The 49,343-nt window shown below is 71.5% G+C and carries 35 protein-coding genes and 1 pseudogene; 17 read left to right on the plus strand and 19 right to left on the minus strand.

Annotated features, from left to right (window positions below):
- Together K304_RS0118510 and K304_RS0118515 are read left to right on the plus strand one after the other, a co-directional pair.
- Window positions 1-305, plus strand: a 305-nt coding sequence (locus K304_RS0118510) for a transposase (RefSeq protein ID WP_027764973.1), incomplete at its 5' end; no start/stop codon positions are given.
- Between the two features lie 184 nt (window positions 306-489).
- Entirely contained in the window at window positions 490-2,673 is a 2,184-nt protein-coding gene (locus K304_RS0118515) for an AIPR family protein (protein WP_037791014.1), read from the plus strand.
- A 467-nt stretch (window positions 2,674-3,140) separates the two neighbouring features.
- On the opposite strand, the gene K304_RS0118525 is transcribed toward K304_RS0118515, so the two are convergent.
- The 6 genes from K304_RS0118525 to K304_RS32325 all read right to left on the minus strand — a co-directional run bounded on the left by K304_RS0118525 (window position 3,141) and on the right by K304_RS32325 (window position 13,302).
- Window positions 3,141-4,664: an N-6 DNA methylase gene (locus K304_RS0118525; RefSeq protein ID WP_027764975.1), complete on the minus strand. Its 1,524-nt coding sequence runs from the start codon at window positions 4,662-4,664 to the stop codon at window positions 3,141-3,143.
- Between the two features lie 159 nt (window positions 4,665-4,823).
- Window positions 4,824-6,437: a class I SAM-dependent DNA methyltransferase gene (locus K304_RS29810; protein WP_486591722.1), complete on the minus strand. Its 1,614-nt coding sequence runs from the start codon at window positions 6,435-6,437 to the stop codon at window positions 4,824-4,826.
- The gene (locus K304_RS32320) at window positions 6,434-7,915 is read right to left on the minus strand and encodes a restriction endonuclease subunit S (protein ID WP_158687362.1); all 1,482 of its coding nucleotides are present in this window, start codon (window positions 7,913-7,915) and stop codon (window positions 6,434-6,436) included. The genes K304_RS29810 and K304_RS32320 overlap by 4 nt, the downstream gene beginning before the upstream one ends.
- Complete coding sequence (locus K304_RS29820; protein ID WP_486591723.1) at window positions 7,912-11,568, minus strand: type I restriction endonuclease subunit R; 3,657 nt, start codon at window positions 11,566-11,568, stop codon at window positions 7,912-7,914. Before K304_RS29820 ends, K304_RS32320 begins: the two co-directional genes overlap by 4 nt.
- 385 nt (window positions 11,569-11,953) lie before the next feature.
- Window positions 11,954-12,955, minus strand: a complete 1,002-nt coding sequence (locus K304_RS0118545) for an IS481 family transposase (RefSeq protein WP_051308604.1) — start codon at window positions 12,953-12,955, stop codon at window positions 11,954-11,956.
- 182 nt (window positions 12,956-13,137) lie between these two features.
- Window positions 13,138-13,302 (minus strand): hypothetical protein, encoded by a 165-nt coding sequence (locus tag K304_RS32325; RefSeq protein ID WP_486591724.1) that lies wholly within the window; start codon window positions 13,300-13,302, stop codon window positions 13,138-13,140.
- Window positions 13,303-13,657: 355 nt separating this feature from the next.
- Between K304_RS32325 and K304_RS0118555 the strand changes: the two genes are divergently transcribed.
- The 4 genes from K304_RS0118555 to K304_RS0118570 all read left to right on the plus strand — a co-directional run bounded on the left by K304_RS0118555 (window position 13,658) and on the right by K304_RS0118570 (window position 18,381).
- Complete coding sequence (locus K304_RS0118555) at window positions 13,658-13,870, plus strand: hypothetical protein (RefSeq protein ID WP_027764978.1); 213 nt, start codon at window positions 13,658-13,660, stop codon at window positions 13,868-13,870.
- Between the two features lie 369 nt (window positions 13,871-14,239).
- A complete protein-coding gene (locus tag K304_RS0118560; RefSeq protein WP_158687363.1) occupies window positions 14,240-14,563 on the plus strand; it encodes a hypothetical protein in 324 nt (107 codons plus the stop codon).
- A gap of 499 nt (window positions 14,564-15,062) precedes the next feature.
- The gene (locus tag K304_RS0118565; RefSeq protein WP_027764980.1) at window positions 15,063-16,304 is read left to right on the plus strand and encodes an ATP-grasp domain-containing protein; all 1,242 of its coding nucleotides are present in this window, start codon (window positions 15,063-15,065) and stop codon (window positions 16,302-16,304) included.
- Between the two features lie 40 nt (window positions 16,305-16,344).
- On the plus strand, window positions 16,345-18,381 hold the full coding sequence (locus K304_RS0118570; protein WP_027764981.1) for a hypothetical protein: 2,037 nt from the start codon (window positions 16,345-16,347) through the stop codon (window positions 18,379-18,381).
- Between the two features lie 23 nt (window positions 18,382-18,404).
- Here K304_RS0118570 and K304_RS29825 read toward each other — a convergent pair whose 3' ends face one another.
- The 3 genes from K304_RS29825 to K304_RS0118585 all read right to left on the minus strand — a co-directional run bounded on the left by K304_RS29825 (window position 18,405) and on the right by K304_RS0118585 (window position 21,761).
- Entirely contained in the window at window positions 18,405-20,294 is a 1,890-nt protein-coding gene (locus tag K304_RS29825; RefSeq protein WP_051308614.1) for an ABC transporter permease, read from the minus strand.
- Window positions 20,295-20,440: 146 nt separating this feature from the next.
- Window positions 20,441-21,229: a molybdate ABC transporter substrate-binding protein gene (modA, locus tag K304_RS0118580; protein ID WP_027764982.1), complete on the minus strand. Its 789-nt coding sequence runs from the start codon at window positions 21,227-21,229 to the stop codon at window positions 20,441-20,443.
- Between the two features lie 121 nt (window positions 21,230-21,350).
- A complete protein-coding gene (locus K304_RS0118585; RefSeq protein WP_027764983.1) occupies window positions 21,351-21,761 on the minus strand; it encodes a helix-turn-helix transcriptional regulator in 411 nt (136 codons plus the stop codon).
- A 226-nt stretch (window positions 21,762-21,987) separates the two neighbouring features.
- Here K304_RS0118585 and K304_RS34105 point away from each other — a divergent pair, with 226 nt between their 5' ends.
- From K304_RS34105 to K304_RS0118610, 5 genes are all read left to right on the plus strand, one after another.
- The gene (locus K304_RS34105) at window positions 21,988-22,197 is read left to right on the plus strand and encodes a TOBE domain-containing protein (protein ID WP_486591725.1); all 210 of its coding nucleotides are present in this window, start codon (window positions 21,988-21,990) and stop codon (window positions 22,195-22,197) included.
- A 145-nt stretch (window positions 22,198-22,342) separates the two neighbouring features.
- Entirely contained in the window at window positions 22,343-22,834 is a 492-nt protein-coding gene (locus K304_RS0118595) for a DUF2975 domain-containing protein (RefSeq protein WP_027764984.1), read from the plus strand.
- Window positions 22,834-23,151: a helix-turn-helix domain-containing protein gene (locus K304_RS34110; RefSeq protein ID WP_051308606.1), complete on the plus strand. Its 318-nt coding sequence runs from the start codon at window positions 22,834-22,836 to the stop codon at window positions 23,149-23,151. The genes K304_RS0118595 and K304_RS34110 overlap by 1 nt, the downstream gene beginning before the upstream one ends.
- On the plus strand, window positions 23,148-24,353 hold the full coding sequence (locus K304_RS29840; RefSeq protein ID WP_051308607.1) for an NAD(P)/FAD-dependent oxidoreductase: 1,206 nt from the start codon (window positions 23,148-23,150) through the stop codon (window positions 24,351-24,353). The genes K304_RS34110 and K304_RS29840 overlap by 4 nt, the downstream gene beginning before the upstream one ends.
- Before the next feature lie 131 nt (window positions 24,354-24,484).
- Window positions 24,485-27,370 carry a BTAD domain-containing putative transcriptional regulator gene (locus tag K304_RS0118610; protein ID WP_027764985.1) on the plus strand — a complete coding sequence of 962 codons (2,886 nt, stop codon included), beginning with the start codon at window positions 24,485-24,487 and terminating at the stop codon, window positions 27,368-27,370.
- Window positions 27,371-27,488: 118 nt separating this feature from the next.
- Here K304_RS0118610 and K304_RS0118615 read toward each other — a convergent pair whose 3' ends face one another.
- Window positions 27,489-28,058 carry a M23 family metallopeptidase gene (locus K304_RS0118615; protein WP_027764986.1) on the minus strand — a complete coding sequence of 190 codons (570 nt, stop codon included), beginning with the start codon at window positions 28,056-28,058 and terminating at the stop codon, window positions 27,489-27,491.
- 167 nt (window positions 28,059-28,225) lie between these two features.
- Here K304_RS0118615 and K304_RS29845 point away from each other — a divergent pair, with 167 nt between their 5' ends.
- Window positions 28,226-28,873, plus strand: coding sequence for a hypothetical protein (locus K304_RS29845; RefSeq protein ID WP_051308615.1), 648 nt, complete (start codon window positions 28,226-28,228; stop codon window positions 28,871-28,873).
- Window positions 28,874-28,977: 104 nt separating this feature from the next.
- Here K304_RS29845 and K304_RS0118625 read toward each other — a convergent pair whose 3' ends face one another.
- The 3 genes from K304_RS0118625 to K304_RS0118635 all read right to left on the minus strand — a co-directional run bounded on the left by K304_RS0118625 (window position 28,978) and on the right by K304_RS0118635 (window position 31,009).
- Entirely contained in the window at window positions 28,978-29,340 is a 363-nt protein-coding gene (locus K304_RS0118625; RefSeq protein ID WP_027764987.1) for a WhiB family transcriptional regulator, read from the minus strand.
- 214 nt (window positions 29,341-29,554) lie between these two features.
- Window positions 29,555-30,238, minus strand: a complete 684-nt coding sequence (locus tag K304_RS0118630; RefSeq protein ID WP_027764988.1) for a DUF1707 and DUF2154 domain-containing protein — start codon at window positions 30,236-30,238, stop codon at window positions 29,555-29,557.
- Window positions 30,239-30,391: 153 nt separating this feature from the next.
- Window positions 30,392-31,009 carry an AMIN-like domain-containing (lipo)protein gene (locus tag K304_RS0118635; RefSeq protein ID WP_027764989.1) on the minus strand — a complete coding sequence of 206 codons (618 nt, stop codon included), beginning with the start codon at window positions 31,007-31,009 and terminating at the stop codon, window positions 30,392-30,394.
- A 227-nt stretch (window positions 31,010-31,236) separates the two neighbouring features.
- Between K304_RS0118635 and K304_RS0118640 the strand changes: the two genes are divergently transcribed.
- From K304_RS0118640 to K304_RS29860, 5 genes are all read left to right on the plus strand, one after another.
- Window positions 31,237-32,913: a fumarate hydratase gene (locus K304_RS0118640; RefSeq protein WP_027764990.1), complete on the plus strand. Its 1,677-nt coding sequence runs from the start codon at window positions 31,237-31,239 to the stop codon at window positions 32,911-32,913.
- 50 nt (window positions 32,914-32,963) lie between these two features.
- On the plus strand, window positions 32,964-34,364 hold the full coding sequence (locus K304_RS0118645; RefSeq protein WP_027764991.1) for a class II fumarate hydratase: 1,401 nt from the start codon (window positions 32,964-32,966) through the stop codon (window positions 34,362-34,364).
- Between the two features lie 106 nt (window positions 34,365-34,470).
- Entirely contained in the window at window positions 34,471-35,241 is a 771-nt protein-coding gene (gene fomD, locus K304_RS29850; protein WP_051308608.1) for a cytidylyl-2-hydroxypropylphosphonate hydrolase, read from the plus strand.
- A gap of 155 nt (window positions 35,242-35,396) precedes the next feature.
- Complete coding sequence (locus tag K304_RS29855; protein WP_051308609.1) at window positions 35,397-36,101, plus strand: class I SAM-dependent methyltransferase; 705 nt, start codon at window positions 35,397-35,399, stop codon at window positions 36,099-36,101.
- A gap of 120 nt (window positions 36,102-36,221) precedes the next feature.
- On the plus strand, window positions 36,222-38,429 hold the full coding sequence (locus tag K304_RS29860; protein WP_051308610.1) for a SpoIIE family protein phosphatase: 2,208 nt from the start codon (window positions 36,222-36,224) through the stop codon (window positions 38,427-38,429).
- A gap of 126 nt (window positions 38,430-38,555) precedes the next feature.
- Here the strand turns inward: K304_RS29860 and K304_RS0118665 are convergent, their stop codons facing one another.
- The 6 genes and pseudogenes from K304_RS0118665 to K304_RS34115 form a co-directional block, all read right to left on the minus strand.
- Window positions 38,556-39,092, minus strand: coding sequence for an alkyl hydroperoxide reductase (locus tag K304_RS0118665; protein ID WP_027764992.1), 537 nt, complete (start codon window positions 39,090-39,092; stop codon window positions 38,556-38,558).
- 5 nt (window positions 39,093-39,097) lie between these two features.
- Window positions 39,098-39,652, minus strand: a complete 555-nt coding sequence (locus tag K304_RS0118670) for a peroxiredoxin (protein ID WP_027764993.1) — start codon at window positions 39,650-39,652, stop codon at window positions 39,098-39,100.
- Window positions 39,653-40,181: 529 nt separating this feature from the next.
- On the minus strand, window positions 40,182-40,364 hold the full coding sequence (locus tag K304_RS0118675) for a DUF5302 domain-containing protein (protein ID WP_027764994.1): 183 nt from the start codon (window positions 40,362-40,364) through the stop codon (window positions 40,182-40,184).
- A 92-nt stretch (window positions 40,365-40,456) separates the two neighbouring features.
- Window positions 40,457-41,995, minus strand: a complete 1,539-nt coding sequence (locus tag K304_RS29865) for an MFS transporter (protein ID WP_051308611.1) — start codon at window positions 41,993-41,995, stop codon at window positions 40,457-40,459.
- 115 nt (window positions 41,996-42,110) lie between these two features.
- On the minus strand, window positions 42,111-49,175 hold the full coding sequence (locus K304_RS29870) for an SDR family NAD(P)-dependent oxidoreductase (RefSeq protein ID WP_486591726.1): 7,065 nt from the start codon (window positions 49,173-49,175) through the stop codon (window positions 42,111-42,113).
- A 63-nt stretch (window positions 49,176-49,238) separates the two neighbouring features.
- Window positions 49,239-49,343, minus strand: a pseudogene (locus K304_RS34115) (KR domain-containing protein); the annotation flags it as partial.

The following is a 49,343-nucleotide window of genomic DNA, read 5'->3' on the forward strand; positions in this document are numbered from 1 at the left end:
ACGACCCTCACCGCGGCCGCCATCTCAAGCCCCGGCGCCTGCACGCAGACAAGGCGTACGACGTCCCTGAACTGCGGCGTTGGGTACGCGGCAAACGCATCGGCGTTCGCATCGCCCGCAAGGGCATCGACTCCAGCGAACGCCTCGGCCGCCGACGATGGGTCATCGAACGCACCATGTCCTGGCTGACCGGCTATCGCCGCCTCAACCACCGCTACGAGCGACATCCCCGCAACTACCTGGCCTTCCTCGGCCTCGCCGCCGCCCTCTGCTGCTACAAACGACTCGCCCGCCTCACCACATAGGACACGGTCTTAGCCCGCCGTGTCTCCGCAATAGCGTGCCCGTCACGGCGTGTGATGGTGTGGGGCGACAGCTCAAGAAGGGTTGTGCTGAGGAGCGCCCCAGGTGCCAACGCGAGGCTGACACGTTCCGCTGCCGCTTCGATACCCTCAACATGGACGTTGAGAGCGGTGGTGGGGAGCGTAAATGGCTAAGGGTACGCAGGTGATGCCCCTCGAGGTGCAGCACATCAGGAGGGCGCTGCTGCGGGAGTTCCAGGACCGGATCCCCATGGAGGACTTCGAGAAGAAGGACCCTGGGGAACGCGAGACGGCCCTGTTGTCGAGGGCGGTGTCCGCGAAGGCCGCCCGCATCCTCGCCGACTGCACCTCGGACGAGGCGGCGGCGTGGGTGATCGACGGCAGGGACGACTTCGGGATCGACTGCGTCGCGTTCTCCGCCTCGGGGACCGAACTCTGGCTGATCCAGGCCAAGTGGAAGGACAAGGGGACGGCCGGCTTCGACACGGAGGCGGCACTCAAGCTGGTACACGGACTGAAGAAGCTTGACAACCGTGACCTCGACCACTTCAACGAGAGGCTACAACTGCTCGCGGACCGTGTGCACGGTGTCCTGCGGCTGCCCACGTGCAAGGTGAACCTGGTCGTCGCACTCATGGGCGACGGACGTCTTTCGGTTGAGACCCGCAACATCCTGGACGAGGCGGCCAACGAGTTCGGCGGACGGGGCCGGAGCGTGGAGTACCGGGTCCTGGACCAGAGTGACTTCCACCGGGCGATCCGGGAGGACCTGGAACCGCAGCCGATCACTATCAGGGCGACCATGGACCGGGAGTGGTACAGCCGTGAGAACCCGTACAAGGCGGTGATCGGTGAGGTCAGTGCCGATCAACTGGCGCGCTGGTACGGCGGCCAGAGCGATGACGGGGACCATGAGAAAGGGCACGGCGAGCGTCTCTACGACCGTAACGTGCGCAAGACACTTGGGCTCACCGGGGTCAACCAGACCATGGTGGAGTCGATGCTGGCGGACCCGGAGGGCTTTCTCTACCGGCACAACGGCATCACGGTGCAGTGCGACAGGATCGAGCAGGAATACCACGCCAAGAGAGCGGTGGGCCAGCCCACCACCCTTACCCTGTACAACGCCAGTGTGGTCAACGGAGCTCAGACGGTGTCCTCCGCCTTCCGGGCCTACGAGCGGGATCCCGAGGTCGTCGCGGAGGCGTACGTCCTCGTAAGGATCATCTCCCTGGACGGAGCGCCGGAGGGCTTTGGACGTTCCATCACCAAGGCCACCAATACGCAGAACCACATGGAGCTTCGCGACTACATCGCCATTGACACCGTCCAGAGCGAGATCCAGAAGGACTTCCGCCTCTCGCTCGACAAGGAATACGTCTTCCGGCGGGGCGAACTGGACCCGGCCCCCGAGTCGGGCTGCTCGGTCACGGAGGCGGCCACGGCGCTGGCCTGCATGCACCGGGAATCGTCGCTCGCGGTGCGGGTCAAGGGTTCCACGAACGCGCTGTGGGAGGAGGGACCCGGGGGCGCCTACACCAACCTGTTCGGCCAGCAGCCGACCGCCCAGCAGATCTGGCGTGCGGTCCAGGTATTCCGGCTGGTCCGGGACCAATTGACGGAGCTGAGAGCAAAGTTCAGTGGGCGCCCGGCAGCTGTCGTCGACAGTGGTGGTCTGCTGGTGGCCCATCTGGTGTTCCAGCGCATCGGAAAGGACCGGTTCGACGAGCCGGACGACGAGTGGGCTGCCGTACTCACCGACGTGCCCGGACAGGTCAGCGCCGTGCTCCTCTGCCTGATCACCATGGTTGACACCCTCTTCACGAAGAAGAGTTATGTCACCAGCACGTTCGCCAACGAGGAACGCTGCGCCCGCCTGGTCTCCGCGGTCCTGGGGGTACTCGAACGAGGCACCGGTCCGGACTCCCCCATGAATCTAAAGGCCCTCATGTCGGATGCAGGGCCGAAGCGGCAGCGGCGGCCCCAGACGGTTCGCCTGCTCGTCGACCACGAAGCCATCAGTGAAGGCACGCCTCTCATCTACGCTCCCAGTACCGTGGAGGAGCTGGCCATCGGCGCCTGGCTCGACGAGGATCCCCGTCGCCGCCGGGCGAGTTGGGTGAACGACCGGAAGACCCCCATCCTCTGGGAGGCCGACGGTAAGCGGTACTCCCCGACGGGACTGGTCTCCCAGATGTGGAACGCGGCCGACTGGAAAGAGCAGTGGAGCGCGGTCCAGGGGCCCAAACAGTGGAGGATTGCGGCGGAGGGGACGCTGGTGGAGATCGCCGAGCGGCTCTGGCACCGGATCACGGACGATGAGGATCCGGGGGAAGCGAGCACGGCGTGAGACCGGCCTGGGCGCCGACCACCCGTTCGCGTTCGCCGGGCGGGAGTTGTTGAGCGAGTTCAGGGCCGGCCGGTGAAGTTAACCGAGGTGGAGGCGTGACGGGCGGGCGTCGCTGGCAGAACCGGGACCGGGCTGCCCTGTGTGCTTCGTGGTACGCCGCCGCAGCCGTCGTGCGTCTCCTGTAGGTCGGCCCCGGAGGGGCACGTGGTCGCTGTCCGGCCGGCCCAGGAGGGCGATTACCGGAGCGTCGTGCACGGCAAGTATGGGGAAGAGGTGCCGTTGCCCGCCGACCTCGGTGAAGATCTGCCCACGGCCGGACTGGGCCTGTACAAGACGCGACCGGGCCGCTGACCGCGGCGTGCCTCAAGGCCCAGGAACCAGGGAACCTGGGCACGCTGCCGTTGCGTGCTCACGCCTCTGCAGGTCCGTCGGCCCAGGCTCGTACCAGTGGCCCCTGCTGCCAGGGTCTATCCCGGCAGCGCCTCCGCGACCTGGCGGAAGTGGGCGGCGGCCTCGTCGAGGCGGTCCGCCACCTCGGAGGCGATCTCCTTGGGGGAGCCGAAGTCGCCCAGTTCCGGGGTCAGATGGGCCTTGAGGTCGAGGCTCGTGTTCGGGCGTGCGAGGAGGTCCGCCACCGGATAGCGACGGAAACGTTTCGACGCCGACTCGGTCCGTGCGAGGAAGCCGCCCTCGGGGAGGCAGGAGGCGATGAAATCCGCGAAGTCGGCTTCGGTGACCGGGTTGCCGGTGTCGGTGTGGTGGTTGCCCGTGCGGGCGTCGTACACCCACAAGTCCTTCGTGGCGGGCTCGCCGTTCGGCTTGGGGGCGGACTTCGTGAAGAAGAGGATGTTCGACTTCACGCCCTTGCGGTGGAACAGCCCAGTCGGAAGCCGGAGCAGTGTGTGCACATCGCAGTTCCTCAGCAGGTTCTGACGTACGGTGGCCGCCGCACCGCCGCCGAAGAGGACACCGTCCGGGATGAACACCGCCGCCCGCGCGCCCTGGGGCAGGGTGATCGCCAGGTGCTGTAGGAAATTGGTGGGGAAGTCCCCGTAGGCCCAGAAGTCGTCGCGCATGGTGGCGTCCGGCTGGACGCCGTTGCTCTTGAACGGTGGGTTGCAGATGGCCACGGTGGGCACGACACCGGACACGGACCGGACGACTGGGCTCTTGCGCCTGAGCGTGTCCGCGAGCCGGACGGGGGCGGGGTCGGCGAACGGACGGCCGGTGTGCAGCAGGATGTTGAGCACGGCCAGCTGGCACATCTGCGTGTCGAGATCGGCGCCCGCGAGGGTGGTCGGCGGCAGCTGACGGTTGGTGGCGAGCATGGCGTTGTGGGCGGCGATGAGTGTCGTGCCCGTGCCGCACGCCGGGTCGATCACGATGTCCTCGGGGCCCACGCCGAGCACCCTGGTGATGGCGTTCAGGACGGGGAGGGGTGTGAGTGTCTGACCGGTCTCGATCTTGCGGTCGATGTCATCCCGGCAGTCGCGCAGCATCCGCGAGAAGGCGCCGCCCAATTCGGCCTGGCGGACCGACAGCCAGTGGTACGGGTCGATCTGCTCGACGATCAGCTTGTTGAGCTCGGCCATGCGGTCGAGGTCCCAGGGCTGGGCGTCGCGGAAGACGACGCTCGCGGTCTGGCGGTCGGGACGGTCGGATAGGTTCTGGTCACCGAGGTCGTCCATGAGCTCGGACAGTGTGGCGTGCAGGGCGTCACCGCTGAGCAGGGCAAGGTTCGGCCAGGCGTCGGCGGGTGCGACGGGCGGCTGTGCGAAACGGCCCGCGCGCTGGGCGCGCTCGTGGTCCAGCTTGAGGAACAGCAGGTAGCCGACGTGCTCCACGAACTGGAGGCGGGTGATGGCCCGGGTGCTGGTCTCCTCGCGGTAGAACTTCCAGAAGCGGTCCGCTATCCCGTCGCCGTCCCAGAGCTTCTCCGGTCGTACGCCTGCCGCCGCCGCGCCGTTGCCTCGGCCGAACCCGTTGGCCATATGTCACCCAGTCCCTGTGCGAAGTCCCTGGCCTGGCCGTCCGTGTCTGTACAGTCCGCACAAATACGAGCGCCATGCCTCCCGTTACCGGGAGCGGGCTCCGGCAGGCCCTCAGGGCCACCGGAGCCCGTGTGGGACTTGGCGGGGAGGGAGACCGGGTTACCGCTCCTGGGTCGTGCTGTCGTCCGTGGTGCCGTCTTCGGAAGCGCTGGTAGTGGTGCCGGTGGAGCCGTCGGCCGCCCTGGTGTTCGCGGCCTTCTTCAACGCTTGTGCTACGGCGGTGAATTCGGCCAGTGCCGTCTCCAGGTCCTCCACGATCTCCTGGGCGATCACGTCTGGGGGCGCGAGCGCGGCGGAGGAGGCGGAGGCCGACTGAAGTACCGTCAGGTCGAGGTTGACCTTGTCACGGGCGATCAGTTCATCATACTCGTATGACCGGAAGCGCTCACTTGGCTTTCGGGCCGAGTAGTCCGTGCCGCCCGAGTGGAAGGCGGCCACGAACTCGTCGAGGTGCTCGCGGCGCAGGGCGCGCTGCTTGAGCGTGAAGCGCTGATCGGTGCGGAAGTCGTAGACCCAGAGCTGTTTGGTCGCGGGCTTGCCGCCGGGGCGGGGCGGGCGCTTGTCGAAGAACAGGACGTTCGCCTTGACGCCGTTGGCGTAGAAGATGCCGGTGGGCAGGCGCAGCAGGGTGTGGACGTCGGTGAGTTCCAGGAGGCGACGGCGGATCTCGGCGCCCGCGCCGCCCTCGAACAGCACGTTGTCGGGCAGGACCAACGCGGCCCGGCCGTTCGTCTTCAGCAGGGTGTAGATGTGCTGGACGAAGGTGAGCTGTTTGTTCGTGGTCTGCGTCCAGAAGTCGTCGCGGGAGGTGTATGCCTCGCCGGTGACCGAGCCGACGCCGAAGGGCGGGTTGGCGAGCACGATGTCGTAGAACTTATGCGGCGATTTCGCCAACGAGTCCTGGATAGTGATCAGCGGGCGGGCTTCGGACGTGCCGATGCCGTGCAGCAGCATGTTCATCAGGGCCAGCCGGGCCGTCTCCCGGACCAGCTCGTAGCCGGTGATGGCACCCGTCTGGAGCTTGCGGGCCTCGTCGCCGTACAGCTGTTCCTCGTAGCGCTCGACGATGTGGGCGTGCGCGGCGATGAGGAAGCCGCCGGTGCCGCAGGCCGGGTCGGTGATCGACTCACCGGGGCGCGGCTGCAGGCAGTCGACCATCGCGTCGATGAGCGGGCGGGGCGTGAAGTACTGGCCGGCGCCGGTCTTGCGGTCCTCGGCGCCGCGCTGGAGCAGGCCCTCGTAGGCGTCGCCCTTGAGGTCCTGGTTCTCGCGGGTCCAGGTGTAGGGGTCGATCAGGTCCTTGATGAGACGTTCCAGGACGGCGGGCTCGTGGATCTTGTTTTGTGCCTTGGTGAACACCTCACCGAGCATCGTCCCGCCCTTGCGGCCAAGCTCCCGCAGGACGTACTCGTAGTGGTCCACCAGATCCTCGGCCGACCGGCTGGTGAGACTCTGCCAGTCCAGGCCCGGTGGGACGAGCGGCTCCTCCGGCATGTTCTTGCGGAACCTGGCCGGCCGGTTGGCGCGCTCGTGCGCCATCTTCAGGAAGAGGAGGTACGTCAGCTGCTCGACGTAGTCGAGGGTGGAGACGCCGGAGTGGCGCAGCAGCTCGCAATACGACCAGAGGCGGTTGACGAGAGTGGAGGTCGTCTCGCCTGCGGAGCGGCGGGGGCCTGGGGTAGCGGCGTTGTCCATGAGGGTGGTGGTGCTCACTGGGGCAGTTCATCCTGACCGGGCGGGGCGGTGCGCGGTTTGCGAGGGGTGCGCTTGCGGGGTGCCGCTTTCGCGGTCGCGCGTGCGGCGCGGATGCGGTCTAGCAGGGCGGAGGCGGGCTCGTCGGCGGGGTTCTGGGGGACAAGGGTGCCGGTGAAGGCGGCGTTCAGGAGGGCGGCGCGGAGGTCTCGGGCCTGAGCCAGGGCCGCTTCGGCGGTCGCCCTTGCGGTTGCCACGTTCTCTAGGTGCAGCTCGATTGTCTTCACCAGATGCTCTTGGATTTCCTGCGGCGGAATCGGCACGGGAAGGAGCTTAATCTTACGGAGGCTGATCGATGCAAGATTAACGGATTGGGTGCCGTTGCGATCGCACCAGGCTTTACCGAAACCGTTGGCGTGCCAGGCGAGCAGTTTGGGGTGGATCCTCTGCCCGATCACTCGAGCGCGGAAAACATGGTTTTGGTGAATACAGTTTTCGACCTGCCCCTCCCATACCCAGCCGCGCCCGAGCTTGTCCCGGTCCCCTCCCTCGTTGAGGAGTATGTCGCCAGGCTGCAAGCGAAGGGAGAGCGCCTTCTCGGGAGGGACTCGAATAGTCGTCACATTATCCAGCACAAGCTGCCCGCGCTGCACGTTGGCGACGCGCAGGTAAGGGACCTCGACGTAGTTCGGGTCTCCTTGACGCTTGCTGTCCTTCGTTACGCCGCCGACCACTGAGGCGACCTCGCCGAGACGGGCCCAACTCCAGTCGGCGGGGAGGTCAGGGATCGTCCCATCGTCGATATCGGCTCTCTCCAGTGGGACCGGCGCGAGTTCGACTTCTTCCAGGCAACCGCGCGAGCCACGGGCGGTGACCTGCTCCGCGAGGGTTGCGGCGCTCGACAACGCGGCGTGTGCTGATGCTTCGCCTGCTTCTACGTGAGCGACTTGCTCCTCGATTTGGGTTACGATTCGCCGCTGCTCCGCAAGTGGTGGTACAGGAACCGTAAGGGACTCCAGGTAAGGCCGCGGCACACGTCGTTGGCCAACTGCGCCCGACATGTTCTGCTCTGCGTTTGCACGCACGTCGGGCTGCAGCAAGTAGTGCATAAGATATTCGGGAAGCACTGCCCCGCAGCTGCGCAGAACATGGAACTCGGTGCTACCGAGGGCGCGACCGTCGAGCAACCCTCGTGCTACTGCGATCTTCCCATTCTCCATGCAGGGTGTGATCTTGGCAAAGAGAACATCGTTCTCCTGGAAGCGAGTGAGTGACTTCTTCTTCAAGTCGCCGTAGCGCACATGATTGGATGCGTCGACGCGTCCCGTTTCGGCTTCAACGGAGGCCATGGGGACTTGGGAGATGAAGTCGTCGTCGCCTGGCTCGTCGTCGAAGGAGCGAGGGTTGACGTCGCACAGTTCCTTCAGCGCCGCCCACGCCCACCCCTGCGGCAGTTCCCCTCGGCCGCCTCCGGAACCCTCACCCAGCCCCAGCGTCACGCGCCCAGCTCCCTGTCCAGTTCGTCGAGGATCTCTTCCGCCCGCTCCTCGCCGAACTCCGCAAGGAATCCGTCCGTGCCGTTCATCTTCGTGAACGGGGGATAGTCGAGGTCGGCGGTGTCGAAGCGTACACGCTCGATCGTGGCACCGGCGATGTGGTCGAGCCACCACCGTTCGGTGGTCGTGAAGGTCACGCCCGCCTGTTCCTGGCTGGTCAGCCAGGCCGCGTACCGCTCCTCCACCGTCTCCGCGTGCGGGCGTGGCGGAGGGGCCCCGCCGTCCGCACCGCCCTCCAGTTCGTACCGGAGCAGGGCCAGCAGGTCGGCCGCAGTGCGGGCGGTGGAACGGTTCGCCGTCACGGCCTCGCCCACCTGCTCGTAGCAGCGCCACAGCTTGTCCGCTGTCCAGGCTCGCGGAGGGCGCGCCACACCTCGCGCCAGGTTCTTCAGCCGGCTCAAGGCATCCCTGGGCGGCATGGATGAATCGGCCGAGAAGGCGACGGCCAGCGCCGCCATCTCGTCCCGGTGCTCCTTGACGTAGGCCCGCCAGTCGCGCACCGTCTCGCGGGCGGTCGACTCGTCCTCCGGGACCGCGCCGGCCGACACGAGGGCGTCGCGGCTCGTCTCGTCGTAGAGGATGTCCTTCGCGCGGCGCATCTCCAGTAGTCGGTTGCGCAGCTCGGGGGTGGAGGCCAGCGGACGCAGTGCCCGTTCGGTCACGTCCTTGACCGCCTGGTCGGGGTCGAGGCCGAGGCATTCGGCGGCCTCGCGCGTCTTGCCCTGTTCGTCGATCGACACGGCGTCGACCATGTTGTGGACGATGTGTTTCAGCGGGACACCGCCCGTGAGGCTCTCGACCTCGGCCCGTTCGTCATCGGTCATCTGGAGGTCGAGCTTGGCCAGACGGGAGGCGAGGGTGGAGACGTGGGCGTCCTCCGCGACTCCCCGGGCGGTGAGGCGGAGGAGTCTCTCCAGGTTGAGGTCCTTCTCCGTGTGCTGCTCCAGCGGACCGGCGTCCACCTTCGGCTTGCGGGTCACACCCACCGCGTCGACGATCACGAAGTGCGTCTTGGGGCCGACTCCCGGGGTGACCCTCTCGAACTCGGTCAGGGAAAGGGTGCGTGCGCCCCGGCCCTTCATCTGCTCGAAGTAGGCCCAGCTCTTGACGTCCCGCAGGAACAGCAGGCATTCGAGCGGCTTGACGTCCGTGCCGGTGGCGATCATGTCGACGGTTACGGCGATGCGCAGCTGTGGCAGGTTACGGAAGTCGGCGAGCCGTTCGGCGGGCTTTTTCGCCGCGTGGGTAATTTTGGCGCAGAAGTCGTTGCCCTTGCCGAAGACGTCACGGACGACCTCGACGATCTCCTCGGCGTGGTTGTCGTTCTTGGCGAAGATCAGGGACTTGGGGACGTACATCTCGTCCCAGAGCAGTTCGCCGGTTTCCTCGTCGCGTTTCGCGCGCGCGGGGAAGATCTCCGTGAACAGGCGTTCCCGGAAGGTCTGGATTACCGTACGCAGCTGGTCCTTGCTGATCACGCCCACGCCGACTTCCGTGGCCCCGTAGGAGACGTCCTCGTCGAAGTCCTCGTAGCGCTGGCGTCGGGTGCGGCGGTCGCGGACCGGGATGACGCCCCGCGCGATGACCCCGCCCTCGCCCGTTATCCGCGTCACGATCTCGTACACCTGGAAGTCGACGTTGACGCCGTCGGCGACCGCCTCGGGGTAGGTGTACTCGCTGACCAGGTTGCCGTTGAAGTAGCCGAAGGTCTGGGCGACGGGTGTCGCGGTGAGGCCGACGACGGGGGCGTCGAAGTACTCCAGGACGGAACGCCACTTGCCGTAGATGGAGCGGTGGCACTCGTCGACGACGATCAGGTCGAAGGACTCGGGCGGGATGCCGGGGTTGTAGCCGACAGAGATGTCACCCGGCGCGTCGTAGGAGTATTCGTCCTCGCCGTCCTCGCCCCGGGTGGCGGGGACGGTCGCGCCCGTCAGCTCCATGTACAGGCGCTGCACGGTGGACACGACGACCTTCGCGGAGGGGTTCATACCGTCGGCCCCGAGGCGCTGCACGTTGAACAGGTCGGCGAAGGTGCGGTTGGTGTCGGGCGTGGTGAAGTTCTCGAACTCGTTCTGCGCCTGGGCGCCCAGGTTGTTACGGTCGACCAGGAACAGAACCCGCTCGGCCTGCGCGTACTTGAGCATCCGGTACGAGAAGGTGACCGCCGTGTACGTCTTGCCGGCGCCGGTCGCCATCTGGACGAGGGAGCGGGACTGGCCTGTGCCCTGCTGGCCCTTGCCCAGCGCCACGGACTTCTCCACGCCGAGCACCGCCTTGATCTGGGCGGGGCGGAGCGGGCGCTCGTCCAGGTCGGGCATGCGAAGGCGCAGCCGGGCGCGGTAGGAGGGGGCCTGTGGGTCCTGTTCGGCCTGGCGGATCCAGCGGGCCAACGTGCGGGGCTGGTGGAAGGAGAAGATTCGCCTGCTGCGCGAGTCGGGGTCGAGGGTGCTGCGGAAGCGGGTCTCGCCGCCGTCCGAGACGTAGCGGAACGGCAGCGGAGTGCACCAGGCGATCAGGCGCTGCTGTGCCTCGGTGGGGTGGTCGGCGTACCGGTCGGCCTGTGCTTCGGCAGCCGTCAGGTCGGCGCCCTCCCGCTTGGCCTCGATCACGCCGATGAGCTTGCGCTCTACATACAGTGCGTAGTCGGCGCGGCCGGTGGCGGTGGTCGTCTCTCGGACCGCGACTCCGCTGCCGCGCCGGTCGCCCTGTACGTACAGGTTGAGGCTGCCGTCCGCGCCCTGGACGCTCCAGCCTGCGTCGGCGAGCATCTGGTCGAGGCGGGTGCGCACCTGCGCCTCGGTGAGCGGCTCGCGGGCTGCCTGCTCGGCGTTCTCCAAAAGGCGCGCGCGCTCGGCCACGGCCTCGGAGGCAGCGGCGGGACTTGTGACCTGGAAGCGCAGCAGTTGAGCGTCGGCTGCGGACTGGGCCTGCTGGAGTGCCGCGAGCTGGTCCTGCATGGCGGCCACCTGGCGGGCAAGCTCCTCGCGCTCCGCTGCGGCGTCGGCGAGTTCCCGCTCCACTGTGTGCCGGGCGGCCTGCTCCGCCTGTGCCTGGGACGCCTGACCTTCGTAGGTGAGACGGGCCTCCTCCAGCGCCCGCCGAGTCTCCTCCACCTGTATGCGCAGGGCCGTGTTCTGTGCGGCTGGCGTGCGCGACGGGTCTGGCGGAACGAACGTGCGCTGCTCGCGGGATCCCGTGATCAGACGGTGGTACCAGACACCGAGCCGGTGACAGGTCCGCAGGGCCCGGAAGGCGTCGTCGTGGTCGTCGTGGTCGTCGTGGTTGGCCTTGTTGCCGAGCACGCGGACCTCGTGGAAGGCGGGCCCCACGTTGCCATGCAGATAACCCTCCCTGTCGAGGGTGGCCAGGCGCTCGATCTGCTTGCTCCCGGTGAACTGGACGCGACCCCGGCGCACCAGATCGGAAGCAACGGCCTCACCGAACTGTCGGGACTTGATCAGCGAGGTGTTCGGGTCGGTGAACACGTTGGCCTCGGCGCCCGAACCGTAGGCGACGAGTAGCGGCACATGGTCATATAGGAAACCGAAGTTGCGTGACGTGCGGGCGAGTTCGGCGAGTCTCGGGTCCGGCACGTGTGCGTCGCCACCTGCGCTCATCAGAGGGGTACCGCTCTTCCTGGGTGCTGTACGACGTAGAGTGCTCGGGTTGTCCGGGCGCGGTGAAGGGATCATCGAGCTTAATGCCGGGGGGCGCATTGGCGCCAGGAGTTTCATGCCGCTGGAGGCTGCAGCAGATGCCACACCTGAGACTCAGGCCGGGAACGACTCGACGCCGTGACTGCGTACGGCCTGCAGCCCGTGCCGCCAGGTACCTTTGGTGACCTTGGATCTTCTAGTGCCTTGTCATGGAGCCCGTGCTGGACATCACGTCGGTCACGCCCGACCAGGGAACTTCGGCAAGATCCTGTTACGAGCTCTAAGCGGTGCGCACAGGACGGCCTGACCTGCGGCGGAGCGACTAGGTGTATGAGGCCATGAGGTTGGTGACGCCTGTGTGGAGTCGGGAGGCTGGAGGGCGGTTCCCGGCGGCAGTGTGCGGCCGATGGTAGTTGTAGTGGACGTTCCAGGTGGTCAGATCGTGTGCTCGGTGGCTTTCGGATGTCCATGAGCGGGCGTAGAGGAACTCTTCGGACAGGATGCGCTGGTAGCGCTCGACTTTGCCGTTGTGCCGTGGCGTGTAGGGCGTGATGCGCTGGTGGCGTGAGCCGAGGAGGGCGCGGGCGAAGTCGCCGGCGCGGTAGCAGGCTCCGTTGTCGGTGACGATGCGCTGGATGCGGTCGATGCCGTGGGCGGCGAAGAAGGCCCGTGCACGGTGGAGGAACCCGACCGCCGTGGCGGCCTTCTCGTCGGGTAGTGCTTCGGTGTAGGCCAGGCGGGAGAAGCCGTCGAGGGCTGAGTGGAGGTAGACGTAGCCCGGCTTGCTGCCGCGGGTCTTGGTGCGGGCGACGCGTTTGGCCTGCTCGCTGCCGCGGCCGTGGAGGCGCCATCCGCCGCCGCCGGGTATGCGTCCGGTCTTCTTCACGTCGAGGTGGATCATGTGGCCTGGCCATCGGGCGGTGATGGTGCGGCCGGTGCGGTTGGTGCCGCCGTCGGGATCGATGAAGCGGCGGCGGTTCAGCCCGAGCTGGTGCAAGTGCCGTGTGACGGTGCGGCGGCTGATGGTCGTGCCCACGGCACGGAGCTCGAAGGCGATGCGGGCCGCTGACCACTTGTGCTCACGGCGCATGCGCTCGATGCGGGCCACGATCTCACCCCGGGTCCGGGTGGGCTGACGATGGGGCGTGCTGGGCCGGTCGAGCAGGCCGAGATCACCGTGGAGGCGGTACCGGCCCACCCATTTGCTGGCACAAGCCCTGGAGATGCCCATCTCCGCGGCGACGTGAGCGATGGGACGGTCCTGACAGCGCCGGACCAGACGACGACGGCCTTCGACCGAGAGCGGGGCATTACGGTGGGACACCGGGCGGGTCCTTTGTGACGGCGGACGAGTGACTTGGCGGTTCTCATCCTGCCGCTGAAGGACCCGCCCTCGTCGTACCGGCCCCAGCGTCTACAACCTCATGACCCGCAACACCTAGGCGGCGACTGCGGTCCGCAGGGAGTCCGCAAAGGCGTCAACGCGGACCAACGCGCTCAGCGCGGTCACGCCGCCTCTCCGGAGGCGGCGTCCCGCTCTCCAGGGCGGTCCGCGCACGCCTTGTCGACCGCTGCCCGGGTCCGCTCCTCGGAGTCGGGCCACAGGTGGGTGTAGATGTTGAGCGTCATGGCCGCGTTGGCGTGACCGAGACGCTCGGAAACGGTCTTCACCGACTCACCGTGCTTGATCCTTGTACTGCGTGGGCATCTCGGCCGCCAAGCCGCGCATCCGCTCCACTGGCCACGGCACGATGCGCTTCCGGGGTATCACAGGCTGCTTGGTGCCAGCACAAGGGTATGCGCCAGTTGGCTCTCCACTGCCACCTCAGCGTTACAGGTGGGCCTCCGCCGAGCACGACTACGGCGCGGGCTACTGGAGACACACCACAGGAACTGGCTACTTCGCCTGGCCGCCGGCAACACCAACGGGGGAACCAGTTCTAGGCACCCTCCGGGGAGAGGGGCGAGTTCCTCCGGGGTGGCGGCCTGGTCATTCACCACCGACACGCAAGGAGAGAGTACATGGATGGAACGCATCATGTTCATCCTCCCCCTGACTGGGGGAATCCTAGTGCTCATCTTTCGCAAGAAATGGATAGACGCTGCAACGGCGAGCCACTACGCGTTCTTTGGGGAGCGGGGAATTAGCCTACATGAGAAATTCGCTCGCTTCTTCGTTCCCTTCATTGCATTGGGGTTTGTAGTGGTAGGGGTCTTGGGGTTTTTGGGAATTGAATAGCCACGATGCCCGAGGCGTCGCCCTGAAGGCTTCGGAGGACGGGACGACGATCGGCGTCGGCGCGCACGGCACGCTCCGCGCGGCGCACGTCACGGCGTATCCCGACGACAGGTCCAGGACTTTTGCCGCGCCTTCGCTGGAGCGGGAGAAGCCATCCTGTCGGCAGGGACTCAGCACACCCCCAGCCGACGTGAGGCCGCGTTCCGTGAGCTGATCGAAACCTGGGTGCAGCGCGGCGGACCGCGCCTCGCTCGATGGTTCTCCTCCCACGGAGCACACCCCGGTGGCACAGACGTCCGGGGAAGCGTCGACATCGTTGCCGAACGTCAGGCTCCAGCTCGGACCCCGCTCTCTGTGGCCGAACTCCGCATGGCTTCCTACACCGCCGCCCACGCCTACTACGGCAGCGACCGCGCCGCCTCCGGTCACTTTCACCTCGCGGCACCGGGCTCGGGCGGGGGACCGTGGGGGCTGCACGGGCTGCACTGTGCGGAGCCCCGCAGCTTCCGACTGCGCACGGAAGCCTTCCACCGCGCCGACCGTCCGCAGACATCCGTCGGAGAAGGAACAGCTCGCGTCTTCGCCCTGCATGACGGAGCCTTCGAGGTGTCGGGCGACGACACCTGGGATGTCGAACTGGGTCGAGTCGACGGGCTGGCCGCTGCTCGTCCTTCCTGTGCCGAGCGGGAGTGACCTCGCGCCGGCGTATTCCGTTGGCGGCCCGCCTGAGCAGACCCCGTGCCCTGCCGGCCGGACGCTGGCGCTCCGTGTGTGCGACCGCGCGGGCGGGGAGTCGCCGGCCGCGTCGGCGAGAATCACGGCGGGCCCTCCCGGAGCAGGTCCGCATGACTGTGACGGTCCGTGTGACTGTGGTCTACGGCGTGAAGGCGATGCTCGCTCCACGTCCAGCGAGTGCTCCCCTCGTACCGCTCGCCTGGAGGGGTGAGGTTCCGGGCGCAGGCGTCGCGTAAGGGCCGGGGCGGGTCGGCCGGACGCCCGTCGTGGCATGAGATTCTCCGTCGCGACCGCGTCCTCGACGTCGCCACGGAGGACTCGTGGAGCCGTCGCGGCGGCGTGCCCGCGGGGGTGGGACGGCTGCCGGGGCTGCGCGGGGGTGAGGGGCTTGCCCGGCGCGGGTACGGTGGTGCCAGCCACCCGTCGACGAGTCCACACGCCGAAGGAGAACAGGTCCATGCCACAGCGCGAAACGGCCAGCTGGAACCCGGACAAAGGCTATGTAGCGCTTCTCGGCTGGAGTCTCAACGCGGTGGAGGCCCTCGACCGGTTCGACCGGCGCTATGTCGTCGTGGCGCCGGAATGGGCCGAGGAGTATTGCATCGAGCACGACATACCGTACGTGCCGTGGAACTTCGACCGGCTCAACGACCGCTCGATGGAGATCGCCGAGACGCTGCAGAAGGAGGGCGTCGACGTCGCCATCCCACTGTTCGAGGAAACGGTGGAATGGGCCGGGGCGATCAATTCGGTCCTGCTGGACAATCCGCGCCTGTACGGTCAGGCCATGCTGCTGCGTGACAAGGCGCTGATGAAGCGCCGCGCGCAGCTCGGCGGCATCCGGGTCGGGATCTTCGAGGAGGCCCACGACCGGGACGACGTGATCCGCTTCCTCAAGCGCGTCAACCAGACCCTGCTCAAGCTGGACGGCGACCCGAACGACCCGATCCACCTCAAGGCGTTCGACAAGGCCGGATGCCTCGGGCACCGCGTCATCCGTACCCCGGACGAGGTCGACACGATTCCGGACGAGGAGTTCCCGGTCCTCATGGAGTCCCACCTCGACGGCTGGGAGTTCGCGGTCGAGGCGTGGGTGCACAACGGGAAGATCAAGTTCCTCAACATCTCCGAATACGTCACGCTCGGCTATTCGGTGTTCGTTCCGGCGACGCCGGAGCTGGAGAAACACCGGGCGCAGATCACGGCGCAGATCGAGAAGCTGATCAAGACGTTCGACATCGAATTCGGCTTCGTGCATCCGGAGTATTTCGTCACCAGTGACGGCGAGATGTACTTCGGCGAGGTCGCGTACCGGCCGCCGGGCTTCAAGGTTTTCGAACTTCTGGAGCGGGCGTACGGGTTCAACGCCTACCATGGGCTGGTGCTGGCCTTCGACCCGAAGACGACGGAGGAGGAGATCGACGCCTTCTTCCCGCGCGAGGTCGTCGACGCGTCCGGGGTGGCCGGCTGCTTCGGGGTCTACCCGCGCCGCCGTGTCGTCAGCGAACTGCAGATCCCCGAGGAGACCGAGGACGACGACTACTACGAGTCGCACGACCTCTCGACGCCGCTCGAGGAGACCGTCACCAAGCGGACCGCGTTCGGCACGCACTGGGGTCTGGTGTACTTCTTCGGCGATGACCCGTACCGGATGCGCGACCTGTTGAAGAAGCAGGAAGAGCTCGACTTCTACGTCTGACGGCCCCATGGACGCAGGAGACCTACCCGAGGACGACCTAGTGGAACCGACCGTCGACGTCAGCGGTGCGGCCACGACGCTGGACAAGCGCGTGACCTCACTCGACGACGCCATCCAGGCCATGGCCGAGACCCGCGACTTCGGCAAGCACACGAAGCTGCGGCGGGTCCTGGAAGCACTGCGGCGGGTACTCCTCCAGCCGGGCGGCGCCGCCGCGGTCCAGGCCAGGGCGCAGGCCATCGAGGAGGCGGGGCTCTTCCTGGAGACGGACTGGGCCTCACCGGAGATCCTCGTCCCGGCGCTGGTCGGCCCGAGCCTGCACAGCACGGACGCGGACACCGTCGTCATGGAAGCGACCAGCGAGCTGCGGATGCTTGCGGTGGCCCGCGGCGACTACGCGCACCCGACGCTCCCGGCCGAGGACGCCCGCCAGTTCCTGTCGCAGGTGCTGGCGACGAATCTGGAGCTGCTGTTCACCCCGCCCGGCGAGGCGGAGCGGACCCGGCAGGGCCGGACCGCGCAGATCATCCGGGACCTTTTCCACCACCTCGCCGACGAGATCGGCTACGACAGCGTCCTGGACAACCTGGTCGACGAAATCTGGCGGATCCTGCGCCAGCGCCCGATCCAGGTCGAGGCCGTGCAGTCGCTGATCACCCGGATCGCGGGCTACCGCGAGGACCCCGACGTGGATCTCGGCACGACGTCGGGGCAGGGCATCGACCGGCTCATCACGAGCCTGTTCGGGACCACCGAGGCGTGCCGGGAGGACCCGGGCGTCGACGTCTTCCGCTCGCGGCTCGAGGCGATGGACAACGGCGGCCTGCAGTACGAGGCGACCGGGTTCGCGCGGGCGATGCACGACACCGGCCTGGTGTCGCCCTACCACGCCGAACTTCTCCGGTTCCTCCTGCGCGAGAGCGACTACCTCGTCGGGGAGGCGCTCGGGCTGTCCGACACCGGCCGCAACTGCCTGATGCGCTACAGCCCCCTGGTGCACCGGCTGATCGAGGTGGCCGTGCACCCGCAGACCGCGCAGTGCATCTACGGGCTGGCGCTGCTGCTCGACCGCGGCATCCTGTACGAGCCGCCGATCGTGCCGGCGCTGTGGCGCCAGCTGGCGCTCGAACTGTCCCCGGTCGCACGGGAGCGGTTGACGACGGTGTTCGGCGACGTGCCGGGGCCGGAGGCGCGGCTGGTCGCGGGGGTGCTGTCGATGCTGGGCCAGCCGCTCGGCGTCGGCCAGGGCGACAACCCGACCTGCCAGTCGGCCCGCGCGCTGTCGATGTGGTCCTACAACGACCCGGACTACCTGTTGCAGATGGTGGTCTGGGCGGCTCGCGACGACGAGATCATCATGCACTTCGAGGGGCAGCCGATCTCGTCGAAGGAGAGCGGGTCCGGAGTCGCGACCACGCTGCCGATGGACCTGGACCCCGTGTCGCTGATCGCGGTCCCGCACCTGGACCGGATCTACGCCGAGATGGGGCGGCGCTGCGCCACCCGTCCGGGGGACCCGCACCGGTGGGTCAACCCCGAGTTCCACGGCTGGTGGTCGGCTCGCGGGTTCCACATCAACGTCGACGTCGCGACCGGGAACCTGGTCGACCTCGACGAGTTCCTGCGGCAGTTCCACGCCGGCTACCACCCGTCCTTCAACGGCGACCAGCCGCTGATCCATCCGCAGCCCGCCGGCGTCGCGGTCACCGACAGCGCGGCCCGCTACGTCGGCTGGCACGCGATCACGATCCTGCGGGTCGCGCCGGACCCGCAGGACGTCATGCGGGTGTACTTCTACAACCCGAACAACGACAGCGGCCAGGACTGGGGCGACGGCGTCGTCGTCTCCACCGCGGGCAACGGCGAGCGGTTCGGCGAGGCCTCGCTGCCGTTCGACCAGTTCGCGTCGCGGCTCTACATCTTCCACGCCGACCCGCTCGAGCACGGCGAACCGGAGCGGGTGCCCGCCGAGGACGTCGCGCGGATCATCGGCTACATCGAGCGCAGCTGGGGCGGCGACCGGCTCCCCGCGGGCACCCTGCAAGCCCTCGAAGGCCCCCCGACGCTGGAGGCCTGAGACCGGCGGTTTCAGCAGGCGCGTCAGAGGGGGACGAGGGTGGTCTCGGTGGCCTTGACGACGGCCCAGACGCGGGTGCCGTCGGCGAGGTCGAGTTCGGCGGCGGCCTGCGGGGTGATCTCGGCGACGAGGTCGGGGGTCGCGTCGGTGGTGAGGAGGACGCGGGTGCGGCTTCCGGACGCGGTGAGCTCGCGGACGGTGCCGTGCCAGGCGTTGCGGGGGCTGCCGTACGGCCGTTCGCGGTGGAGGGCGACGGCTTCGGGCGGGATGACGGCGAGGGCCTCTTCGCCCGTGGGGAGCGGGTCGGCGACGTGCAGGTGTCCGCCGTCCCGGGTGGCGAGGCCGGTGGCGGTGGTGGTTCCGGTCCAGGCGTTGCGGCCGAGCATGCGGGCGACCCAGGGCGAGCGCGGCGAGCGCGTGAGTTCGGTGGGTGGCGCGTCCTGGATCAGCCGTCCGTCCTCGAGCACGAGGACGCGGTCGGCGAGGGACACGGCTTCGACGGGGTCGTGGGTGACGATCAGGCAGACGCCGCCGAACGCCGCGAGGTGACTGCGCAGGGCGTGCCGGACGCGGGCGCGGGTGGTCTGGTCCAGCGCGGCGAGGGGCTCGTCGAGCAGCAGCAGGCGGGGCCGGGCGGCGAGGGCGCGGGCGAGGGCGACGCGGCCGGCCTGGCCGCCGGAGAGGCGGCCGGGCCTGCGGTGCGCGAGGTCGCCGACGCCCAGGTGGTCGAGCCACTGCCGGGCGTGGCGCCGGGCCTCGGTCCGCGGGACGCCGTGTGCGCGCAGCCCGTAGGCGGTGTTGCCCAGCGCGGTGAGGTGGGGGAAGAGGGCGCCGTCCTGTGGGACCCAGGCGATGTCACGGCGGTGGGGGGCCGTGCCGGTGACGTCGCGGTCGCCGAGGCGGATGTCGGCGTGGGAGCGGGAGGTGAGACCGAGCAGGGCGCGCAGCAGGGTGGTCTTCCCGGCTCCGTTGGGGCCGACGACGGCCAGGGTCGTGCCGGCGGGGGCGTCCAGCGCCACGTGGTTGAAGCCGGTGACGCGGGCCTGGAGGGAGCAGTCCCGGCGCGGGTCGGAGGGCGGTGCGTCCCGGGCGACCGGGGGGAGAGCGGGGTCGGGTTCGCCCGTGGTCGGGGACGGCTGCTGGACGCGGGCCCGGGGGGTTCCGGTCCAGCGGCCGCGGAGCGCGACGAGCACCCCCATGGCGATGACCAGCAGCAGCAGGGAGACCGAGGTGGCGGTCTCGGGCTGTCCCTGCAGCAGCAGGTAGACCTTGAGCGGCAGGGTCTGGGTCGTGCCGGGGAGGTTGCCGGCGAAGGTGATCGTCGCGCCGAACTCGCCCAGTGCTCGGGCCCAGGTCAGGGCCGCTCCGGCCAGCAGCCCGGGGGCGACCATGGGGAGGGTGACGGTGAGGAACACCCGGACCGGGGTGGCGCCGAGCGAGGCGGCGGTCTCCTCGTAGCGGGGGCGGAGCCCGCCGATCGCGCCTTCCAGGCTGATGACGAGGAAGGGCATGGCGACGAACGTCGCGGCGACCACGGCCCCGGCGGTGGAGAAGGGCAGCGTGACGCCGAAGGTGTCGTACAGCCACGGGCCGAGGAGGCCGCGGCGGCCGAAGGCCAGCAGCAGTGCCACTCCGCCGACGGTGGGGGGCAGCACCATGGGCAGCAGGACGAGCGACCGGACGAGCGCCTTGCCGGGGAACCGTGCGCGCGCCAGCAGCCAGGCGAGGGGAACGCCGAGGAGCAGCGAGAGCCCGAGGGCCGAGAAGGAGACCAGCAGCGACAGGCGCAGCGCCTCCGTGGTCGCGGGGGCGGTGAGGTTCGCGGCGAGGTCCGGCCACGGGGTGCGGGCCAGGATGCCGACGAGCGGCAGGGCCAGGAATCCCACGGCCAGCACGGCGGGTACGGCGAGCAGGGCGGGCGCTCCGGTGCCGGGCGGGCGGTGCCTCGCGCCCCCGGCCCACCGGCGGGTGGGCCGGTCGGTCCCGCCCGGTTCCGGGCGCCGCGCGCCCCCGCCCGTCCCCCCGGAACGGACGGGCGCGGCGGCGCGGCGGGGGCGTTTCACGGCTTCTGGAAGCCTGCTTCACGGAGGATCCGCTGAGCCTCCGGGCGGGTCAGCCAGTCGACGAAATCCTGCGCGGCTTCGGCGTGTTCGGAGGATTTCAGGGTGGTGACGGGATACGTCGCGATCTCGTTCCGGGCATCCGGGACCCTCACCGCGTCGACCGTGTCGGGGGAGGTCGCGGCGTCGGTCTGGTAGACGAGTCCGGCGTCGGCCTCGCCGAGTTCGACCTTGGACAGGACCGCGCGCACGTCGGTCTCCCGGGAGACGGGCTCCACCCGCAGGTCCTCCCGCCGGAGGATCTGCTCGCTGTAGTCGCCCACCGGGACCTCCGGCGCGGCCAGGACGACCTTCAGTCCGGGGTCCGCCAGGTCCTCCAGCGCGTCGACGTCCTCCGGGTTGCCTTCCCGGGTCACGATCACCAGACGGTTCCGGGCGAAGACCACCGGCTCCGCGGTGTCGTCCCGCACGCGGTCCATGGTTGCGGTGTTGGCGGTCGCCAGCACGTCCGCGGGCGCCCCTTGCGAGACCTGCGCGGCGAGGACCTGCGAGCCGGCGAAGGAGAAGGTGACGTCCGTGCCGGGGTGCGTCTTCTCGTACGTCGCCCCGGCGGCCTGGAACACGTCGGTCAGCGACGCGGCCGCCAGTACCGTGATCTTCTCCTTCGCCGGGGTGCCGTCGCCGGTGCCGGAGCCCCCGGTGCCGGAGCCGCACGCGGTCAGCGGCACCAGCAGGGAGGCTGTCAGCAGTGCGACGGTGGTGCGCCGCCCGGAGGGGGAAGAGGGCATCGATCGGCTCCTTCGCCAGGAGGTCGGGAGGGCGGGAGGCCCGGGGGCCGCGTGCATGTCGGTGGGGTAGGGGAGCCGGCTCAGGTACGGCCGAACGCGACCGGGGGGACGCGCTGCGGGTTCAGCTGCGGTCGATGTGCACGCTGGTCGACTTGACGCGGGCGGTGGCCCGCATGCCGACCTCCAGGCCCAGTTCCTCGACGGCCTCCCGGGTCACCAGGGAGACGAGCCGGTGTGGGCCGGCCTGGATCTCCACCTGCGCCGCCACGTCGCCGAGCCGGACGGAGGTGATGATGCCGGGGAAGGCGTTGCGGGTGGAGGTGAAGGGCTCCTCCTCGTCCTGCCCCCCATGGCCCCCCTGGCCGCTCTGGGCGACCTCGATCGCGAAGGACGCCAGGTCCCGGCCGTCGACGAGACGGCGTCCGGACGCGTCGCGGTGGGTCGCGACCCGGCCGGCGTCCGCCCAGCGGCGTGCGGTGTCGGGGCTGACACCCAGCAGCCGCGCCGCCTGACCGATCGTGTAGGACTGCATATACCTCACGCTAGGCCCCACAGCCTCGCATCTGCAAGATGATAGGCGCTCTTTCATGGCAGATGCACAGAGGGCGGAGCCTGAACCCGGAGGAACCGCCGAAGCCCGGCCGGCATCCGGGTGGCGCTTCGGGCGCGCCTGCCGCCCTGCCGCAACGGGACGGGAGATGCCGGCCCGGTCCGACGCGCAGGGCGCGCCCGCCCCGGCAATCAGGGAGGTCTCCGTCGTGAACCTGAGCATCCGCAACAGACTGCCCGGCACCGTCACCCGGCTCACAGCCGGCCAGGCCATGACCGGCGTAACGGTCGACGTCGGGGGCGGGCACCTCACGGCGGTGATCACCAACGCAGCCGTCACCGATCTCGGCCTGGCCCCCGGCACCGACGTCACGGCACTCGTCAAGGCCACGGAGCTGTCACTCGCGACGCCGGGGTGACCGGCACCCCGGGCACCCCGGCCCGGTGAGCCGGGACCACGACCCGACGAGCCCGACGAGCCCGACGAGCCCAGCCGAACCGATCACTTGCCTCACCTATCGAAACTCGATAGATTCCCATCGTGGTTCGATTGAGGGAGTGGCGATGGGCAAGCTGACGGTGCTGGCGCTGCGGGTGGTGATCGTGGCGCTGCTGGCCGGGTCGGTGGGCGTGCAGACCGTGATGGCCACGCTGCTGGCCGCCGACCTGGACGATGCCGGCCTGGCGGACCGGCGCGTTCCGGTGGTCGTGATCGTGGTGCTCGGCGTCGTGGCGGCGCAGACCGTCCTGGTCTGCGTGTGGCGGCTGGTGACGATGGTGCGCCGGGGAACGGTGTTCTCCCCCGCCGCCTTCCGGTACGTCGACGTGGTGATCGGCGCCTTCACGGCCGCCGCCCTGCTGGTGTGCGTGCTGGGCGCCGTCCTCGCGCCGGGCGAGGAGGTGGCGCCGGGCGTCGTGCTGATGCTGGGCGGGGTCGCCCTCGGGGTCTTCGCGGTGGCACTGATCGTGCTGGTACTGCGGATGCTGCTGGCGCAGGCGGTCGCGCGCGACGTCGAAGCGTCGCAGATGCAGGCCGAACTCGACGAGGTGATCTGATGCCGATCGTCGTCGACGTCGACGTGATGCTCGCCCGCCGCAAGATGTCCGTCGGAGAGCTCGCGGAGCGCGTCGGGATCACCCCGGCCAACCTGGCGGTGCTGAAGAACGGCCGCGCGAAGGCGGTGCGCTTCTCGACGCTCGCGGCGCTCTGCGAGGTACTGGCCTGCCAGCCGGGCGACCTGCTGCGCTGGGAGGCAGACCGTACCGACCAGACCGACCAGACCGACCGGGCCGACCAGACCGACGCCACCGATGCAGCCGACGACGGAGCGGCGGGCCTGACCGACGCGGCCGCCGGGGACGCCCACCGATGAGCGCCCCCGGAACCGGCCTCGGGGCCCGCGCCTCCGCCGACGTCCTGGTGGTCGGTGCGGGGCTGGCCGGGCTGCACACGGCGACGCTCCTCGCCCGCCGGGGCCACGACGTGGTGCTGGCCGAACGGCGTACGCGTCTGACGACCGGCGTCCGCACCACCGGGATCTTCGTACGGAAGACGCTCGACGACTTCCCGCTCCCGCAGGACCGCCTCGGCCCACCGATACGCCGGGTCGTGCTCTACCCGCCGAACCTGCGCCGACCGGTCGAACTGGTCAGCGACCGCGACGAGTTCCGGGTGGGTGACATGGGACCGCTCTACGCCGGGGCGGCCGACGCCGCGGCCGCGGCCGGCGTGCGCGTGGTCCTGGGCACGCGCTACGCCGGCCGCCTGGGCGGCGGCACGTTCCACCTGGCCGGGCGCGACGGTTCCACCGTGCTCCGGGCCCGGTTCGTCGTCGGGGCCGACGGAGCCCGCTCCCGCGTCGCCCGCGACCTCGGCCTCGACCGCAACCGGCACCTGCTGGTCGGCGCCGAGGAGGTCTTCGCGCTGCCCGGAGGCGGCGACGGGCCACCGACGTTCCACTGCGTGCTCGACCCTTCGCTGGCCCCCGGCTACCTGGCCTGGGTGGTGGACGACGGACGGCACGCCCATGTCGGCGTCGCCGGGTACGCCGACCGCTTCCCGGACGGCCTGCGCGGGGCGGTGCAGCGGTTCCGCGCGTCGGCGCCCGGACTCTCCGGCGTGCGGCGGGCGGAGTCGGTGGAACGGCGCGGCGGCCCCATCCCCGTCGGCGGCGTGCTGCGCAGGATCAGTTGCGCCGACGGACTCCTGGTCGGCGACGCGGCGGGCGCGGTCTCGCCCCTCACCGCCGGCGGCCTGGACCCCTGCCTGCGGCTGTCGGAGCACGCGGCGGCCGTGCTCGACACCGCGCTGCGGACCGGCGGCCGCCACGCGGCGGCGGCCTACGACGGCGCCGCGCTGCGCGCCGCGTTCCGGGGACGGCTCACCCTCCGCAGAGGGCTGGCACAGCTGCGCACCCCCGCGATGGCCGCCGCCGCGTTCCCCCTTCTCCGCACCCCGCTCGGACGCGCCGCAGCCGGCCGCGTCCTCTTCGGCGACCGTTCCTTCCCGGACGCCCCCGCCCCCGGCCGGCCCCGGCCGGGCCGTTCCCTCCGCGGCGGCCGGACACCCGCCTGACGACGCCCCGGGCCCCGGACAGGTCCTAGGCGGACGACCGGAGGTGGGTCGAAGCACTGTTCGGGCGGGGCGCGCGACAGTACTCTGTGCGCCAGTGACGGAGTGTCACCAAGGGTCACGGAGGCGCGCGCATGGGGGAGCCGGCGTTCGGCGTGCTGGGCCCGCTGCGGGTGCGGGTGGGCGGCGCCCCGGTGCGCCTCGGCGGGCCGAAGCCGCGAGCGGTGCTGGCCACGCTCCTGCTGCAGCCCGGCGGGTTCGTGTCGCTGGACGTGCTGACCGAGGTGCTGTGGCCCGAGGGTGCACCCCGGTCCGCGGTGGCGAACGTACGGACGTACGTGCGCGCGCTGCGCAGCGCGCTCGCCGCGGCGGGGGTGGACACGGAAGGGCTGACCACGCGGCCCTCGGGCTACGCCCTGGACGTCGCCCCGGACGACCTCGACATGCTGCTGTTCGAACGGCGGCTGGAGCAGGCGCGGGCGGCGCGGGACCGGGGCGAGGACGCGGCGGCGCTGCGCGGCTACGAGGCTGCGCTCGGGCTGTGGCGGGGCGGTGTGCTGCAGGACGTGCCGTCGAGCGTGGTGTGGGACCCGGCGGTCACCCGGATCGAGGAGCTGCGTGCGGTCGCGGTCGACGAGTGCCTGAAGGTGCGGCTGCGGCTGGGCGACTACGCGCCGCTGGTCGCGGAGTTGCGGGGCAGGCTGGCCGAGGACCCGGTGCGGGAGGACCTGTGGCAGATGCTCGTGCGGGCGCTGCACGGCGCGGGCCGCACCACCGAGGCGCGGGAGGCGTACGCGGAGGCCGAGCGGGTGCTCGCGGTCGAGCTGGGCGTCGAGCCGAGTGCGCCGCTGCGTGCGGTCGGGGTGGACCACGGGTACGCGGGCCGGCGGCGTAAGGCCGATCCCGGTCCGGTGTGCCAACTGCCCATGGACGTCCCGGACTTCACCGGCCGGGAGGATCAGATCGGCGTCCTGGAGGGGTGGCTGTCGGCGGCCGGACGGCAGCCGGTGGTCGCGGTGCTGTCGGGGCCGCCGGGGTCGGGGAAGTCGACGCTGGCGGTGCATGTGGCGCACCGGGTGCGGGACGCGTTCCCGGACGGCCAGCTCTTCGTCGACCTGGGCGGCTTGAGCGACCGGCCGCGTGAACCCGTCGACGTGCTGGCGGAGTTGCTGCGCAGCCTGGGGGTGATCGACGCGGCGATCCCCGGGGACCCGGCGGAGCGTGCCGCGCTGTTCCGGTCGCGGCTGGCCCAGCGGCGGTTCCTGGTGGTGCTGGACGACGCGGCGTCCGGGGCGCAGGTGAGGCCGCTGCTGCCGGGCACCGGGGGGTCCGCGGTGCTGGTGACCTCCCGCCGCCGGCTCCCCGTGCTGCCGGCGTACCACTGCGCGCTCGGCGTGATGGAGCGGGACGAGGCGCGCGAGCTGCTGGGCACGATCGTCGGCACGGACCGTCTGCGCGCGGAGGGCGCGGAGGCGGACCGGGTGCTCGCGGGCTGCGGTTCGCTGCCGCTGGCGGTGCGCATCGCCGGATCCCGGCTGGCGAACCGGCCGGGGTGGACCGTCGGGGCGCTGGCCGACTTCCTGCACGACGAGCGCGGCCGGCTGGACCAGCTCCAGACCGGCGAGCTGGAGGTGCGGGCGAGCGCGGAACTGAGCTACCGCCACCTGCCCGAGCCCGCCGCGACGGCGTTCCGCGTCTTCGGGCAGCTCCCGGACGAGGCGACGGCGGGCTGGCTGGTCGCGGCGGCGACGGGCGTGGCCGACGCGAACGCGGGTGGGCTGGAGACCCTGCTGGACGAGCACCTGGTCGAAGTGGTGGGCACCGACGCCCTGGGGATGCAGCGCTACCGCATGCACGACCTGCTGCGCTGCTACGCCCGGGAACTCGCCGAGGCCGACGGCGACGAGGTGCGGACGCGCCGCCGGCTACGGGTGGTGGACGACCTGGTCGCCCTGGCCCGCTGCGCGAACTCCGCGATGCCGACCCGCTTCCTGGGGGTGCTGGGGGAACCGGTGCAACCGCAGGGGGCGGCCGGGGCGGTCGTACCGGCGGTGCGGGCGCGGCCGGTGGAGTGGTTCGAGTCCGAACGGCGCGTGCTGGTGGCCTCCGTGGAGTCGGCGTTGCGGCGGGGGCACGTCGCGCAGGCGGCCGACCTCGCCGTCGAACTGGCCGGGTTCTTCGACATGCGCGGCTACTACGGCGACTGGCTGCGCACGCACCGGCTGGTGCTGGACGCGATGCCGGAACCGACCGACGCGCGGGCCGCGACGCTGCTGCGGAACCTCGGCCAGCTGCACCTCTACCAGGACCGGTACGCCGACGCGCTCGCCGCGTTCGACCTCTCGCGCACGCTGTTCGCGCGCCTCGGGCACGGCTACGGCGAAGCCGTCGCCGCGGTGGGAGCCGGGTCCGTGCACCGTGTGCTGAACGACCTGGACGCCGCGCTGGCGGCGTTCGGCGAGGCGCTGCGCGGCTTCGGCGAGGTCGGCGACCGGCACGGCGAGGCGGTCGCCCACAACGCGATCGCCTCGGTGTGGCTGGAGCGGCGCGAACCGGAGGCGGCCACGCCCTGGCTGGCCGCCGCGCTGGAACTGTCCGGCGGCGTGGGCGACCGGCACCGGGAGGCGCAGGTGCGGCGCCGGATGGCCGTCGCGCACGAGCAGCGCGGCGAGCTCCGGGAGGCGCGGCAGGAGCTGGAGCGGGCGCTGGGCATCTTCGACGAGCTGGGGGACGCGCACTGCGCGGCGTACGTGCAGCAGAGCGTCGGCGAACTGTGCCTGCGCCAGGGCCGGGCGGGTGAGGCGTCGGCGCTGCTGGTCGACGCGCTCAACGTGCAGCGGCAGCTCGGCGACCGCCGGGCGGAGGCACGGGTCGCGTGCCTGCTGGGCGAGCTGCATCACGCGACCGGCCGCAAGCAGACGGCACGCCGCTACTTCCACCGTTCGCTGTCGACCTGGCGGCGGCTGGAGGTGCGGGAGCAGGCGGAGCTGGTGCACGCGAAGCTGCGGGCCCTGCGCTGACGCCCGGGGAGCGCCCCGGGCGCTCCCCGGGGGCGGGCGCGGCCGGTCGTGCGCGGGCCGCCGGGCGGAACAGCCGGTTGGGCACCGCCGTTCCGCCCCGTGCGACACCGGCAGCAGGTCAGCAGTTGTTGCTGCGCTGGCTGCGCTTGGTGTAGTCGCCCCACCGGACGCCCTGGACGACCGCGACCACGACGCTGCCGCTGTGGATCTGCTCGTAGTGCAGGTGGGGGGTGATGTTGTAGAGCGCGGAGGTGGCGCCGACGCGGCCGATCTTCTGGCCCAGCTTGACCTTGTCGCCCTTCTGCACGGCGCGGGTCTTCAGGTGGGCGTAGCGCGTCTGCCAGCCGTTCCCGTGGCCGATGACGATGGTGTTGCCGTAGCCGGTGCCGGTGGAGTAGTAGGAGGACAGCACCGTGCCGCCGGCGCTGGCGAAGACACGCCGGCCGCGGTCGTCGGGGTTTCCGTTGGCGTCGTAGTGGTTCCAGTCGATGGAGTGCGCCGGGCTGTGGCCGTTCCAGTTGTTGCCGACCCAGGTCTGGTTGCACAGGAACGGCATCTTGAAGTTCGGCCGGGCGAGCGGTTCGGCGGACGAGGCGGCCTGCGGCGACGCGACGGCGACGGGCGCCGCGACCGTGACGGCTGCCGCGGCGCTCACGGCGGCCAGGAGGCTGCGGGTACGTCTGCGCATGGATTCTCCCCTTGTCTTCGGTGACCAGGGGATTCAAGGAGGCGGGCATACAAAGCGGATACAAGCCCGGATACAAGCGCCGGACGCCGCACGGGGGGCACTGCTCCGGGACAACCTGACATGCCTGCGACAGCCGTGGGTAGCCTCCGCGGGTGCCCCACAACACCGTGAACTCATCGCAGTCATCCGCCCCGACGCCTCGTCGGGCCGCCCGGAGGGCGGGCCTCGCGGCGACCGCCGCGACCGTCCTCGCCGCCCTGGCCGCGGCCTCGGCCCCCGCTGCCGCGGCCGGGAACACCGACACGGCCGGAGAGCGGAGCCCGGAGGGCGGACGCGGCTGCGTCGTCGTGTACTTCGACCTCGGCGAGACGCTGATCCACACCGAGGACGACGGCTCGCTCCACTACCTGCCGGAGGCCGCCCGCCACCTGCGGGAGCTGCGCGAGGCGGACGTCGAGGTCGGCCTGATCACCAACGTCCCGCCCGAGTGGGGCGAGACGGACGCCGAACGGGCCGCGAAGCTGCGCGAGATCGTGGACGCCGACTGGACCGGCACCAGCCCGTTCGCGTGGGAGGACTTCGAGGGCCGCATCCTCACGCCGCGCGCCGTCGAGGAGCGCAAGCCGTCCCCCGCGCTGTTCGACCGGGGCTCCGGCGCCGCCGACGGCTGCCACGTCGTCTACCAGGGCGAGACGGCGGAGGAGCTGGAAGTGGCCCGCGACGAGGGCTACTTCACCTACAAGGTGGGGCGGGAGGGCGCGTGGCCGGCGTACCTGCCGGTGCCGGTGATCGAGGCCCTCGCCCACCTGCCCTGACATCGCCGCCCGTCGGGTGCGTCAGGCGCATCCGCCGCGGGCGTACGCGGGCCGCGTGGCCGGCGACCTCGGGGTCGTCGGCCACGCGGCCCGTGCGTACTGCGTCAGGCGATACGGCGGACGGGGGCGGCGCTCTCCGCGGCCGCCGCGGCGGACCGGCGCCGGCGCGCCAGCACCACACGGCGCTCGGCCGCGGTCAGCCCGCCCCACACGCCGTACGGCTCCGGCTGGAGCAGCGCGTGCTCCCGGCACTCGACGAGGACGGGGCAGCGTGCGCACACCCGCTTGGCGGCCTGCTCACGGGCGAGGCGGGCGGCGGTGGGCTCCTTCGACGGAGCGAAGAACAGCCCGGCCTCGTCCCGGTGGCAGACCGCATCGGCGTGCCAGGGGCCGGCATCGTCGTCGCGGGCGGGCGCCCGTGGGGTGGGGACGGCGGCCTGCAGGGACTGATGCGGCGTTTGCAGCACGGTCTGACTCCTACACGAGACGGCTACGGCGGTCGGTCTGGCCGATGTGTGCACCTTCACCCGTCTTGCTGCGCACGGCAGTTCGCGCTGCTCGCCGTACGAGAGACGATGCACCAGCCTTACCCGCTGTGCGCACGCTTATGCACACGGTGCCATGCGGCCGTGCGGTACGGCACCCCGTGCCGCGGACCGCCCACCGCCCACCCCGGGGCGGTCAGTGCCCGTGCCCGTGGCCCTTGTGCAGGTTCTTCAGCCGCTTGCCGCGCTTCGGCCTCGCCGAGACGCCGCCGAACAGCGCCAGGCCCTTGACGACGACCACCGGCGCGTCCGGGTCGGGCGAGTCGTGGGAGCGGACGTCGAAGCCGCCGAAGATGCCGGTCCCGCGGCCGCGCAGGGTCACGTTCTCGGGGACCCGGATGTCCACGCCGCCGAAGACGGCGGTGGCGTTGATGACGATCTCCCGCTGCGTGAACACGGCCTGGGTGAGGTCGATGTCGACGCCGCCGAAGCAGGCGAAGGCGTTCGTCTTCCGGCCGATCCGCCAGCTGCCGCGCCGGGTGGCACCGCTGAAGATCGCGACGGCGTTGTCCGCGGCGCCCTCGTCCCCGTGCGGAGCGGCGTCGAACGCGGGGGCGGGCCGCGGAGCGCTCCTGCCACCCGGCTGCGGCAGGTCGCGGACCAGGGGTTCGAGCTGCCCCATGGTCTTGGCGGCGTAGACCGCGTCCAGCCGCTCGGAGTGCTCGTCCGCGTCGAGCCGGCCTTCGGCCAGCGCCTCGCGGAGGATGTCCGCGACGCGGTCACGGTCGGCGTCCGAGGCCCGTACGTCGGCCTCCGCGGCCGGTCGCACGGCGGGCTTCTCGTTCGGCGAGGGACGCTTCTCCAGCGGCGAATCAGTCACCACGCCAGCCTACCCAGACGCGATAGATCGCGACCAGTGTCCGCGACGGGGAACCGTGCGCGCGTCACCCCGTGGCCGGCGCGCACCCGCCGGACGCGGTGAGGCGGCGGCCCTCCGCTCCGGGAGTGGAGGGCCGCCGCCGGGCTCCTTCCGTCACCGCGCCGCCGACCAGGAGTGGGCGACGTCGACCACGACCCGGTCCCCCAGCGGGAACACGCGGAACGGCAGCCGCGCCCGGACTCCGAGGCCGAGCTGGGTCGTCCCCTCGTAACTGGCGCCGTACCGCGCGTCGCGGAAGGTGCGGTAGCCGTCGAGGTCCACACCGGGAAGCGGCCGGCCGGGCCGCCCGGCGTAGGTGGGCTCGAAGGTCTCCGGGTCGTACGACGGCGCGCCGACCACGATCTCCAGCACCGCGCCGCCGGATATCGGCAGCGGCCGCCCGGAACCGTCCTGGTGGAAGCGGGACACGTAGCGGACGTGGTAGCCGGCCGCGGTCGCCGGAGCGTCGCCCCGGATGTCGAGCACCATCCGGTCGAAGCACGCGTGCCGGCCGGTCCGGACGTCCACCAGCGGGCGGTTCGACGCGAACGGCGCGGACTTGGGCAGGCTGCCCCAGGTCACGGCGCAGGACGCCGCGGCGCTCCGGGCCGTGGCGGCGGTGGTCGCGGCACCGCCGTCCGCTGGCGCGCTCGCCTGGACGGGGCCGGCCCCGGCGACGGCGGTGGTCCCGGCGACGGCGGCGGTGACGAACAGAGTGGTCATTCTTCGCATGGCTGCCCCCTGTGGTGCAATTCGCGCTGTTTCTCTTGCAATAAGGTCAGACAGCGGAAATCGGAGAAAAGTTGCAGCGGCGAGAGACTCCGTGAAAATCCGCGAGAACACGGCCTGGCGGCTGCCGGGGCCCGGGGGCGGCGGGAGACCGGAGTCCCCGCGTCTTCCGGCCCCCGGGAAGCGTTCTACGCTGTGAGGCGCGCTCACCGTCGAGAGGAAGATGCCCCATGGCCGCCACCCCGGAGTTCAGCTACACGGACCTGCTGCCGCGGGGTGAGGACACCACGCCGTACCGCCTGGTCACCGCCGAGGGCGTCAGCACCTTCGAGGCGGACGGCCGTACCTTCCTCTCCGTGGAGCCGGAGGCGCTGCGGACGCTTGCCGCCGAGGCGATGAAGGACATCGCGCACTACCTGCGGCCCGAGCACCTGGCCCAGCTGCGCCGCATCCTGGACGACCCGGAGGCCAGCGCGAACGACCGCTTCGTCGCGCTCGACCTGCTGAAGAACGCCAACATCGCCGCCGCCGGCGTCCTCCCGATGTGCCAGGACACCGGCACCGCCATCGTGATGGGCAAGCGCGGCCAGAACGTCCTGACACGCGGCCGGGACGAAGAAGCCCTCTCCCGCGGCATCCACGACGCCTACACGCAGCTCAACCTGCGGTACTCCCAGATGGCGCCGCTGACCATGTGGGAGGAGAAGAACACGGGCACCAACCTGCCCGCGCAGATCGAGCTCTACGCGACGGACGGCGGCGCCTACACGTTCCTCTTCATGGCCAAGGGCGGCGGCAGCGCCAACAAGTCCTTCCTCTTCCAGGAGACGAAGGCGGTGCTGAACGAGGACTCGATGATGACGTTCCTCGAGGAGAAGATCCGCTCGCTGGGCACGGCCGCCTGCCCGCCCTACCACCTGGCGGTCGTCGTGGGCGGCACCAGCGCCGAGTACGCGCTCAAGACCGCCAAGTACGCCTCCGCGCACTACCTGGACGAGATCCCGGCCGAAGGCTCCCCGGCCGGGCACGGCTTCCGCGACAAGGAGCTGGAGGACAAGGTCTTCGAGCTCACCCAGAAGATCGGCATCGGCGCCCAGTTCGGCGGCAAGTACTTCTGCCACGACGTGCGGGTCGTACGGCTGCCGCGGCACGGGGCGTCCTGCCCGGTCGCGCTCGCGGTGTCCTGCTCGGCGGACCGGCAGGCGGTCGCGAAGATCACCGCCGAGGGCGTGTTCCTGGAGCAGCTGGAGACCGACCCGGCACGGTTCCTGCCGGAGACCACGGACGACGAGCTGGACGGCGAGGACGAGGTCGTGAAGATCGACCTCGAGCGGCCGATGGACGAGATCCGCGCCGAGCTGACCCGCCACCCGGTGAAGACCCGGCTGTCGCTGACCGGCCCGCTGGTCGTCGCGCGCGACATCGCGCACGCGAAGATCAAGGAACGGCTGGACGCGGGCGAGGAGATGCCGCAGTACCTGCGGGACCACGCGGTGTACTACGCCGGGCCGGCGAAGACGCCGGAGGGCTACGCGTCCGGCTCGTTCGGGCCGACCACGGCCGGGCGCATGGACGCGTACGTGGAGCAGTTCCAGGCGGCCGGCGGCTCCATGGTGATGCTCGCCAAGGGCAACCGCAGCAAGCAGGTCACCGACGCGTGCGCCGCGCACGGCGGCTTCTACCTCGGCTCGATCGGCGGACCGGCGGCCCGGCTGGCGCAGGACTGCATCCGGAAGGTGGAGGTCCTGGAGTACGAGGAGCTGGGCATGGAGGCGGTCTGGCGGATCGAGGTGGAGGACTTCCCCGCGTTCGTCGTCGTCGACGACAAGGGGAACGACTTCTTCACGGACCCCGGTCCCGCGCAGCCCTTCGTCACCTCGATCCCCGTCGGCGGCCCCGCCCGCTGACGGCTCCGGGCTCCGCCCGGGGGCGGGAAGCGCGCGTTATGTTCGGGGACATGAGCGAGAACGCCGAGTACCGGATCGAACGCGACTCGATGGGCGAGGTGCAGGTGCCCGCGCACGCGAAGTGGCGGGCGCAGACGCAGCGCGCGGTCGGGAACTTCCCGCTGAGCGGACGGCGCCTGGAGCGCGCGCACATCGAGGCGCTGGCCCACATCAAGGCGGCCGCCGCCACCGTGAACGCGGACCTCGGCGTGCTGGACGCCGGGGTCGCCGACGCGATCCGCGCCGCCGCCGAGGAGGTCGCCGACGGCCGCTGGGACGACCACTTCCCCGTGGACGTGTTCCAGACCGGTTCCGGCACCTCCTCCAACATGAACATGAACGAGGTCGTCGCCACCCTCGCGACCGAGCGGCTGCCCGGCGACGCCACCGTGCACCCGAACGACCACGTCAACGCCAGCCAGTCGTCCAACGACGTCTTCCCGTCCTCCCTCCACATCGCCGCCACCGCCGCCGTCACGCGCGACCTGGTGCCCGCGCTGGAGCACCTCGCGGCGGCGCTGTCCCGCAAGGGCGAGGAGTTCGCGGAGGTCGTGAAGTCCGGGCGCACCCACCTGATGGACGCGACCCCGGTCACCCTGGGCCAGGAGTTCGACGGCTACGCGGCGCAGATGCGGCACGGCGTGGAGCGGCTGCACGCCTCGCTGCCCCGGCTCGCCGAACTGCCCCTCGGCGGCACCGCGGTGGGCACCGGCATCAACACGCCGCCGGGCTTCTCGGCGGCCGTGATCGCGGAGGTCGCCCGGATCACCGGGCTGCCGCTGACCGAGGCGCGGGACCACTTCGAGGCGCAGGGCGCGCGGGACGGACTCGTCGAGACGTCCGGGCAGCTCCGTACGATCGCGGTCGGCCTGACCAAGATCTGCAACGACCTGCGCTGGATGGCGTCCGGCCCACGCACCGGGCTGGCCGAGATCGCGCTGCCCGACCTGCAGCCGGGCTCCTCGATCATGCCGGGCAAGGTGAACCCGGTGATCCCGGAGGCGGTGCTGATGGTGTGCGCCCAGGTCACCGGCAACGACGCGACCGTCGCGACCGCCGGGGCCGCCGGAAACTTCGAGCTCAACGTGATGCTGCCGGTGATGGCGAGGAACCTGCTCGAATCGGTGCGGCTGCTGAGCCGTGCCGCCCGCCTGCTGGCGGACCGCACGGTCGACGGCATCACCGCGAACACGGAGCGCGCCCGCCTGTACGCGGAGTCGTCACCCTCCGTCGTCACGCCGCTCAACCGCTACATCGGCTACGAGAACGCCGCCGCGGTGGCGAAGAGGGCCCTGGCAGAGGAGAAGACGATCCGGGAGGCGGTGCTGGAGGCCGGGTACGTGGACCGGGGCGAGCTGACCCTGGCGCAGCTCGACGAGGCGCTGGACGTGCTGCGCATGACCCGGCCGTAGCGCCTGCCCGTGCGTGAGTGCCGCAGGCCCCGGGCGGCACCGCCGAACGGGTGTCGTGCGGCACAGGTCACGGCGCGGCCTGTAAGAGGTTGACTACCCTTTGCCCATGACAGCGCACACGGTGGGCCCGCAGCCGGGCGGGGCGGACGACCCGTACTCCCGCCCCGCCCGGGGCCCGGAGCAGCGCTGGGCCTCCGGTGAGCACATCCTCTGGCGGTACCGCGCCAACGGCCACGACCACCCGCACATCTGCCGCCCGGTGACGGTCGTGCAGGACACCGAGGATCTGCTCGCGGTCTGGATGGCCCCGGACACCGTGTGTGTGAAACCGCAGCTCGTGGACGGCACGCCGGTGCACCGGGAGCCGCTGGCCACCCGCTACACCAAGCCGCGCACCACGACCCTCTCCCGCTGGTTCGGCACCGGCGTGCTGAAGCTGGCCGCGCCCGGCGAGCCCTGGTCGGTGTGGCTGTTCTGGGAGCGGGGGTGGCAATTCAAGAACTGGTACGTGAACCTTGAAGAACCGCGCCACCGGTGGGCGGGCGGGATCGACTCCGAGGACCACTTCCTGGACATCGCCGTCTACCCCGACCGCACCTGGGAGTGGCGGGACGAGGACGAGTTCGCCCAGGCGCAGCAGGCGGGGCTGATGGACAGCGACAAGGCCGGAAGGGTACGGGAGGCGGGCCGCGCGGCCGTCGAAGGCATCCGCGCCTGGGGTCCGCCGTACAGCGACGGCTGGGAGCGCTGGCGCCCGGACCCGCGCTGGACGGTGCCCGCGCTGCCGGCCGACTGGGACCGGTCCCCGGTGCCGCGCTCGGAGCCGCCCACCCGCCCGCGGCGCCTCGACGGCACCCCGCGCGGGCCCCGATCCTGAGAGCCGGTCGATCACATGCCTGCCACAACCTGCCGCCACCTCTTGCTGCGCCCCCAGTCGGCAACCGTAGGATCAGCGTCCGGTAGACCGTGCGCTTCCGAGCAACTCCCCTCTTGGGTGGGGGACTTGCCGGTGAGCTGGAGAGGAGCGAGCAGGTGAACGGTGCTGACGGCACCTCCCACGCGAGGACGGAGGACCACGGCGCCTACGCCGCCCTCGGCCGCGCGGGCCTCGACCGTTCCGGCCAGGCGGAGGCGTTCGACGCGATCGGGGACCGTTACGACGAGGCCTTCCCGCACAAGGAGGGCCAGATCGCGGCCGGCGTCTGGCTCGCGGAGCAGCTTCCGGCCGGCGCGCGGGTGCTCGACCTGGCCTGCGGCACCGGCACGCCGACCGCCCGGCAGCTCACCGAGTCCGGCCTGAAGGTGACGGGCGTCGACCTGTCCCCCGGCATGGTCGAGCTGGCCCGGGAGAACGTGCCGGAGGCCGACTTCCGCACCCTCGACATCGCCGATGTGGAGAGTGCGGGCCTCGGCCCGTTCGACGGCGCGGCGGCCTTCTTCGCCCTGCTGATGCTGCCCCGTGCCGAGATCCCGGTCGCGCTGCGGATGCTGCACGGCCTGCTCCGCCCCGGCGCGCCGCTGGTGCTGTCGATGGTCGAGGCGGACGTCGACGATTTCTCGATCCCGTTCCTGGGCAACACGATCCGGGTATCCGGCTATCTGCGGGAGGACCTGCACCGGGTCGTCACGGATGCGGGATTCGAGATCGCCGGGGAGGATTCCTATGCCTACGCACCGGCCACCACGGACGTACCGCCCGAGATCCAGATCTTCCTGCACTGTAGAAAGCGCTCGTAAGGGGTGGCCCGCGGGCCGGGCGGGGTCCGGTCCACGAGGCACCCCCGGGCCGGGCCGGCGCCCCGCCGACCCGGCCGCGAGCATGGAGCGCTGGGCGCGCAGGACGCGCAGCCCCGACGGATGGAAACCGAACGCGTGACGGAGCACGAACCGCCTGCGGCGAGCAGGTCCGAGAGCGAGACGGCGCCCGGCGCGGCCGCCCCTGAGGGCGCGCACGCCCAGGTGCCGGACCCCCGCGAGCGGGCCGCCGGGACGCGCCGCGGCCAGGCCGTACACGCGGACCGCGACCCCGGCGACGCGACCAGCCGCCGCCGGCCGGACGACGCGGCCGCGCCCGACCGGAACGCGGCGCGCGGCGCGGCACGGCGGCGCCCGCCCACCACCTCGGCTCCGCCCGGGCCGCCCGGACAGGCGGGGGACGGCGGCTCCGGCGCGCGGCAGCGCCCCCAGCACGACGCGGTGGACTCTCCCGGCACCCCGGACGACGCCAACCCGCCCGCTCCCCAGGTGCCGCCCGCGGGGGCGGTCCCGGACGCGGACGAGGCGGAACGGGCGGAGCGGGAGCGGCGCGGCGGGGACAGGCTGCGGTTCGTGGGCGCGGCGACGCGCCGGATCGCCCGCGGCGTGGACCTGGACGAGACGGTGCTCGGCCTGTGCCGGGCCAGCGTGCCTGCCTACGCGGACGCGATCCTGGTCTACCTGCGCGACCCGCTGCCGGTGGGCGACGAGCGCCCGGCGAGCCCTGTGGTGCTGCGGCTGCGGCGCAGCGACCGCATTCCGGAGGAGCAGCGGCCCGGCGCGAAGCTGCCGCTGCTGGGCGCGGCCGCGCAGGACGGCAGCGCGGAGGGCGCGGCCGAGCACACGGAGGTACGGCCGGGCGGACCGCTGGCCGAGGTGCTGCGCGGCGTACGGCCGGTGTTCGGCAACTCCGTGGCCGGCGCCGAGGCGCTCCCGGAACTGCTCGGCCGGGGCTGCGAGGTGCCGGACGGCGGTCGGGCGATCCTGGCTCCGCTGCGCGGCCGTCGCCGCGTCATCGGCGCCGCGGTGTTCCTGCGGCGGCCGGAACGTCCGCAGTTCGAGGCGGACGACCTGCTGATCGCGGCCCAGCTGGCGACACACACCGCGCTGGGCGTGGACAAGGCGGTGCTGTACGGCCGCGAGGTGTACATCGCCGACGAGCTCCAGCGCACGATGCTCCCGGACGAGTTGCCGCAGCCGACGGGCTGCACCCTGGCCAGCCGCTATCTGCCTGCCGCCGAGACGGCCCGGGTGGGCGGCGACTGGTACGACGCGATCCCGCTGCCCGGCAGCCGGGTCGCGCTGGTGGTGGGCGACGTGATGGGGCACTCCATGACGTCGGCCGCGATCATGGGCCAGCTGCGGACGACCGCGCAGACCCTGGCGCAGCTCGACCTGCCGCCGCAGGAGGTCCTGCACCACCTGGACGAGCAGGCCCAGCGGCTGGGCAGCGACCGCATGGCGACCTGCCTGTACGCCGTCTACGACCCGGTCGCGCACCGCATCGTGGTGGCGAACGCCGGCCATCCGCCACCGGTGCTGCTGCACCGCGGCGGCGGAGCCGAGGTGCTGCGGATACCCGCGGGCGCCCCGATCGGCGTGGGCGGGGTGGACTTCGAGGCCGTGGAGCTGGACGCGCCGGCCGGGGCGACGCTGCTGCTGTACACCGACGGCCTGGTGGAGTCGCGGCAGCGGGACGTGTGGACCGGCATCGAGTTCCTGCGGGAGAAGCTGGCGGAGACGGCGCGGCTGACCCGGCCGGGGACGGCGCCGCCGCTTGAGCCGCTCTGCGACGAGGTGCTGGACATCCTGGGGCCGGGCGACCGGGACGACGACATCGCGCTGCTCGCGGCCCGCTTCGACGGGATCGCGCCGAGCGACGTGGCGTACTGGTATCTGGACCCGCGGGCGCAGACCGCCGGCCAGGCGCGGCGCCTGGTGCGGCGGGCGCTGTCCCGCTGGGGGCTGGACGAGCTCCAGGACTCGGTGGAGCTGCTGGTCAGCGAGGTGGTCACGAACGCCGTCCGGTACGCGGAGCGCCCGGTGACGCTGCGGCTGCTGTGCACGGACCGGCTGCGGGTCGAGGTCGGCGACGACGTGCCGCAGCTTCCGCGGCTGCGGCAGGCGCGGGCGACGGACGAGGGCGGGCGCGGGCTGTACCTGGTGAACCGCATCGCCCGGCGCTGGGGCGCGACGCGGCTGTCCACCGGCAAGGTGGTGTGGTTCGAGCTGCCGCTGACCGGCGGCGGGCAGCTCACGCCGCCGCCGATGCCGCTCGTGATCCCGGACGACGACCTCGGCCTGACCTGACGGTCCGCCCGCCCCACCCGCCGAAGCACCGCGCCCCACCCGCTGCGCACGCGGGGAGCCCCGCACCGCAGGAAGCGGTGCGGGGCTCGTCGCATGCCGGCGGGTGCGCCGTGCGCGCCGGGTGCGTCAGGCGGTGGCCAGCGCGGCCTCGGCGTCTACCGTGGTGCTCACGGCCTGGATCACCGAGGCGATCTTGAAGGCCTCCTGGACGGTCTCCCGGTCCACGTCGGCCTTGCGCAGCACCTGCTCGTGCGAGTCGAGGCACATGCCGCAGCCGTTGAGCGCGGAGACCGCGAGCGACCACAGTTCGAAGTCGACCTTCTCCACGCCCGGGTTGCCGATGACGTTCATCCGCAGGCCGGCGCGCAGGGTGCCGTACTCGGGGTCGGAGATGAGGTGCCGGGTGCGGTAGAAGACGTTGTTCATCGCCATCACCGCGGCGGCGGACTTCGCGGCCGTGTAGGCCTCGGGGCTGAGGTTCTCCCGGGCCTCGGGCTCCAGCTCGCGCAGCACGATCGGCGAGCGGGCCGCGATCGCACAGGCCAGCACCGTGCCCCACAGCTGCTGCTGCGGGAGGTCGGAGTTGCCGATGACGGAGCCCAGGTTGAGCTTGAGGTCCTTGGCGTAGTCGGGCAGTGCCGACTTCAGGTCAGCGAGCGACATGCCGGTCACTCACCGGCCAGCAGCTTGACGGGGTCGAGGGTGTCCTCGCCCTGGGTCCAGTTGCAGGGGCACAGCTCGTCGGTCTGCAGCGCGTCGAGAACCCGGAGGACCTCCTTGGGGTTACGGCCGACGGAACCGGCGGTCACCATGGAGAACTGGATCTCGTTGTTCTGGTCCACGATGAAGACGGCGCGCTGGGCGAAGCCGTCCTCGCCCTCGACCCCGCAGTCCCGCATCAGCTCGTGCTTGGAGTCGGCGAGCATGGGGAACGGCAGGTCGCGCAGGTCGTCGTGGTCCTTGCGCCACGCGTGGTGCACGAACTCGCTGTCGCCGGAGACGCCCAGGACCTGCGCGTCGCGGTCGGCGAACTCCTCGTTCAGCTTGCCGAAGGCCGCGATCTCCGTCGGGCACACGAAGGTGAAGTCCTTCGGCCAGAAGAAGACGATCTTCCACTTGCCCTCGTAGGTCTTGTGGTCGATCTGCTGGAACTCCTGCCCCTTCTCCAGGGACACACAGGCGGTCAGGTCGAAGGTGGGGAACTTGTCACCGACAGTGAGCACGCGCTCTCCTTGCACAGCGGAAAACCCCTGGTGCGGGCCTTCCATGGGTTGGACGATCTTCACCCTGCCACAGCCGGTATTGATCAGTTAAATCGACACGAGCGAAGAACTTGATCCGATCTCCCTATTTATGCAGGTGGCACGGGTGCGCGTGCAGGCACGCGTGGGGTTCCCCACACCGGCACGACGCAGCGGCGCGCACGCCCGCCACCGCACGCTCCGCCTTCCTTTCCCGCAGCGGATCTCCAGCGTTCCTCAAGCGGTTCTCCAGCGGTTCTCCAGCAGATCTCGAGCTAACCTCCCTCGGTTCTCCGCAGCACGGCAACAGCGGCCATTCGGAAGCCGCGCACGCATTCCCGGGAAACGCCCGGAAAACCCCGGAAAGGAGCACCCCGCCCCGGGGCCATCCAGGTCGGCGCCGAGCTTTCTCGGCCGCAACGGGGCAGAAAAAACGGCTGCCGTGTTCCCCGAGCCGGTCGGCTCGGGGAACACGGCAGCCGGGCCCCTTCCGGGGCTGGAAAGCGGCTGGTCAGCCGGTCTTGCGCCGGGTGTAGCGCTTCTGTCCCAGGGGGCCGCTCATGCCCTTGACCTTCATGCGGCCCTCCTCGTGCGCCCTCCTCGCCCCGGAGGACTTCTTCTTGCGGTCGAGCGCCTCACGGAATTTCGCGCGGGCGTCTTCCCTGCCGTCACTGCTGTTCTGCACGTCGGACATAGGACCTCCTTGATGCGATGCACAGCGCGATCAGCCTGGCACAGAATTCCGCAGCAGGCGATCGATTATTTCTTTTCCCGGCAGCCACCGCCCTATGCGGGATCGACGGCTGCCAGTCCTTTCCGGACGACGGCGGCACGCACCACCGGCTCGTCCGCGTCCTCTCCCCCGCTCCCGCCTCCCGTCCCGGCACCCACCGGCCCCGCGTCGTCCCGCATCAGTGCGGTCAGGCAGGCGGTGGCCAGGAACGCGGCCACGTTGCACCAGAGTGCCGTCGCGGCGGCCGCGGCGAACCCGGCCGCCCGCGCCTGGGGCGCGGCCTCCGCCGCCTCCCCGACCAGGACGAAGAGCAGCGCCCCGACACCCGCGACCCCGGCCGCCGAGCCGAACTGGGTGGTCGCGTTGACCACCCCGGAGCCCGCGCCGGCGTCCTGCGGCGGCAGCTCTCCCAGTACGAACGCGGCCAGCACCGGGGCCGACAGGCCCATGCCGACGCCCATCAGGAACCCGACCGGCAGCACGTGCCACAGAGTCAGCGCGGCCCCCTCGGCGGCGAGCAGCCGGATCGCGACGACGACCGTCAGTGCCATCACCAGCGACCCCGCCGCGACGAACAGCCGCTCCCGGCCGTTCGCCAGGCGCAGCGACACCTGGAAGGTCGCCACGATGCCCAGCGGCCACGCCGCGATGGCCAGCGCGGTGTGCCCGGCCGTCCAGCCCAGCCCCACCTGAAGGTGGTAGGTCAGCACGAACGAGAACGACGTGGTCCCCGTGAACGAGAGCAGCGCCACGGCCAGTCCGGCGGAGAAGGAGCGCCGCCGGAACAGGGTCGGCGGTACCAGCGCGGACCCGTCGCGGCGGTGCCGTCTGCGCTGGTGCGCGGCGAAGAGCCCCAGCAGCGGCAGCGACGCCGCCATCATGCCCACCGTCCACGCCGGCCAGCCGTACTCCCGCCCCTGCATGAGCGGGAACAGCAGGGCCAGCGACGCCGCGGTCAGCAGCACCACGCTGAGCACGTCCAGCCTCGGCCGGGTCTCGCCGCGGAACGAGGGCAGCGCCCGGGCGCCGACGATCAGGGTGGCGATCCCGATCGGCACGTTGACGAAGAACACCGCCCGCCAGCCGAGCCCCAGCACGTCGAGGTCGGTCAGCAGCCCGCCCACCAGCGGGCCGCCGATCGTGCCCACACTCAGCATGCCGCCCACCACACCGGACGCCAGCGCGCGCTCCCGCCGGTCGAAGATCCGCACGATCACCGCCATGACCTGCGGCAGCATCAGGGCCGCGGCCAGCCCCTGCACGCACCGCCCGGTCACCAGCATCGCCGGCGAGTACGCCATGCCGGCCAGCACGGAGGACAGGGTGAAGGCGGCCACGCCGGTCATGAAGACGCGCTTCACCCCGAAGATGTCGCCCAGCCGTCCTCCGGTGATGAGGAAGACGGCGAACGTGAGGGCGTAACCGGCCATCGTCCACTGTGCGGTGGCGTACCCGCCGTCCAGCTCCCGCTGGATGCTGGGCAGGGCCACCGTCACGATGTTCACGTCGAGTCCGTCGAGGAACGAGGCGAGGCCCAGCACGGCCAGCGCCACCCACCGGCGGCGACCGGTGACCGGAGACTTCGGTGTCACGTCATCAACTCCTGTTCGGTGGGGCCACGGTCGCAGCGGTCCCTCGAGACCCGCTGGACCGCCCGGAGCGGCACCCGCCCGGCGGGGTACGGCCGGGCGGGTGCGGCTCGCCGCGTCACAGCGCGCCGAGGACGGCGTCCAGGGTCTTGTCCATGTCCTCCGCGCTGAGCTGCTCGACGGCCTGCAACGGGTCCTGCGCCGGACCCGCCCCGCCGGTGCGGGCGAGTTCCAGCAGCCGTTCCACCAGCCCGCTGCGCCGCAACTCCTCGGCCCCCACGCGGGCCAGCGCCCACTGCGCGGCCTGCGCCGGGTCCTGCGGCGGCCCGTCGTCGGCGGCCGGTTCGCCCCCGGGGAGCCTCGACAGCAGGAAGCCGCCGATCGCGCGCGGCGTCGGGTAGTCGAACGTCAGGGTGCTCGGCACGTCGATCCCGGCCTGCTTCGCCAGGCGGTTCTTCAACTCCACCGCCATCAGCGAGTCCCAGCCGAAGTCCTGCAGCGGCTTGTCCGCCGGCACGTCGCCGGAGCCGGACAGCCCCAGCACCGCAGACACCTCCTGCTGCACGAACCCCCGTACCGCGGCGTCCCGTTCGGTCTCCGGCAGCCCTGCGAGGCGTTCCGCCAGGCCGGCCGACCGCTCCGCCGCACCGCCCTCGCCGGCCTGCGGCGTGGACCGCACCAGCAGGCGCATCAGCGCCGGGAGCCGGTCCGCACCGGCCGTCTGCAGCCGTCCCAGGTCCAGCTTGGCGGGCACGAGGTGCGCCTCCGGCCGGTCCAGCGCCGCGTCCAGCAGCCCCAGCCCCTCGTCCACGCTCATCGCCGCCGCGCCCTGACGGCGCATCCGGGCCAGGTCGGCGTCGCCCAGCTCCGCCGTCATGCCGCCCTCCGCCTGGGACCACAGGCCCCAGGCGAGACTGGTTCCGGCGAGACCACTGCGGCGGCGACGCGCGGCCAGCGCGTCCAGGAACGCGTTCGCGGCACCGTAGTTGCCCTGTCCGGGCGAGCCGAAGGTCCCGGCCACGGACGAGAACAGCACGAAGGCGGCCAGGTCCAGGTGCCGGGTCGTCTCGTGCAGGTGCCAGGCGCCGGACAGCTTCGGGGCGAGTACCCGCTCGAACCGCTCGACCGTCTGGTTGCGCAACACGCCGTCGTCCAGCACTGCGGCCAGGTGCACCACACCGGTCAGCGGCCGGTCGCGGCCCGCCTCCGCCACCGCGGCGGCAGCCTGCTCCGGGTCGGCCACGTCGCGGGCCAGCAACCGCACCGAAGCGGCACCCGCCGCCTCCAGCCCGGCCGTCAGCTCCGCGGCGCCCTCCGCCTCCGCTCCGCTGCGCGACGTGAGCACGAGGTGCCGCACGCCGTGCTCGGCCACCAGGTGCCGTGCGACGCTGCGCCCGAGCGCGCCCGTTCCCCCGCTGATCAGTACCGTGCCCTCCGGGTCGAGGGCGCGCGGCACGGTGAGCACGATCTTGCCGGTGTTACGGCCCTGCGCCATGTGGCGGAAGGCCTTCCGCGCCTCCCGCACGTCGTACGCCAGGTACGGCAGCGGCGCGATCACCCCGCGTTCGAGGAGCTGCGTCAGGTCGTCGAGCATCCGCTGCAGATGCTCCGGTTCCAGCGCCATCAGGTCGAACGCGCGGTAGGCGACGCCGGGATGGGCCTCGGCGACCTCGCCGGCGTCGCGGACGTCGGTCTTGCCCATCTCCAGGAACCGTCCGCCGCGCGGCAGCAGCCGCAGCGACGCGTCGGTGAACTCCTCGGCCAGCGAGTTGAGGACGACGTCCACGCCCTCGCCGCCGGTGGCGTCCAGCCACCGCTGCTCGAAGCCGGTGTCGCGAGAGGACGCGATCCGCTCGTCCGGGAGGCCGAGGCCGCGCAGCACCCGCCACTTCGGCGGACTGGCGGTGCCGTACACCTCCGCGCCCAGGTGCTGCGCGAGCTGCACCGCGGCCATGCCCACGCCGCCCGCGGCGGCGTGCACCAGCAGACGTTCCCCGGCCTTCAGCGCGCCCAGTTCGGTGAGCGCGTGGTAGGCGGTGAGGAAGGCGAGCGGCAGCGTCGCGCCCTGCTGGTGGGTCAGGGTGTCGGGGAGCCGCGTCATGAGGCGACCGTCGCCGCGTACCAGCGTGCCGAACGCTCCCAGCGCGAGGCCCATGGCCCGGTCTCCGGGCCGCAGGTGCGTCACCCCGCGGCCGGTCTCCCGCACCACGCCGGCGAACTCCAGGCCCAGCTTCGGCGTCTCCACCATGCCGAGGACGTTGAGGACGTCGCGGAAGTTCATGCCCGCGGCGTGCACCTCGACCCGCACCTCGTGCTCGCCGAGCGGCTCCCCGTCCCGCACGGGCACCGGCTCGATGCTGTCGATGCTGCCGTACTCGCGGATGTCCAGGTGCCAGGGCGCGTCGCCGGGCGGCGGGGACAGCACGTCGTCCCGCTTCCGGCCGCCGGCACGGGTGAGGCGCGGCACGAAGGCCGCCGGGCCGCGCAGCGCGACCTCCGGCTCGCCGGTCAGCGCCAGCACGCCCGCGAGCAGCCCCGCTTCCGTCTCCGGGTCGGCCGTGCACCCCTCGAGATCGACGAGCCGCAGCACCCGTTCCGGGTACTCGCCGCGCACCGCCCGGACCAGCCCCCACAGCGGGGCCGCGTCGAGCGCGCCGACCGCGTCCTCCGGGCGGGCGGCGACCGCGTCCCGGGTCAGCCACACGACCTCGGACTCCGCGAACTCCTCTTCGGCGAGCAGCCGTTGCAGCAGCGCAAACCCGTCGAGCGTGCCCGTTCGGGCCGCCTCGCCCGCACCGCCCGGCCCGTCGGCGCGGGTGTCCGGTGCCGGTTCCACCAGGATGCGCCGCGGACGGACGCCGGTGCGCAGCAGCGTGTCGGCGTCGGCGTACGCGGGAACGCCCAGGAGGCGCGCGGCACCCTCCGGGCCGCCGAGCACCACGGTGCCGTCCAGCGGCGCGACCGGGGGCAGCTCCACGGGACGGTGGTCGACGCGGTAGAGGTGGTCCGTGGCGTGCGCGCCGGCGGCGCGCAGCTGGGCCGCACCGGCCCGCCGCACCTCCAGGCCCGCCGCGCGGAACACCGGCGTTCCCGCCGGGTCCGTCGCCAGAACCTCGACGGTCCGGCCGCCGGCACCTCCGCCGCGGGGCCCCGATGCCTGAACGCGGACGTGCAGTGCGGTGACGCCCGTCGCGTACACGGACACGTCCGTCCAGGCGAAGGGCAGCGGCACGGTGCCCTCCGGCACGTCGCCGTCCTCCAGGCCGCCGAGCACGTGCAGTGCGGCGTCGAGCAGCGCCGGGTGGACCCCGAAGCCATCGACCGCGTGCCGCTCGCTCTCCGGCAGTACGACCCGGCCGTAGGCGACATCGCCACGGCGGGCCAGCCCGCCGAGCCCGCGGAACGCTTCGCCGTACCGGATGCCCTGGTCGGCGAGGCCCGCGTAGAAACCGTCGAGCGGGATGTTTTCGGCCCCGCGCACGGGCCAGGTGCGGAGATCGGCGAAACCGTCCGCATCCGTGCCGTCGGTCCGGGCGCCGTCGCAAGCGGTGGTTCGGGCGGTGCTTTCGGCAGCGAGCCGGCCCGTCGCGTGCGCGGTCCAGACACCGGGGTCGCCGGCCGTCTCGGGCTGGCTGTGGATCGCGATCCCGCACACTCCGTCGTCGTCGGGCGCGCCGACCTTCACCTGGAGGCGGACGGCGACATCGTCGGTGAGGACGAGCGGCTGGGCGAGGGTGAGTTCGGCGACGCGCCCCGCGCCGGCGAACCGTGCGGCGGCCAGCGCCAGGTCCAGCAGACCGGTGCCCGGCACCAGCACGGTGCCGAATACCGCGTGGCCCCGCAGCCACGGCTGGTCGGCGAGCGAGAGCCTGCCGGTCAGTACGTGTCCCTGATCGTCGGCGAGCGTCACCGCGGCGCCCAGCCAGGGGTGCTCGGCGGGCACCAGGCCCGTTCCGCGCGCGTCGCCCGGCGCCTGCCGGGCCGTCTCCAGCCAGAACCGCTCGCGCTGGAAGGCGTAGGTGGGCAGCCCGGCGAGCCGGCCCGCAGGCAGCACGCGCCCCCAGTCGATGTCCTCGCCCGCGGCGAACAGCGTGCCCAGGGCGCGTACCAGCGTGCGTGTCTCGTCCGGACCGGACGCCTCCGCAGCGGCGGGGCGGGGCGCCCGCTGGGAGGGGACGAAGACGGCGGGAGCCTCGACGCAGGCGGCTCCCATCGCGGAGAGCACCGCCGCCGGTCCGCACTCGACGTACCGCGACACCCCCTCCGACTCCAGCGCGCGCACCGCGTCCAGGAACCGCACCGGCTCCCGTACCTGCCGCACCCAGTACGCGGGATCCGCGACGTCCTCCGCCGTCACGGGACGCCCGGTCACGCCGGACACCCACAGGAGCCGCGGCGCGCGGAACGTGCACTCCGCCACCACCGAGGCGTACTCCTCGAGCATCGCGTCCATGTGGGGGGAGTGGAACGCGTGCGACACCTCGAGGCGTCGTGTCCGCCTCCCCTCGGCGGAGAAGCGTGCGGCAACGGCATCGACGGCATCGACGTCACCGCTGACGACCGTCTGCACCGGGCCGTTCAACCCTGCCACGGCCACGCGCCCGCCCACCTCGGCGAGCACCGTGAGCACCTCGTCCTCCGCGGCCTCGACCGACACCATCGCGCCGCCGGGCTCACAGCTCTGCATCAGCCGCCCACGTGCCGCCACCAGCCGTGCGGCGTCCGGCAGGTCCAGCACACCGGCCGCCAGCGCGGCGGCAAGTTCCCCGACCGAATGCCCCGCCACGGCGGACGGCGTCACACCCCACGACTCCCAGAGCCGGAACAGGGCCACCTCGACCGCGAACAGAGCCGGCTGAGCGAACTCCGTCTCCCCCACCGAGCGGGCGCCTGCGGAGCCCTCCTCCGCGAACAGCACCTCCTCCAGAGGGAGGCGCAGGTGCCTGTCCAGCTCGGCGCGCACTGCGTCGAACGCTTCCCGGTAGGCCGGCAGTGCGGCATGCAACTGCCGTCCCATGGCGAGTCGTTGGCTGCCCTGTCCGGTGAACAGGACGGCGAGCCGTCCGTCGGACGCCCTGCCCTCCACCACGTCCGGGTGCGCCACGCCTTCGGCATGAGCGCGCAACGCCTCGACCAGTTCCGCCGGAGCGGCCGCGGTCACCACCGCGCGGTGCTCGAAGTGAGTGCGGCGGCGAGCCCCGGTGACCGCGACATCGGGGAGCGGTGTGTCGGGGTGGTCGGCGAGCCAGTCGGCCCAACGGGCCGCCTGGTCACGGACCGCCGCCTCGTCGTGCCCGGAGAGGACGACGGGAAGGGGGTGACCGGCGGCGGCCCCACCGACGGCGGACGGCGGCGAGGCGGGGGCCTCCTCCAGGACGATGTGGGCGTTGGTGCCGCTCAGGCCGAAGGACGACACGCCGGCCCGGCGGGTGTGGTCTTCGGTGCGCTGCCACGCGCGCTGCTCGGCGAGGAGCTGCAGGCCGCTGCCGTCCCACTCGATGTGCTCGCTGGGCTGCTCGGCATACAGCGTCTTGGGCAGAAGGTCGTGCTGGAGAGCCAGGATCATCTTCATCACCCCGACCACACCCGCGGCCGCCTGCGCATGCCCGAGGTTGGACTTCGACGAGCCCAGCCACAGCGGACGGTCCTCGCCCCGCCCCGGGCCGAAGACCTCCGCGAGAGCGCCGGCCTCGATGGGGTCACCCAGCGACGTACCGGTGCCGTGGGCCTCGATCGCATCGATGTCGGAAGGGGCGAGACGGGAGGCCTCCAGCGCGTCCTGGATCACCCGCTGCTGCGAAGGACCGTTCGGAGCCGTCAGACCCTGGCTACGCCCGTCCTGGTTCACCGCGCTCCCGCGCAGCACCGCCAGCACCCGGTCCCCGTCACGCTCCGCATCCGACAACCGCTTGAGCAACAGCACACCCGCACCCTCAGCCCAGCCCGCACCGTCCGCCAGCGCGGAGAACGACTTGCACCGCCCGTCCGGCGCCATCCCCTTCAACCGCGAGAACTCCACGAAGAGCCGGGGCGTGCTCATCACGGTCACACCACCCGCCAGGGCGAGTTCGCACTCGCCCTGCCGCAGCGCGTTCGCCGCCAGATGCATCGCCACCAGCGACGACGAACACGCCGTGTCCACCGTCACCGCAGGTCCTTGAAGTCCCAGCGTGTAGGCCACGCGTCCGGACACCACGCTCGACGCGTTGCCGGTGCTCGTATAGCCGTCGAAGTCCGCAAGCTGCCGGTTGTGCTCGCCGTAGTCGGAGCTCATGGTGCCGAGGTAGACCCCGGTGCGGCTCTCGCTCAGGCTGTCGGGCCGTACCCCGGCCCGCTCCAGCGCCTCCCACGAGGTCTCCAGAACCAGCCGCTGCTGCGGATCCATCGACACCGCCTCACGCGGCGACACCCCGAAGAACCCCGCATCGAACCCCTCCACACCGGAGAGGAACCCACCCTCACGCGCATAGCTCTTCCCCACCGCCTCCGGATCCGGATCGAAGACATCCAAACCCTCCCACCGCGACGGCAGACCACCCACCGCATCACCACCCGCCGCCAGCAACTCCCAAAAACCCTCCGGCGAATCGATCCCACCCGGCAAACGACACGCCATCGACACCACCGCAACCGGCTCATCCACAGCCTTGACCCTGCGCCGGCCCGCACCCCTGGGCCGGGACTTCTGGCCGTCCAGAGAGAGCCGAGCCAGCAGCAGACCGGCTGCGGCCTCCGGAGTGGGGTAGTCGAACGCAAGCGTGGCGGGCAGGGTGAGACCCGTCTCCGCCGACAGGCGGCGGCGCAGCTCGACGGCCATCAGCGAGTCCATGCCCAGTTCCTTGAGCACCTGCTGGGCGGCGATCCCGCCCGCTCCGGAGACTCCGAGGATCTCTGCAGCCTCCTGCTGGACCATGCGCGTCAGGTGCGGAAGTCGCTCGGTCTCCGGCAGCGACAGGAGTGTGGCCGTCAATCCGGAAGGTGTCGCGGAGGACGCCGCCCCCGCCCGCTTGCGCTGCCGTCGCACGAGCCCCCGGAGGAGCGCAGGCACCTCGTCGGTGCTGCGCAGAAGAGCCGCCGTCTCCAGTTTGGCGGGGATGACGTGGGCGTGTGGCTGGGCGAGTGCCGCGTCCAGAGCCGCCAGCGCCTGCCGCTCCGTCAGCGCACCCACACCCTGACGACGCATCCGCGCCAACTCCGCACGACCCAGCCCCGCAGTCAGCCCCGTACCAGCCTGCTCCCACAAACCCCACGACAACGCCACCCCGGGCAGACCCTCCGCCCGCCGCGACGCCGCAAGACCATCCACGAACGCATTCGCCGCCGCATAGTTGCCCTGCCCCGCACCACCCAG

The organism is Streptomyces sp. CNS606, from assembly GCF_000426325.1.

Excerpts from the sequence above, each read along its gene's own strand:
- K304_RS0118515 (WP_037791014.1), top strand. The coding sequence starts at position 490 with ATGGCTAAGGGTACGCAGGTGATGCCCCTCGAGGTGCAGCACATCAGG.
- K304_RS0118525 (WP_027764975.1), bottom strand. The coding sequence starts at position 4,664 with ATGGCCAACGGGTTCGGCCGAGGCAACGGCGCGGCGGCGGCAGGCGTA.
- K304_RS0118555 (WP_027764978.1), top strand. The coding sequence starts at position 13,658 with ATGGAACGCATCATGTTCATCCTCCCCCTGACTGGGGGAATCCTAGTG.
- K304_RS0118560 (WP_158687363.1), top strand. The coding sequence starts at position 14,240 with ATGGCTTCCTACACCGCCGCCCACGCCTACTACGGCAGCGACCGCGCC.
- K304_RS0118565 (WP_027764980.1), top strand. The coding sequence starts at position 15,063 with ATGCCACAGCGCGAAACGGCCAGCTGGAACCCGGACAAAGGCTATGTA.
- modA (WP_027764982.1), bottom strand. The coding sequence starts at position 21,229 with ATGCCCTCTTCCCCCTCCGGGCGGCGCACCACCGTCGCACTGCTGACA.
- K304_RS0118585 (WP_027764983.1), bottom strand. The coding sequence starts at position 21,761 with ATGCAGTCCTACACGATCGGTCAGGCGGCGCGGCTGCTGGGTGTCAGC.
- K304_RS0118595 (WP_027764984.1), top strand. The coding sequence starts at position 22,343 with ATGGGCAAGCTGACGGTGCTGGCGCTGCGGGTGGTGATCGTGGCGCTG.
- K304_RS34110 (WP_051308606.1), top strand. The coding sequence starts at position 22,834 with ATGCCGATCGTCGTCGACGTCGACGTGATGCTCGCCCGCCGCAAGATG.
- K304_RS29840 (WP_051308607.1), top strand. The coding sequence starts at position 23,148 with ATGAGCGCCCCCGGAACCGGCCTCGGGGCCCGCGCCTCCGCCGACGTC.
- K304_RS0118610 (WP_027764985.1), top strand. The coding sequence starts at position 24,485 with ATGGGGGAGCCGGCGTTCGGCGTGCTGGGCCCGCTGCGGGTGCGGGTG.
- K304_RS0118615 (WP_027764986.1), bottom strand. The coding sequence starts at position 28,058 with ATGCGCAGACGTACCCGCAGCCTCCTGGCCGCCGTGAGCGCCGCGGCA.
- K304_RS0118635 (WP_027764989.1), bottom strand. The coding sequence starts at position 31,009 with ATGCGAAGAATGACCACTCTGTTCGTCACCGCCGCCGTCGCCGGGACC.
- K304_RS0118640 (WP_027764990.1), top strand. The coding sequence starts at position 31,237 with ATGGCCGCCACCCCGGAGTTCAGCTACACGGACCTGCTGCCGCGGGGT.
- K304_RS0118645 (WP_027764991.1), top strand. The coding sequence starts at position 32,964 with ATGAGCGAGAACGCCGAGTACCGGATCGAACGCGACTCGATGGGCGAG.
- fomD (WP_051308608.1), top strand. The coding sequence starts at position 34,471 with ATGACAGCGCACACGGTGGGCCCGCAGCCGGGCGGGGCGGACGACCCG.
- K304_RS29860 (WP_051308610.1), top strand. The coding sequence starts at position 36,222 with ATGGAAACCGAACGCGTGACGGAGCACGAACCGCCTGCGGCGAGCAGG.
- K304_RS0118665 (WP_027764992.1), bottom strand. The coding sequence starts at position 39,092 with ATGTCGCTCGCTGACCTGAAGTCGGCACTGCCCGACTACGCCAAGGAC.
- K304_RS0118675 (WP_027764994.1), bottom strand. The coding sequence starts at position 40,364 with ATGTCCGACGTGCAGAACAGCAGTGACGGCAGGGAAGACGCCCGCGCG.
- K304_RS29870 (WP_486591726.1), bottom strand. The coding sequence starts at position 49,175 with ATGCGTCGTCAGGGTGTGGGTGCGCTGACGGAGCGGCAGGCGCTGGCG.